This window comes from Nitrospirillum guaranorum, assembly GCF_034653275.1.
Lineage (GTDB): Bacteria > Pseudomonadota > Alphaproteobacteria > Azospirillales > Azospirillaceae > Nitrospirillum.
In genome coordinates, this window is sequence record NZ_JAYEES010000003.1 from 2331539 (window position 1) to 2386859 (window position 55321).

Annotated in this window: 59 protein-coding genes and 1 pseudogene (2 of these 60 cut by a window edge); 36 read left to right on the forward strand and 24 right to left on the reverse strand. The window is 64.7% G+C overall.

Annotated features, from left to right (window positions below; genetic code table 11):
- The 5 genes in view from cysE to UAJ10_RS19630 are tightly spaced (at most 28 nt apart) and all read right to left on the reverse strand, a layout consistent with a single transcriptional unit that may run on beyond the window.
- A protein-coding gene (gene cysE, locus UAJ10_RS19610) for a serine O-acetyltransferase (protein ID WP_322916890.1) crosses the window boundary here: on the reverse strand, positions 1-27 show its 5' end (the start). 711 nt of this gene lie to the left of the window's left edge; the window shows 27 of its 738 coding nt (coding positions 1-27); it begins with the start codon at positions 25-27; the stop codon falls past the left edge of the window.
- A 10-nt stretch (positions 28-37) separates the two neighbouring features.
- The gene (gene nifV / locus UAJ10_RS19615; protein WP_322916892.1) at positions 38-1168 is read right to left on the reverse strand and encodes a homocitrate synthase; all 1131 of its coding nucleotides are present in this window, start codon (positions 1166-1168) and stop codon (positions 38-40) included.
- 11 nt (positions 1169-1179) lie between these two features.
- On the reverse strand, positions 1180-2385 hold the full coding sequence (gene nifS / locus UAJ10_RS19620) for a cysteine desulfurase NifS (RefSeq protein ID WP_322916894.1): 1206 nt from the start codon (positions 2383-2385) through the stop codon (positions 1180-1182).
- Positions 2386-2413: 28 nt separating this feature from the next.
- Positions 2414-2713 carry a NifU family protein gene (locus UAJ10_RS19625; RefSeq protein ID WP_322916895.1) on the reverse strand — a complete coding sequence of 100 codons (300 nt, stop codon included), beginning with the start codon at positions 2711-2713 and terminating at the stop codon, positions 2414-2416.
- Between the two features lie 10 nt (positions 2714-2723).
- Positions 2724-3044 (reverse strand): iron-sulfur cluster assembly accessory protein, encoded by a 321-nt coding sequence (locus UAJ10_RS19630; protein ID WP_044559146.1) that lies wholly within the window; start codon positions 3042-3044, stop codon positions 2724-2726.
- Positions 3045-3329: 285 nt separating this feature from the next.
- Between UAJ10_RS19630 and UAJ10_RS19635 the strand changes: the two genes are divergently transcribed.
- The gene (locus tag UAJ10_RS19635; RefSeq protein WP_322916898.1) at positions 3330-3920 is read left to right on the forward strand and encodes a hypothetical protein; all 591 of its coding nucleotides are present in this window, start codon (positions 3330-3332) and stop codon (positions 3918-3920) included.
- Between the two features lie 12 nt (positions 3921-3932).
- Here UAJ10_RS19635 and UAJ10_RS19640 read toward each other — a convergent pair whose 3' ends face one another.
- Complete coding sequence (locus tag UAJ10_RS19640; protein WP_322916900.1) at positions 3933-4385, reverse strand: Rieske (2Fe-2S) protein; 453 nt, start codon at positions 4383-4385, stop codon at positions 3933-3935.
- Positions 4386-4519: 134 nt separating this feature from the next.
- Here UAJ10_RS19640 and UAJ10_RS19645 point away from each other — a divergent pair, with 134 nt between their 5' ends.
- Together UAJ10_RS19645 and UAJ10_RS19650 are read left to right on the forward strand one after the other, a co-directional pair.
- Complete coding sequence (locus tag UAJ10_RS19645; RefSeq protein WP_322916901.1) at positions 4520-4978, forward strand: hypothetical protein; 459 nt, start codon at positions 4520-4522, stop codon at positions 4976-4978.
- A gap of 81 nt (positions 4979-5059) precedes the next feature.
- Entirely contained in the window at positions 5060-5374 is a 315-nt protein-coding gene (locus UAJ10_RS19650; RefSeq protein ID WP_322916902.1) for a hypothetical protein, read from the forward strand.
- Positions 5375-5417: 43 nt separating this feature from the next.
- On the opposite strand, the gene UAJ10_RS19655 is transcribed toward UAJ10_RS19650, so the two are convergent.
- The 10 genes from UAJ10_RS19655 to nifH all read right to left on the reverse strand — a co-directional run bounded on the left by UAJ10_RS19655 (position 5418) and on the right by nifH (position 14723).
- Positions 5418-6044, reverse strand: a complete 627-nt coding sequence (locus UAJ10_RS19655) for a nitrogen fixation protein NifQ (protein WP_322916903.1) — start codon at positions 6042-6044, stop codon at positions 5418-5420.
- Entirely contained in the window at positions 6041-6343 is a 303-nt protein-coding gene (fdxB, locus tag UAJ10_RS19660) for a ferredoxin III, nif-specific (protein WP_322916904.1), read from the reverse strand. The genes UAJ10_RS19655 and fdxB overlap by 4 nt, the downstream gene beginning before the upstream one ends.
- A gap of 27 nt (positions 6344-6370) precedes the next feature.
- Complete coding sequence (locus tag UAJ10_RS19665; protein WP_322916906.1) at positions 6371-6571, reverse strand: CCE_0567 family metalloprotein; 201 nt, start codon at positions 6569-6571, stop codon at positions 6371-6373.
- A 12-nt stretch (positions 6572-6583) separates the two neighbouring features.
- Positions 6584-7054, reverse strand: coding sequence for a NifX-associated nitrogen fixation protein (locus UAJ10_RS19670; protein WP_322916907.1), 471 nt, complete (start codon positions 7052-7054; stop codon positions 6584-6586).
- An 8-nt stretch (positions 7055-7062) separates the two neighbouring features.
- Entirely contained in the window at positions 7063-7458 is a 396-nt protein-coding gene (nifX, locus tag UAJ10_RS19675) for a nitrogen fixation protein NifX (RefSeq protein WP_322916909.1), read from the reverse strand.
- Positions 7455-8849, reverse strand: a complete 1395-nt coding sequence (nifN, locus tag UAJ10_RS19680; RefSeq protein ID WP_322916911.1) for a nitrogenase iron-molybdenum cofactor biosynthesis protein NifN — start codon at positions 8847-8849, stop codon at positions 7455-7457. Before nifN ends, nifX begins: the two co-directional genes overlap by 4 nt.
- Before the next feature lie 5 nt (positions 8850-8854).
- A complete protein-coding gene (gene nifE / locus UAJ10_RS19685; protein WP_322916913.1) occupies positions 8855-10498 on the reverse strand; it encodes a nitrogenase iron-molybdenum cofactor biosynthesis protein NifE in 1644 nt (547 codons plus the stop codon).
- A 116-nt stretch (positions 10499-10614) separates the two neighbouring features.
- Positions 10615-12174: a nitrogenase molybdenum-iron protein subunit beta gene (gene nifK, locus UAJ10_RS19690; protein WP_322916914.1), complete on the reverse strand. Its 1560-nt coding sequence runs from the start codon at positions 12172-12174 to the stop codon at positions 10615-10617.
- Between the two features lie 72 nt (positions 12175-12246).
- The gene (nifD, locus tag UAJ10_RS19695) at positions 12247-13749 is read right to left on the reverse strand and encodes a nitrogenase molybdenum-iron protein alpha chain (protein ID WP_322916915.1); all 1503 of its coding nucleotides are present in this window, start codon (positions 13747-13749) and stop codon (positions 12247-12249) included.
- 89 nt (positions 13750-13838) lie between these two features.
- A complete protein-coding gene (nifH, locus tag UAJ10_RS19700) occupies positions 13839-14723 on the reverse strand; it encodes a nitrogenase iron protein (protein ID WP_044559158.1) in 885 nt (294 codons plus the stop codon).
- Positions 14724-15141: 418 nt separating this feature from the next.
- Here nifH and UAJ10_RS19705 point away from each other — a divergent pair, with 418 nt between their 5' ends.
- The 3 genes from UAJ10_RS19705 to UAJ10_RS19715 are packed head-to-tail and all read left to right on the forward strand — an operon-like array spanning position 15142 to position 16962.
- Complete coding sequence (locus UAJ10_RS19705; RefSeq protein ID WP_322916918.1) at positions 15142-15591, forward strand: response regulator; 450 nt, start codon at positions 15142-15144, stop codon at positions 15589-15591.
- Entirely contained in the window at positions 15588-16016 is a 429-nt protein-coding gene (locus tag UAJ10_RS19710; RefSeq protein ID WP_322916920.1) for an ArsC/Spx/MgsR family protein, read from the forward strand. The genes UAJ10_RS19705 and UAJ10_RS19710 overlap by 4 nt, the downstream gene beginning before the upstream one ends.
- Positions 16017-16074: 58 nt before the next feature.
- Complete coding sequence (locus tag UAJ10_RS19715) at positions 16075-16962, forward strand: hypothetical protein (protein WP_322916922.1); 888 nt, start codon at positions 16075-16077, stop codon at positions 16960-16962.
- A 592-nt stretch (positions 16963-17554) separates the two neighbouring features.
- On the opposite strand, the gene UAJ10_RS19720 is transcribed toward UAJ10_RS19715, so the two are convergent.
- The 8 genes from UAJ10_RS19720 to UAJ10_RS19755 all read right to left on the reverse strand — a co-directional run bounded on the left by UAJ10_RS19720 (position 17555) and on the right by UAJ10_RS19755 (position 29312).
- Positions 17555-21319, reverse strand: a complete 3765-nt coding sequence (locus UAJ10_RS19720; protein ID WP_322916923.1) for an ATP-dependent DNA helicase — start codon at positions 21317-21319, stop codon at positions 17555-17557.
- A gap of 207 nt (positions 21320-21526) precedes the next feature.
- The gene (locus UAJ10_RS19725; protein ID WP_322916924.1) at positions 21527-22384 is read right to left on the reverse strand and encodes a hypothetical protein; all 858 of its coding nucleotides are present in this window, start codon (positions 22382-22384) and stop codon (positions 21527-21529) included.
- Positions 22381-24054 carry an AAA family ATPase gene (locus UAJ10_RS19730; RefSeq protein ID WP_322916925.1) on the reverse strand — a complete coding sequence of 558 codons (1674 nt, stop codon included), beginning with the start codon at positions 24052-24054 and terminating at the stop codon, positions 22381-22383. Before UAJ10_RS19730 ends, UAJ10_RS19725 begins: the two co-directional genes overlap by 4 nt.
- 1 nt (position 24055) lies before the next feature.
- Positions 24056-25609 (reverse strand): restriction endonuclease subunit S, encoded by a 1554-nt coding sequence (locus UAJ10_RS19735; RefSeq protein ID WP_322916926.1) that lies wholly within the window; start codon positions 25607-25609, stop codon positions 24056-24058.
- Positions 25606-27021, reverse strand: coding sequence for a class I SAM-dependent DNA methyltransferase (locus UAJ10_RS19740; RefSeq protein WP_322916928.1), 1416 nt, complete (start codon positions 27019-27021; stop codon positions 25606-25608). Before UAJ10_RS19740 ends, UAJ10_RS19735 begins: the two co-directional genes overlap by 4 nt.
- Positions 27022-27177: 156 nt before the next feature.
- Entirely contained in the window at positions 27178-27771 is a 594-nt protein-coding gene (locus UAJ10_RS19745; protein ID WP_322916930.1) for a DUF6088 family protein, read from the reverse strand.
- 52 nt (positions 27772-27823) lie between these two features.
- Positions 27824-28702, reverse strand: a complete 879-nt coding sequence (locus tag UAJ10_RS19750) for a nucleotidyl transferase AbiEii/AbiGii toxin family protein (protein ID WP_322916932.1) — start codon at positions 28700-28702, stop codon at positions 27824-27826.
- Positions 28695-29312: a type IV toxin-antitoxin system AbiEi family antitoxin domain-containing protein gene (locus tag UAJ10_RS19755; RefSeq protein ID WP_322916933.1), complete on the reverse strand. Its 618-nt coding sequence runs from the start codon at positions 29310-29312 to the stop codon at positions 28695-28697. Before UAJ10_RS19755 ends, UAJ10_RS19750 begins: the two co-directional genes overlap by 8 nt.
- Positions 29313-29581: 269 nt before the next feature.
- Between UAJ10_RS19755 and UAJ10_RS19760 the strand changes: the two genes are divergently transcribed.
- From UAJ10_RS19760 to trbL, 30 genes and pseudogenes are all read left to right on the forward strand, one after another.
- Positions 29582-30778 carry a DUF932 domain-containing protein gene (locus UAJ10_RS19760; RefSeq protein WP_322916935.1) on the forward strand — a complete coding sequence of 399 codons (1197 nt, stop codon included), beginning with the start codon at positions 29582-29584 and terminating at the stop codon, positions 30776-30778.
- A gap of 171 nt (positions 30779-30949) precedes the next feature.
- Entirely contained in the window at positions 30950-33058 is a 2109-nt protein-coding gene (locus tag UAJ10_RS19765) for a ParB/RepB/Spo0J family partition protein (protein ID WP_322916937.1), read from the forward strand.
- A gap of 63 nt (positions 33059-33121) precedes the next feature.
- Positions 33122-34156: a DUF7146 domain-containing protein gene (locus UAJ10_RS19770; protein WP_322916939.1), complete on the forward strand. Its 1035-nt coding sequence runs from the start codon at positions 33122-33124 to the stop codon at positions 34154-34156.
- Between the two features lie 294 nt (positions 34157-34450).
- Positions 34451-35374 carry a DUF2493 domain-containing protein gene (locus tag UAJ10_RS19775; RefSeq protein WP_322916941.1) on the forward strand — a complete coding sequence of 308 codons (924 nt, stop codon included), beginning with the start codon at positions 34451-34453 and terminating at the stop codon, positions 35372-35374.
- On the forward strand, positions 35371-36042 hold the full coding sequence (locus tag UAJ10_RS19780; protein WP_322916942.1) for a hypothetical protein: 672 nt from the start codon (positions 35371-35373) through the stop codon (positions 36040-36042). The genes UAJ10_RS19775 and UAJ10_RS19780 overlap by 4 nt, the downstream gene beginning before the upstream one ends.
- Positions 36043-36262: 220 nt before the next feature.
- Entirely contained in the window at positions 36263-36430 is a 168-nt protein-coding gene (locus UAJ10_RS19785) for a hypothetical protein (protein ID WP_322916944.1), read from the forward strand.
- A gap of 140 nt (positions 36431-36570) precedes the next feature.
- Entirely contained in the window at positions 36571-37014 is a 444-nt protein-coding gene (locus UAJ10_RS19790; RefSeq protein ID WP_322916946.1) for a hypothetical protein, read from the forward strand.
- Positions 37015-37575: 561 nt separating this feature from the next.
- A complete protein-coding gene (locus UAJ10_RS19795; RefSeq protein WP_322916948.1) occupies positions 37576-37902 on the forward strand; it encodes a DUF736 domain-containing protein in 327 nt (108 codons plus the stop codon).
- A gap of 183 nt (positions 37903-38085) precedes the next feature.
- On the forward strand, positions 38086-38328 hold the full coding sequence (locus tag UAJ10_RS19800; RefSeq protein WP_176612656.1) for a helix-turn-helix domain-containing protein: 243 nt from the start codon (positions 38086-38088) through the stop codon (positions 38326-38328).
- Between the two features lie 117 nt (positions 38329-38445).
- A complete protein-coding gene (locus tag UAJ10_RS19805) occupies positions 38446-38709 on the forward strand; it encodes a DNA -binding domain-containing protein (protein ID WP_322916950.1) in 264 nt (87 codons plus the stop codon).
- Between the two features lie 119 nt (positions 38710-38828).
- Positions 38829-38963, forward strand: a pseudogene (locus UAJ10_RS19810) (transcriptional regulator domain-containing protein); the annotation flags it as partial.
- A gap of 31 nt (positions 38964-38994) precedes the next feature.
- Positions 38995-39594, forward strand: a complete 600-nt coding sequence (locus UAJ10_RS19815) for a DUF2285 domain-containing protein (protein WP_322916951.1) — start codon at positions 38995-38997, stop codon at positions 39592-39594.
- Positions 39595-39721: 127 nt separating this feature from the next.
- Complete coding sequence (locus tag UAJ10_RS19820) at positions 39722-40003, forward strand: helix-turn-helix transcriptional regulator (RefSeq protein WP_172343240.1); 282 nt, start codon at positions 39722-39724, stop codon at positions 40001-40003.
- A 10-nt stretch (positions 40004-40013) separates the two neighbouring features.
- The gene (locus UAJ10_RS19825; protein ID WP_322916952.1) at positions 40014-40898 is read left to right on the forward strand and encodes a replication initiator protein A; all 885 of its coding nucleotides are present in this window, start codon (positions 40014-40016) and stop codon (positions 40896-40898) included.
- 208 nt (positions 40899-41106) lie between these two features.
- Positions 41107-41745 carry a ParA family partition ATPase gene (gene parA, locus UAJ10_RS19830; protein ID WP_322916954.1) on the forward strand — a complete coding sequence of 213 codons (639 nt, stop codon included), beginning with the start codon at positions 41107-41109 and terminating at the stop codon, positions 41743-41745.
- Positions 41742-41996, forward strand: a complete 255-nt coding sequence (locus UAJ10_RS19835) for a ribbon-helix-helix protein (RefSeq protein WP_322916955.1) — start codon at positions 41742-41744, stop codon at positions 41994-41996. Before parA ends, UAJ10_RS19835 begins: the two co-directional genes overlap by 4 nt.
- Positions 41993-42514 carry a DUF2840 domain-containing protein gene (locus UAJ10_RS19840; protein ID WP_322916957.1) on the forward strand — a complete coding sequence of 174 codons (522 nt, stop codon included), beginning with the start codon at positions 41993-41995 and terminating at the stop codon, positions 42512-42514. Before UAJ10_RS19835 ends, UAJ10_RS19840 begins: the two co-directional genes overlap by 4 nt.
- Positions 42511-43056 (forward strand): S26 family signal peptidase, encoded by a 546-nt coding sequence (locus UAJ10_RS19845; RefSeq protein ID WP_322916959.1) that lies wholly within the window; start codon positions 42511-42513, stop codon positions 43054-43056. The genes UAJ10_RS19840 and UAJ10_RS19845 overlap by 4 nt, the downstream gene beginning before the upstream one ends.
- A gap of 35 nt (positions 43057-43091) precedes the next feature.
- A complete protein-coding gene (locus UAJ10_RS19850) occupies positions 43092-43442 on the forward strand; it encodes a DUF736 domain-containing protein (protein WP_322916960.1) in 351 nt (116 codons plus the stop codon).
- A gap of 3 nt (positions 43443-43445) precedes the next feature.
- On the forward strand, positions 43446-44222 hold the full coding sequence (locus tag UAJ10_RS19855; protein ID WP_322916961.1) for a lytic transglycosylase domain-containing protein: 777 nt from the start codon (positions 43446-43448) through the stop codon (positions 44220-44222).
- Positions 44223-44466: 244 nt separating this feature from the next.
- Complete coding sequence (locus tag UAJ10_RS19860; RefSeq protein ID WP_322916962.1) at positions 44467-46203, forward strand: relaxase/mobilization nuclease domain-containing protein; 1737 nt, start codon at positions 44467-44469, stop codon at positions 46201-46203.
- A gap of 24 nt (positions 46204-46227) precedes the next feature.
- On the forward strand, positions 46228-48222 hold the full coding sequence (locus tag UAJ10_RS19865) for a conjugal transfer protein TraG (RefSeq protein WP_322916963.1): 1995 nt from the start codon (positions 46228-46230) through the stop codon (positions 48220-48222).
- A gap of 7 nt (positions 48223-48229) precedes the next feature.
- Positions 48230-48664, forward strand: coding sequence for a ribbon-helix-helix protein, CopG family (locus UAJ10_RS19870; protein ID WP_028745378.1), 435 nt, complete (start codon positions 48230-48232; stop codon positions 48662-48664).
- 216 nt (positions 48665-48880) lie between these two features.
- Positions 48881-49816, forward strand: coding sequence for a P-type conjugative transfer ATPase TrbB (gene trbB / locus UAJ10_RS19875; protein ID WP_416235385.1), 936 nt, complete (start codon positions 48881-48883; stop codon positions 49814-49816).
- Positions 49813-50145, forward strand: a complete 333-nt coding sequence (locus tag UAJ10_RS19880) for a TrbC/VirB2 family type IV secretion system protein (RefSeq protein ID WP_028745376.1) — start codon at positions 49813-49815, stop codon at positions 50143-50145. The genes trbB and UAJ10_RS19880 overlap by 4 nt, the downstream gene beginning before the upstream one ends.
- A complete protein-coding gene (locus UAJ10_RS19885; RefSeq protein ID WP_322916966.1) occupies positions 50145-50426 on the forward strand; it encodes a VirB3 family type IV secretion system protein in 282 nt (93 codons plus the stop codon). The genes UAJ10_RS19880 and UAJ10_RS19885 overlap by 1 nt, the downstream gene beginning before the upstream one ends.
- A gap of 10 nt (positions 50427-50436) precedes the next feature.
- On the forward strand, positions 50437-52875 hold the full coding sequence (trbE, locus tag UAJ10_RS19890; protein ID WP_322916967.1) for a conjugal transfer protein TrbE: 2439 nt from the start codon (positions 50437-50439) through the stop codon (positions 52873-52875).
- Positions 52872-53636 carry a P-type conjugative transfer protein TrbJ gene (trbJ, locus tag UAJ10_RS19895; RefSeq protein WP_322916968.1) on the forward strand — a complete coding sequence of 255 codons (765 nt, stop codon included), beginning with the start codon at positions 52872-52874 and terminating at the stop codon, positions 53634-53636. The genes trbE and trbJ overlap by 4 nt, the downstream gene beginning before the upstream one ends.
- Before the next feature lie 10 nt (positions 53637-53646).
- On the forward strand, positions 53647-54033 hold the full coding sequence (trbK-alt, locus tag UAJ10_RS19900) for a putative entry exclusion protein TrbK-alt (protein ID WP_322916969.1): 387 nt from the start codon (positions 53647-53649) through the stop codon (positions 54031-54033).
- Between the two features lie 4 nt (positions 54034-54037).
- A protein-coding gene (gene trbL / locus UAJ10_RS19905; protein ID WP_322916970.1) for a P-type conjugative transfer protein TrbL crosses the window boundary here: on the forward strand, positions 54038-55321 show its 5' portion. The gene runs 75 nt beyond the window's last position; only the first 1284 of its 1359 coding nucleotides appear in the window; the start codon lies at positions 54038-54040; the stop codon falls past the right edge of the window.

A 55321-nucleotide genomic window follows, 5' to 3' on the forward strand; every position in this document is an offset into this window, starting at 1 on the left:
CCATAGGCTGGCGTCGCGCGGCGGCATCCTCCCCTCCTCAATCGCCCGTGGCCTCGTAGAACTTCAGCAGTTCGCCCTCGTTGACCGGCCGCTTCCAGGCGACGGCGCAATTGCGCACCTCCTCCAGCACGCGGCGCGCGCGGCCCTCGTCCGGCGCCAGGCCCAGGGCCGCCAGCGCGTTGTTGATGGCCGCCATGCCGGAGTGCTTGCCCAGGACGATGGAGCGCACGCGCCCGAACCAGGCGGGGTTCAGCGCCTCATACGTTTCCGGGTCGCGCAGCAGGCCCGATACGTGGATACCGGATTCATGGGTGAAGACCGCCGACCCGACGATGGACTTGGCCGCCGCGATGGGCCGGCCGGCCGCCGTGGCCACCAGTTCGGCCAAGTCCGTCAACTGCGTCATGTCCACGCCCGTGCGCCGGCCGGCGATGGGACCCAGAGCCGCCACCACCTCTTCCAAGGCGGCATTGCCCGCCCGTTCGCCCAGGCCCAGCACACAGACGCTGGCATGCGTGGCGCCACCCCGGATGGCGGCCAGGGTGTTGGCCGTGGCCAGGCCCAGATCGTCGTGGCCGTGGAACTCCAGCTCCAGATCGGTTTCCGCGCACAATTGGCGGAAAATCTCATGGGTGCGGAAGGGGTCCAACACGCCCACGGTGTCGGCGAAGCGGAAGCGGTGGGCGCCGGCGTCATCCGCGGCGTTCACCACCCGCATCAGGAAATCCAGATCGGCGCGGCTGGAGTCCTCGCCCCCCACCGCGACGGCAAGGCCACGGTCGCGGGCGTAGGACACCACCCGCCGGATGCGGGGCAGGATTTCCTGCCGACCGCTCTGGAACTTCACCCAAATCTGGCGGTCGGACACCGGCACCGACAGGTTGACGCGGGTCAGGCCGGTGCGGACCGCCGCGTCCACGTCGGCTTCGGTCATCCGGCACCAGGCGATGGCGGCCGACTTGCTGACGGCCTGCCCCACCGCGGCGATGGCATCGACCTCCGCCGGGCCCATGGCGGGAACGCCGGCCTCGATCTCATCCACGCCGGCGGCCTCCAGCCGGCGGGCGATGGTGACCTTCTCCTCCACCGTGAAGGCGACGCCGGGCGCCTGCTCGCCGTCACGCAGCGTGGTGTCGTTGATGATGATGGGCGGAGCGTTCAGCATCATGGGGAGACTCCTCACGGGCAAAGGGCGGATTGGGTCAGCTCGGCGACGGCCGCAAGGTCGCGCCATGGCGGAGAATTCAGCCGCAGGCGGCCGACGATGTCCGGCAGCACCGCCAGGACACGCTCCACCTCCGCCAGGGTGGTCTCGGTCGACAGGGAAAAGCGGACGGCGCCCCGCACCGCCTGGGACGGCACGCGCATGGCCCGCAGGACATGCGACGGCTCCATACCCCCGGCGGCACAGGCCGAGCCGGAAGAAGCGGCGATGCCGGCACGGTCCAGCATCAGCAGCAGGGCTTCGCCATCCACATAGTCGAAGACGATGTTGGTGGTATTGGCCAGCCGGTCGCCCGCGTCCCCCAGGATGACGCAGCGCTCCACACGCCGCAGCAGCCCCTCCTCCAGGCGGTCGCGCAGCAGGCGCACCCGCGCCAGGCCATCCGGCGAGGTATTGGCCGCCAGCGCGGCCGCCACCCCCAACCCAACGATGGCGGGTACATTCTCCGTCCCGCCGCGCCGGCCCCGTTCCTGCCGGCCACCCCGGATCAGCGGCCGGAACGGCACACCCTTGCGCAGGTACAGGGCCCCGATGCCCTTGGGCCCATGAAGCTTGTGGCCGGACAGGGACAGCATGTCGATGTCCAGGCCCTGAAGGTTGACGGGGTGCTTGCCCACCGCCTGCACGGCATCGGTGTGGAACAGGGCGCCCGCCCGACGGGCGCGCCGGGCGAGATCGGCGATGGGGAAGAGCACACCGGTCTCGTTGTTCGCCCACATGACGCTGACCAGCGCCGTGCGCGGGCCCAAGGCGCGCTCGAAATCGTCGATGTCCAGCCGGCCATCGGCGTCCACGCCGATAATGTGTGCCTTGGCCCGCCCGGTCTTTTCCAGGTGTGCCACCAGGGCCAGGATGGCCGGATGTTCCACCGCCGTGGTCACGATCTCATTCCGACCGGGCTGCACCTCCAGGGCGGACATCAAGGCGGTGCTGTTGGCCTCCGTCCCGCCGGAGGTGTAGATGATCTCATGGTCATGGGCGGCCCCCAGCAGGGCCTGCAACTGACGACGCGCGGCGCGCACCCCGTCCGCCGCCGCCATCCCCGGGCCATGGCTGGATGAGGCGTTGGCGAACCGCTCGTTGAAATAGGGCAGCATGGCCGCGACCACGGCGGGATGGGTGCGGGTCGTCGCGTTGTTGTCGAGATAGATCGGCTGCATGGATCGCTGCCCCGTTCAATGCGTGAGCTTAGTGGCTGGCCCCCGGCCGGCCCATCACCGGCACCAGCCGCACGAAGGTGCCCAGCCGTTCGACCACCCGGGCCTGGATGCCCTCCAGCGTGGCGCTGCTGAGACGGCACATCACGCAGGCGCCGGCCAGGCGCACCCTGACGGTATCGCCGTCGATACCCAGGAATTCGCAATCGCCGCCGTCACGCTGCAGGGCGGAGCGGATTTCGGCGATGGCATCCCGGATGACGCTGGCACGCGGGTCTTCGGCCGGGGCGACAGGGTCGGTGGGCTCGGATATGGGCGTGGGAAGAAGCATGGCGCGGCCCTCAACCAAAGGACTTGCCGCAGCCGCAGCTGGACTTGGCGTTGGGATTGTCGAAGGTGAAGCCCGACCCTTCCAGCGCCACCACGAAGTCGATGGTGGTGCCGGCCAGCAGCTCCTGGCTTTTGCTGTCGATGAAGACCTTCACGCCATCCTGGTCGACGACGGTATCCTCGGGGCCCGCCTCGCCCACCAGGCCCATCATGTATTTGTAGCCGGCGCAGCCGCCGGCATCGACGGTGATGCGCAGCCCGCCGGCGGGGTCGGCGGCGCCAGCGATGGCGCTGCGCACCGCGTTCAAGGCGCTGTTGGTCAGTGTGATCATGGCGGCACCCTTTATGGGAGGTGAGGTGGGTTCGCGAACCCGGCGCAAGGCCATTCCGCAAAACGCGTGCCATCGCATAATTCGTTGGAAAGCCCGGATATTTCCCACATCACCCTGTTGCCTTTGCGACCCCCTGTCGGATTCGCGACACGCGATGGCGGCCCTTTCCCCCTGCCCGCGCAAGGCCCTGCGCCGCCGCGCCCATCCGGCAAAGCCCTTGCAAGGAGGAAGCGGCCGGTTCCCGGAACGGGGCCGGGCGCGTCCCTGACAGATGAGAGGATAAAGATGACGACTATCGACAAGACGGCGCTGGGCCGCCTGGATCAGGAAGGCCGCCTGTTCAACGCGGTGCTGAAGGCACCGACCACCAAGCCGGGCCGCTTCGGCTTCCGCGGCGATATCGCGCTGAAGTTCCAGCCGCAGATCGCCGACGAGAAACGCCCGCCGGACATCTCCATGGAGCAGGTGCTGACCTTCGCCCAGGAGGGGGAGGCAACGATCCCCGTGCTGGCGGGCTATCTCCACTCCTTCGCCTACCTGGAAACGGCGGCCGAGGTGCTGGACGGGTTGCTGAAGCCGTCGGGGAAGTACTTCATCTTCTGTAACAACATCGACCTGCTGGCCGCCTACCAGGTCACCCTGCGCGGTATCCCCTTCATCATCCTGCCCTGCGATGAGTCCACCGTGTGGAAGGAGATGATGGACCTAATGGGCATCGACAAGAACGACACCCGCAAACTGGACACCGCCGGCAAGCTGGACGTGCTGCTGGACATCGCCCTGCGCTACGAGGGGCGGTACAAGGCCATAACCTTCGAAGAGGGCGTGGCCGGCATGTATCCAGTCAAGAACCGGAACGAGAACCGGCCGGTCTGATCATAACCGTTCTCAAAGGCCGGCATCTTCGCAGGGGAAGCCGCCGGCATCCTCAACCCCGACATCCTCAACCAGGGTCACGCCGGTGACGCAGACATCGCCGTCCAGGACGGCCAGCGCCACCGGCCGCAGCCCATCCCCCGCGCACGGCCCCTCCACGCACCGCCCGGTGCCCAGGTCGAACAGGGCGCCGTGCTTGCCGCACATCAGACGGGTGCCTTCGGGATCCAGGAACTGGTTCCGTTCCCAGTCGAGGCGCACACCATCATGAGGGCAGGTGTTGACGTAGCCGAACACCTGCCGGCCCCAGCGGACAACGATGATGGCCCAGGGGCGGGCCTGACCGTCGTCCCCCCGGCGCAACAGGTGAAAACCACGGGCCTTGCGGCTGGGAATGTCGTCCAGGGCACAGATCGCATACGCGACGGCGGGGGTGATGGCGGGAGTGGCGTGGCTGTCCGTCACGGGGAACCTCTTCCGGCAAGGGGGAACCGGCCACCTCCTATGCAAGAACCGCGCGAGGCAAAAACCGCGCGGAGCCATGGCACGGAATTTGATTTGAACAGTCGCCAAGCCATCAAATCCTGAGGAGATACGACATGAACCTCGCCACCCCATACGCCACCCTCAGCCTGGATGAGGTCAAAGCCAGGCTGGCGGGCGGCACCCTGACCGTGCATTCCGTCGCCCGGCCGCCATCCGCCGACCAGGCGGTGGACCGCAGCGGCGTGCTGGCCGTGTTCACCTTCGCCGACCCGGCATTCGACAGCGCCGTGGACGGCCTGGAGCAGCCGCTTTTCCTGGCCAATCCCGTGCCGGCGCAGGATGGCGGCGTGCCGGGCTTCGTCCGGGCGCGGGCGGCGGACGGCACCGTCGTCGCCGACTTCTCGGCCGGCCCCGGCGCACGGGAGATCAAGTTCGCGGAGGTGTCCTGTTCCGAAGGCGCCCCGGTTCGGCTGACCGCCTTCCTCGTCATGGCCGAGGGCGGCTGGCCGGAACAGCCGGACTATTACCACGGCAAGCCCCGCCCCGGCTTCCCCCTGCCCGCCACGCCCTGACGGCTTCCGTCCGGAAACGTCGGCTTTGCGACAAAGGCCCGTCGGACAGAGGGCCACCCGAACACGAAGGAAGACACGGAAATGACGACATTGGTGAAGGTCACTCAGGACGGCCGACGGTTGGAGGTGGTGGGGCTGGCCCTGCGTCTGGCCGGCGCGCTGGAGGCGATAGGGTTGGTCGAGGTGGCGCGCCACCCCCATTACCGGACCATCATGAACGTGGCGCCAGACGCCACCCATATGGCCGGGCGGGTGCCGCTGACCGCGGCCGAGGCGGCCGTCGCGCAGGACGCCCTGGATAAGGCGGAAACCCGGGTCCTGGCCGACCCGCTGGCCATCCAGGAACGCTTCCGTGTCGCCGCCCTGTGGAAGGCGCGTGAGCAGGGGATCGAATGACCTGCCACGAACCGTGTGCACCAGCGCGCGGGGGAGACCATCGCTAGAGGGAGATCTCGCGCCCGGCGCGGATGTGGGCCAGCACGGCCTCCCCCTCCTCCGCGCCGAAGCAGGCGTCGAAGTCGTCGCAATCCGTGCAAACCGGGGCCGAGCAGAGGGTGAAGCCTTCCGACCGGCAGATCATGCGGTACAGGAACTTCTTCCACTTCATGTCTTGGCTGTTACGCCGCTTCAGGCCGGTGAAATGGCGCTCCATCAGGCGCGACAATTCCCCCCGGTCACGTAGGCCCAGGTCCTGCCACAGATGGTTGGGACGGGTGCAGCGCCGGGCGATCATGACAGACAGGTCGCGCTGCAAGGGGCTGCCCGTGCTGGCGTACATCCACAGCAGATCGCGCACCGCCACCTCGTCATCGCCCAGGATGGGCGGGGGACCGGGGTCTGAGGTCAAGGCCGCCGGCGCGCCGGGAAACAGCGCCGCGACCAGCCGGCCCAGGGCATCACCTCCCAACCCCACCCGGGCGGACAGCGGGTCGCGAGCCGCCACGGCCTCGCCCCAAGCCAGCGACAGGATGCTGGCCACCGCGTGTTGGTCGAAAGGGTCACAAACGGCCCCTTCGGTGCCGGCCATCAGCCGGGCATAAATTTGGGTGGCCGCCGCCCGGGTCACGCGGCCTCCATCCTCAGGGGGCCGTGGGTCTGGCATTTGGCCGGGCAGACCCGGGCGCAGGCGCCGCAGCCGATGCAGGCGCCCTCATCATCCATGACCATGACCTTCTTCTCGATCTCATCGTCGTCATCGCCACCGTCGAGGTCGATCAGGCCGCCATCCTCGTTCAGGCCTTTCAGGAGCATCACGCCGCGGCCGCAGACCTTAAAGCAGCGGCCGCAGCCGATGCAGCGCTTGGCATCGATAGCGATCAGATAGTCGGGCTGCCAATCGCGGCCATCGCGGGTGGAGGCGGACATGGAATGGGCACTCCCTCAAAAAAAGGGTCAGGCATTCTCCAGCGTCTTCAGGCTGGCGCGCTTGCTTTCCAGGATGGCGAAGGCGTCGTGGGCCCGCTGCGCCACCTCAAGGATGGTGGGCCAGTTGACCGGCAACTCCTCCGACAGGTCGTGCAGGTCCATCTTGGCCTGCATGGCCTTGGCCGACAGCTTCTTGATCTCGGCCTTCAGCGCTTCGGCATCGCTCATCGCCCGCCCTCCTCAATACCGCGCCACATCGGGGAAGCGGGCGATCATGTCGATACCCGCCTGCACGTACTTCGCCCCCTCCTCCGCCAGCTTGGCGAGGTTGTCGAAGCCGAAGCGGTGGACGTCGCGCAGTTGCTTGTTGACCACCACCAGCCGTCCACCCAGCAGCACCATGCGGCCGAAGCCCTCATGGCTCATCTTCAGCATGGGGGAGACCATGACGCCGGTGGCGCGTTCGATGGACAGGGCGATGGCGTTGAAGAACAGCTCCAGCCGCCAGATCGTCTCCGGGTCAGGGTCGCCCATGATGGGCAGGGCCCGCCGCTTCTCCCGGTCCAGGATGTAGGGTTCCAGCAAATCCAGGTCGGACTTGGCGTCCCAGGTGCCGTGGGCATCCTGCGCCCGCCACACCTTGACCAGTTCCTTGATGAAGGGGGCCTGGGCCGCCGCCTCGGGCGGCGCGATTTCCGCGATGTCGGACATGCTTTACCTCAATCCTCAAAATTCAGGGTGCGGGGTGCGTCCTTGGCCAGGGCCTTGCGCAGCCAGGGCGGGGGCGTGCCGGCCAGCACCTCGCGCAGCCGGCCCAGCAGGTCCTCGATGGCCTCGGGCTGGTTGACCTTCATCGGGTGGATGTTGTTCGCCACCACCCGGGCGGCGCCCGACCCGCCGATGGCGGCGACATATAGGATGGCGCAGTCCTTGATCGCCTCGATCTTCGGTGCCAGCTTGTCCTCGTTGCCGTCCTCCTGCAGATCGCCGGCGAACTCCACCGCCTTCAGGAACTGATGCCCCTCGGGGCTCAGCTCGTAGATCGCGATGTTGCGCGCCCAGCCGAAATGGGCGTCGACGCGCTTCAGGTCCTGGGTCGCGAACGCGATTTTCATGCGATGTCCCCTTGGGTCCAGGCGCCGACGACGGCGCCGTGCTCATGCGATGTCCGCCAGGTGTCTGGCGTCGGCTCGTGATGGGCCTCGCCATCGGCCATCACGAGGTTGCTGAGGGCGAAGATAAGGTCGCGGGCGCCGCGATAGCCCACCATGGTCAGATGCCCGGCCCCTAGCCGGTCGAACATGGGTATGCCCATGCGGAAGAAGGGGATGCCCAGCCGGGCCGCCGCCTGGCGGCCGTGGGAATGGGTGATCAGCAGATCGCAGGCCCGGTCCTTCGCCAGGCGCTCCAGATCCTCCAGGTCGCCGATCAGCACCTCGGCCGTGTCGATGTCGGCCAGCACCGGGGAATGAGTGGTCGTCACGGCCGCCGTGATCTGCGCGCCCATGCCGTGCAGCATGCCGCCGACGTCGGCCAGCAGGTCGGGTTCCGCCCCGATGGCCAGCTTGCGCCCACCGATGTGGAAGTGGCCGTCCAGCATGGCATCGACCAGCTGGCCCCGCTGGCGGCGGTATTTGGCCGGTACCGGCCGGCCGCTGATCTCCGCCAACAGCATCATCAGATCATCGGTCGGGCCCAGGCCGCACAGACGCTGGAACAGGTGGAACGGCACACCGGTCTTGTCGTGCAGCGCCTGGGCGGCGCCGCGCATCTGCTCGCCGATGGCGATGGTCCAGCCGGCCGTGCCCAGGGCCGCCACCTCGTCCACGCCGATGCCGCCGATGGTGGTGGGTGTAAATTCCTCCGGAATATGGCCGTCCAGCGAGCCCGCCAGATCGGGCAGGAAGCTGGGCCGCAGGCCGAAATCCTCGATGATGGTGCGCAACTCATCCAGGTCGCCGGGCGTCAGATGGCAGCCGGGCAGGACGTTGACGCGGGCCGCGTCGCGGGCCGCCTTGGCCGGCGATGCCTGCACCAGCGTTTCCACCATGCGCGTCACCGCCTTGGCCCAGCCGTCCTGGAAGGCATCCTTGAAGTCGGGGGTGGAGACATAGACGATGGGCAGGTCCGCCACCTCCGGATGCCGTTCGCGCACCAGGCGGATGTAGCCCTCGACATCGTCGCCCTTGGTCTCCGTCACACCGGTGGAGCAGAGTCCGATGATCTCCGGCTTGGTCCGCTTGTGGATGTTCAGGATGGCCTGCTCGACATTGTCGTAGCCGCCCAGCACCGTGGCCACCTCGCTCATGGCCGTGGTCTGCAGGGGAATGGCCTCCTTGAAATGGCGGACGAACAGCACCAGCCCGAAGGAGGTGCAGCCCTGTGAGCCGTGCAGCAGGGGCATGGCCCCGCGCAAGCCCATGAAGGCCAAGGCACCGCCGATGGGCTGGCTCATCTTCAGCGGGTTGACCGTGCAGGCCTTCTTCAGATGCGTGACCGTCGCCATGGCTGTCACTCCGCCGCCATCAGGATTTCCTCGACCCGCGTGGCGCAGGCGCCGCAGCCGCCGGTGGCCTGGGTGTGGTCCTTGACCCCATCCACCGTCGCCAGCCCGTGCGCCTGGATGGCGTCCTCGATGGCACCCAGGTCCACGCCCTTGCACAGGCAGACGGGGCGGGCCCGGCGCGCCGCCTCCGCCAGCACCGGGTCGGCCGCCAGCTCCGCCGCCTCCGCATCCATCTGGGCGATGGCCTTGTCCTGCCAGCTGTGGCCGGGCACGTCCCAGGGCGCGGGGCGGCGCACCTGTTCCCACACCGGGTTGAACAGGGTCTTCGCGATCTCTTCCACCAGCCGGACCATGCCGACGTAGCCCATGTAGGCATGGTGGCGTTCCTGGTTGATGTCCAGCCAGGGCATCGCCGCCTTCAGCGCGATGAACTGCGACCGGCCGCCCGACAGCATGATGTCGGCCCGCGCGTCCTTCAGCATCTTGTACATCTCGCGCGGGGTCATATCCTCGATCATGTGGGCGTCCTGGCCCATCAGTTCCTTGATGCGCTCCTTGTCCTCCTTGGTGGATTTCTTGACGCTGGTGCCGACCAGTTCCAGCCCGGCCTCCTGCAAGGCCGCCACCACCGACCAGGACTTCACCCCGCCGGTGATCAGCAGCACCTTCTTGCCCTGGAAGCGGGGCCTGAAGGGCGCGATGGCGGCCCAGGCCCGCGCCTCCTCCCGCGCTATCACGGCCTCCGTGCGGGCCAGCAAATCGTCGGGGGCGCCGCGCTCCACCAGCAGGCGCGCGATCTCGCGCAGGCTGTCACTGGTGTCGCCGATGCCGTAGAAGGACCCCTCGAAGAAGGGGATACCATAGCGTTCCTGCATCTTGCGGGCGACGTTGATCATGGCCTTGGAGCAGACCATCATCGCCGCCTTCGCCCGGTGCGACTGGGCCACCTCGCGGTAGCGGCCATCGCCGGAGATGCAGGACAGGATACGGATGCCCAGCTCATCCAACAGCGGCTTCACCTGCCACAGCTCGCCCGACAGGTTGTATTCGCCGATGATGTTGATGTCGTAGGGCGTGGTGGCCTCCGGCTCCATCGTCCCGATGACATGGTCCAGCAAAGCCTCGCCCGCCAGCTTGTTGCCCAGGTTCTTAGGCCCCACGAAACCGGGGGCGTTGATGGGGATGACGGGCGTGCCGAACTTGGCCGTCGCCGCCTTGCAGACGGCGTTGATGTCGTCACCGGTCATGGCCGGCAAGCAGGTCTGATAGACGAAGACGGCCGGCGGGTCGTACTTCTCGACGATCTCGCGGATGGCCTTGTACAGCCGCTTCTCCCCGCCGAAGACGATGTCGGTCTCGTTGATGTCGGTGGTGAAGCTGGTGCGCCACAGTGTGGGGCCGGAGGACTTGGCACCCCGGTTGTCCCAGGAGTTGCCTTCGCAGGCGATGGGCCCGTGCACCAGGTGGGCGACGTCGGTCAGTGGTTGCAGGGCGATCTTGGCGCCGTCGAAGGCGCACCCCCCCGCCGCCCCGCCGGGCTGCAGCTGCTTGGTGCAGCCCTTTTTGCGTTCCGCCGCCGACTTGTTGGCGTTCTTGCCGCAACCGGGCTCGTCGAAGACAGCCTGTATGGTGGCCGACAGGGAACTCATGGCGTCTCTCCTCGACCTCGGGAACCCAAAAAGGGGCCGCGCCGCCTGAACTTCAAAAACCGGGCGGCGCGGCCAGGAGGCAGCGCTTTTTTGGGGGAAGCGCTCACGGGGAAGGGTCAGCGGATGATGTCGAAGCTGTAGTCCGTCTTGGACGGCACGTTGCTGGCCTTGTCGATTTCGTCGAAGATCTTGTCCAGGATCCACACCAGCACGTTCAGCCCCCCCTGGTAGCCCCACACCGGATAGCGATGGTGGTGGTGCCGGTCGAAGATGGGGAAGCCAATGCGGATCAACGGCGTGCCGGTGTCGCGCTCCAGATACTTGCCGTAGGTGTTGCCGATCAGGAAGTCCACCGGCTCGGTGAACAGCAGGGACCGCATATGCCACAGATCCTTGCCCGGATAGACATGGCAGTTCTTCCCGAAGGGCGAGCTGTCGAACACCGCCTGCACCTTCTCCGCCCAAGCCTTGTTGCCGTTGGTGGCCAGCACGTGGGTCGGTTCCGCCCCCAATTCCAGCAGGAAGGCCGCCAGGCCCAGGCATAGATCCGGGTCGCCATAGATCGCGAACTTCTTGCCATGGATGTGGGCGCTGCTGTCGGCGATGGCATCGACCAGGCGGCCCCGTTCCATTTCCAGCGATTGCGGAATCTCCACGCCGGCCAGGCTGGCGACCGTCATCAGGAAGCGATCGGTGCCGGCCACGCCCACGGGGTGATTGAAGGCCGCGACCTCCTGCCCATGGGCCGCGATCAGGCCCAGGGTCTTTTCCGTGCAGTGTTCCTGCATCGACACGGTGGCCTTGGCGTGCACGGCCTGGGCCGTCTCTTCCAGCGTGGTGCCGCCGTCATACATGCGGAACTCGCCATCCGTGGGCGTGTCCCAGACGTCGCTGTTGTCGCCCAGGATGGTGTAGTCCACGCCCATCAGGCCGAAGATGCGCTTGATTTCCCGCAGGTTGCCGACGGTGTAGCCGTCGAACCCGCCGATGAAGTTGATCTTGCCGTTGGGCTGGCGCTCCAGCTTGGGGGCCGTGCCGGCCTTGCCGTCCCAGAAATGCTCCAGGATGCCCTTCATCACGTTGTCGTAGCCGGTGACGTGGCTGCCGACGAAGGCGGGGGTGTGGGCGAAGGGGACATCGTACTCGGCCGGGACGGAACCCTTTTCCTTCGCCGTCTTGATGAAGGCGTTCAGGTCGTCGCCGATCACCTCCGCCATGCACGTGGTGGAGACGGAGATCATCTTGGGCTTGTACATGCTGTAGGTGTTGGCCAGGCCATCGATCATGTTGTTCAGGCCGCCGAACACCGCCGCATCCTCCGTCATGGAGGAGGAGACGCAGGAGCTGGGCTCCTTGAAATGCCGGGAGAAGTGGCTGCGGTAATAGGCGACGCAGCCTTGGGAACCATGGACGAAGGGGATGGTCCCTTCGAACCCCACGGCGGCGAACACCGCGCCCAGCGGCTGGCAGGCCTTCGCCGGGTTCACGGTCAACGCCTCGCGGGCGAAGTTCTTCTCGCGATATTCGGGCGTCTTGGCCCATTCGCGCACCCGCTCCACCTCCGCCGGGTCCCGCTGGTTCTCGAACAGCGCGCGCTTGTTCGCCAGCATCTGCTGGTATTCGGGCCCGCGGAAAAGCTCCAGGTGGTCGAGCACGTGTTCGGCATTCTGTGTCATGATCTAAGCCCTTTCAAATCAGGTCCTTGCGGGCCCTTCCCGTCGGTTCGGAAAGGGCCGCGCGGGTAAGCCTTATTCGGCGGCCAACAGGGTGGGCTTGGGCGCCGCCTTCCAGGGCGCCTTGGCCATCTTCCAGACAGGCGCGTTGATGGCCATGTCCATGTCGCGGGCGAAAATGGCGAAGCCGTCATAGCCGTGGTAGGGCCCGGAATAGTCCCAGGAATGCATCTGGCGGAACGGCACGCCCATTTTCTGGAAGACGTACTTTTCCTTGATGCCCGACCCCACCAGGTCCGGCTGGATGCGCTCCACGAATTTCTCGAACTCGTAGCCCGTCACGTCGTCGTAGATCAGCGTGCCGTCCTTCACGTAATGCTGGGCCGTGCGCTGATAATCGTCGTTGTGGCCGAACTCATAGCCCGTGCCGACCACCTCCATGCCCAGATCCTCATAGGCGCCGATGACGTGGCGGGGGCGCAGGCCGCCCACGAACAGCATCACCGTCTTGCCTTCCAGGCGCGGCCGGTATTTGGCGATGACGGCGTCCATCAGCGCCTGGTATTTGGCGATGACCCGTTCCGCCCCCTCCTTGATCTTGTCGTCGAAGTAGCTGGCGATGCGGCGCAGGGATTCGGCGATCTTGCTGGGGCCGAAGAAATTGTATTCGCACCAAGGAATTCCGTACTTCTCTTCCATGTGGCGCGAGATGTAGTTCATCGACCGGTAGCAGTGCAGGACGTTCAGCTTGGCCTTGGGCGTGGCCTCCAGCTCCGCCAAGGTGCCGTCACCCGACCACTGGGCGATGACGCGCAGGCCCATCTCTTCCAACAGGATGCGGGAGGACCAGGCGTCGCCGCCGATGTTGTAGTCACCGATGATGGCGACATCGTAGGGGGTGGCCTCGAACCCTGACGGGGCGTTGGGGTTGGCCTTGTCAAAGACCCAGTCCCGGATGGCGTCGTTGGCCACATGATGGCCCAGCGACTGCGACACGCCGCGGAAGCCTTCGCACCGAACCGGCACGATGGTCTTGCCGCCGTATTCCTTGGACTTGGCCTTGGACACCGCCTCGATGTCGTCGCCGATCAGGCCGATGGGGCATTCCGACTGGACGCTGATGCCGTTGTTCAGCGGGAACAGCTCCTGGATTTCGTCCATGATCTTGGCCAGCTTCTTGTCGCCGCCGAAGACGATGTCCTTTTCCTGGAAATCGGACGTGAACTGCATGGTCACGAAGGTGTCGATGCCCGTCGTGCCGATGTAGTAGTTACGCCGCGCGGCCCAGGAATACTGGCCGCAGCCCACGGGCCCATGGCTGATGTGGATCATGTCCTTGATCGGGCCCCAGACCACGCCCTTGGACCCGGCGTAGGCGCAGCCGCGGATGGTCATGACGCCCGGGATGGACTTCAGGTTGGACTTCACGCCGCAGTCGGACTTCCCGGCCTCATGCACATTCAGGTGCTTGGCGCGCCGCTTGGCGGTCTTCTCCGGGTAAACAGCCAAGACCTCGTTGATCAGTTCCTTGTTGCGAGCCTTGATCTCCGCAACGCTTTCGGTTTCTGAAACGCTCATTTCATCGTCCTCGTTCTACCCGGGATGGCCGGTACCGGCGCCCGGCCCGGATGCGGGGGCCGGACGCCGACGGCGGAAGCGGTGTGCGGTCAGGCGATGGCCAGCTCGGCCGCGGACTTGCCGACGATGGACTCGTCCACCTTCTTCATGATGCCGTGCTCCATCAGCATGTCCTCCAGCTCGTCCATGGTGATGGGCGTGGGGATGATGCCCTTGCCGGCGTTGTTGTGGATGCGCTTGGCCAGGTTGCGGTAGTGGTTGGCCTGCTCGCTTTCCGGCGCGTACTCCAGCACCGTCATGCGGCGCAGTTCGGCGTGCTGCACGATGTTGTCGCGGGGCACGAAGTAGATCAGCTGGGTCCCCAGCTTCTTGGCCAGGGCCTCGGCCAGCTCCAGCTCCTTGTCGGTCTGGCGCTCGTTGCAGACCAGCCCGCCCAGGCGGACGCCGCCGGACATGGCGTACTTCAGGATGCCCTTGGAGATGTTGTTGGCCGCGTACATGGCCATCATCTCGCCGGACATGACGATGTAGATTTCCTGCGCCTTGTTCTCGCGGATGGGCATGGCGAAGCCGCCGCACACCACGTCGCCCAGCACGTCGTAGGAGACGTAGTCGATGTCGTCATAGGCGCCGTTCTCCTCCAGGAAGTTGATGGAGGTGATGACGCCACGGCCGGCGCAACCCACGCCCGGCTCCGGACCGCCGGATTCCACGCAGCGGATGTCGCGGTAGCCGATCTTCATGACCTCTTCCAGTTCGAGGTCCTCGACGCTGCCGGCGGCGGCGGCCAGGCTGAGGATGGTGTCCTGCGCCTTGGCGTGCAGGATCAGGCGGGTGGAATCCGCCTTGGGATCGCAGCCGACGATCAGGATGCGGTGGCCCATCTCGGCCAGGGCCGCCAGGGTGTTCTGGGAGGTGGTGGACTTGCCGATGCCACCCTTACCGTAAAAAGCGATTTGTCGCAGAGCCGACATTCAGGGTCTCCTTGAACCGATTGTTATGCCGATTGCCAATGCCCCAGGGCCGGGGCGTTCCTCGTTCGCAGAACTGGCTCGCGGTTTTCGGGAAGGAGCACATCGCTCGACAGCGCGTAGGCGTGCACTCAGCCCTCACTAGCCGACCGGTCTTTCAGCAACCGGTGTGCCAAGTGGATGAAATATGATAATGCATTGATTTATATTGAAATTTATTCCGAGCTCGGCATCCGACAAAGATGTGCCGAACCCGACAGCCGATGTCCGGCTGTCGCAAACGGGACAAGGCCTGGACATCGGCCGCCCTCATCGGAATGGTGGGAAACAGCGTTTCACGGGAGCACGGCCCATCCGGAACGGAAATTGCTGGGACGATGCCAATGCCCGAACCGGGCAGCTCCCATCGAAAGGGCATGCCATGCAGATCGGTGTCGAAACCGCCAAGGCCGTGGACCAGAGGCGGGTTTTCGTCGTGGATCCGGACGAGATCACGCGCGCGGCCCTGCAGTTCATGCTGCACGACGAGATCGAGACCCATGAACTGGCCACGCCGGAGGAGGCTTATGCCAAGGGCGTGGGTTGGCTGCGACCGGATGTGGTGCTGCTGGGCGTGTCGCTGCTGGCCGACCGGGGCGTCGGCTTGGTGGGGGATATTCTGCGGACCTTTCCCGGCGTGCGCGTGCTGATCGTCTGCACCAAAACGGAGGAGGCGCTGGCGCTGGCGGGCCTCCGCGCCGGCGCCCATGGGGCGCTGCTGAAACCCCTCACCTTGGCGGAGGTGCGCCGCAAGGTCGACACGGTGCTGGGCCGCGCCGGCGGCCAGGCGCTGGTCCAGCTGGGCGGCGGCGTCCTGGGACGGCCGGCATGAGTTTGATCGTCTTCTATGAAAAGCCGGGCTGCCAGACCAACGCCCGGCAGCGTGGCGCCTTGCAGGCGGCGGGACACACCGTGGTGGTGCGCGACCTGCTGAACCAGCCCTGGACGGCGGACCGCCTGCGCGGCTTCTTCGGCGATGCGCCCGTGGCCGATTGGTTCAACCCGGCGGCGCGCGCGGTGAAGGCCGGTGCCATCGCCCCCACCGCCCTGGATGCGGACGCCGCGCTGGCCCACATGTTGGCCGACCCGCTGTTGATCCGCCGTCCGCTGGCGGAGGTGGACGGCCGGCGCAGCGCGGGGTTCGATGCCTTGTGCCGGAACCTGAGCCTGGCCCTGGACGGCGACGCCCGGCTTACCGGCTGCGCACATCCGGACGGGCATCCGCCCTGCCCCACGCCAACCACCGCCCGCGACTGACCGTTGCCGGCGCCCGCGTCCCGCCCATCCCTGGAACACATGGCCCGGAATGCCCGCGATGACATCCCCCTTCCCGTCCAGCCCGTCTTCGTCCAGTGACCGCCGCGCCCGATACGCGGTCATCCTCGGCACCAATGAGATCGCGTCCGCCGTGGCGGTACGGCTGCACCAGCAGGGCTACGGCGTCGTCATGTCCCATGACCCGCTGCCGCCCGTCATCCGCCGCAAGATGGCCTTTCACGACGCGCTGTTCGACGACCCCGTCGTCCTGGCCGGGGTCACCGCCCAGCGGGCGGACAGCGGCGTGGCCGTCGTGGGCGGCCTGCGGCGCCGCGACGGCGTGGTCATCACCGACCTGGGCCTGCTGGACCTGATGGTCATACGCGCGCTGGACGTGCTGATCGACGCCCGGCTGCAAAAATACCAGTCGACGCCCGACCTGCGGCGCCTGGCACAGTTCACCATCGGCCTGGGCCCGGGCTTCACCGCCGGCCAGAATTGCGATTTCGCCATCGAGACCAAGCCCCGCAAGGAAGGCGCCCTGGTCCGCCGGGGCGCCACGGAACCGGCCGACCGCGTCGTCCGCCGCCTGGGCGACCGGGGAGCGGAACGCTTCGTCTATTCGACCAGCCCCGGCCGGTGGCACACGGCGATGGAAATCGGCTCGCGGGTCTTCAAGGATTACATCGTGGGCTACCTGGCCGGTGACCCGGTGGCCGCCCCCATCGACGGCATCCTGCGGGGCGTGGTGCGCGACGGCATGGAGGTGCCGGCCGGCGTAAAACTGCTGGAGGTGGACCCCCGCGTGCGCGGCGCGGTGTGGAGCGGCATCGAGGACCGGGCCCAAACCATAGCCCGGGCCGTCGATGAAGCGCTGACCCTGCGCGACAGCCAATCGGTCCTGCGGCCGACGTTCTGGACCACCCCCGGATCGGACGGCCGCTAAAGCCCCAATGCCAAGGCCATCAGCGTTTCATGCCGTCCAGGATGGCAGAAATGGGTTGGCAAGGGAACGCCAAGCACAAACTGCGTGAATCATTGGCATTTTCGCGACATTTCGCGCGAAAAGCACCGACTCCCGCCGCTTCCCCTCACTCCCACTCGATTGTTCGGGTCCATATTAACCATTTGAATTCATTGCAGAAAATATTTTTGTGCTCAGATACTACCGGCTCATGGTCCGTCAGAAACCTACACTGCTGATATCATTGAGGAATTTCCACCGATCTCCGTAAGCCATCGATCGACTACTATTGGCTCCTTGCACGCCATTCCACCCCTCACACTCGAACCCAGATCGCGGCTAAAAGTACCGTCAGCCTCGGCAGAATCCGGCACCTACGCGCACGCGCAGGGCCAGGAGGCGTGTGCACGCCCCGCGACTTCTTGGACCTCGCCAAGCGCCCGGCTATCGATCAGGCCGCCTCTCGCCTCGCGAACAACGGCAAGCTGACCCCTCTTGGCACGGGGCCTGTACGATCTGCCCAGGCTCCATCCGAGGCTCGGGCCACTTTTCCCGGCCCGGATCACAGAGGCGCTCACCATCCAACGATCAAGCGGGCAAGCCGGTCAACCTCGACCATGTCCAGGCCCGAACCCGCCGTTTCCTTGGTCTCGATCAGGACATCTCCCCCGGCCTGTTCATCGATCGGCCGAATGCCTGCCGCCAGGTAGCCCGCGCGTTTGATCTGCCATCGTGCCGCATATTGCGGGTCCGACAGCATGCCGAGATGCTCCCAATAATATGTGACCCCAGAGTCCTCATCGACGATCGTGAAATCAGGCCAGCGGGTCTTGCCGTCGAGCTGCAGGGGTTGCTCGTAGACGTAGCCGACGCCCATGCCGTTCAATTTTTCTGCGATGGCCAATTCCGATTTGGACCGAACGAACTCGCCCCGGCTCGTGCGATGCATAAGATGTTTGTCGAGAAACCGTGGACCTGAGACCGTCTTCACCTCGACCGGCCCAGGCGCCTCGAAGAGATCCGTCATTCGCCGTGCTATCTCGGAGGCCGACGGATCCGAGTATTGCCGCAACGCGCCGATGTCATCTTCGTGGAGGAGGATCAGCTCTTCCTGATGTCGCGTGATCGCTGTGTAGAGCAGCTCTCGCGACAAGGGCCGGCAATTGCGCGGCAGCACAACGAACGTGCGATCGAATTGACTGCCCTGTGTTTTGTGAACCGTGAGCGCATAGGCGAGTTCGAGCTCTGGAGTTCCCTCCTCGCCCGAGAACTCGCTCGCATAGTAGGTGAATTTCACGCCGGGCTGACTGGCGAACTCGACTTCGAGGTCGCGTGGGCGATACTTCATTTTTCCCGTCTTGTAGCCCCCGACGACGATTCCGATGTCACCGTTCGCGACGTAAGCCCGTTCCTGTCGCGGGTAAGTGCGACGCCGGCCGTTGTTGCGAAGGTTGATCACCTTGTCGCCCCACAGCACGCCTTGAGGACCGGCAGGCTTAGGATATTTTGCATATGGGGTGAGCGCACGGTCGCGTACCTTGTCCCGGAACCGACGCTGGATCGCGAGATTGATCGCTTCCACACCGGGGGGGCCCGCCCGGACTGGTGAAAGGATCTGCCAGTCGTGAGCTGCCTCGGCAGCGCCGCCTTCGGCTTCGCCGGCGCGCCGTGCCCAAAAAAGCACGTGTCCTTCCCATTCGCTTCCGCCTAGGCTCAGCTCGAAGCCGCGCTGATCAGCGCGGTCGGCAAGCGCAAGACCCCGTACAATTTCGTCGGTGAGGCGCGGTTCCAGCTCGCTGGGGAAAGCCCAATGGGCGGTCCGCACGTGCGACAGCGTGCCGGACCTTAGCGCCTCCCACACTTCGTCTGCGCCGGCATCCAGGGGCTCGCCGCTGAACTGCCGAGCCAGCAGCACGTCGCCGCGGTCTGTCCCACGCTGGCGGCCGATGATGGTGAGCTCGGCATATCCTGGGGCCACCTTCGGAAACTGAGGTATATCCTCTGAAGGCGCGAGTTTCCGACAGATGTCCACGAACGGTCTGCCGGCGCCAATGGGCGGAAGCTGGCGAGGATCACCAACCAAAATCAAGCGATCAACGCCCTCAATCGCGTCGATCAGTGCCGAAAGCTGGTCCTCGGTAAGCATCGAACATTCATCGACGATGACCGACCGATACCCCTTCTCGCGCGGCGCTTCTGGATTACGGAAGTACCGTCCGCTCGCCCCGTCATACCGCTCATAGCGCTGTAGAAACTGAGCCAGTGTCTGGCCCTCGCCAAGACGTTCGGTCGCTTCCTCTAAGCGGACGCGCGCTTTCCCGGTCGGCGCCAGCAGAAGGACCCCGCCCGAACCGATCTCTGGAAGGTCGCAAAGGACCTTCAGGAGGGTCGTCTTGCCGGAACCCGCTGGACCGATAAGGACGGAGAATCGTCCGCATGCGAGTTGCTCAAGTGCGCCCGATTTCTCCCGTCGCGCCAGTTCCTCGACCTCGGCCTCAGGCCCGGTTCCCATCGGAGGCAGCACCGCATCGACGAGCGCGCGCCATTTATGGACGATCGCGTGGCGCTTGCCACCGACGCGTTTGCGGACCGCGTTCGTGATCGCAGTGCGCGACGCTCCATAACGCCGAAGCTTCAGCGCGATTTCGCCGTCGGAGGTTCGCGCACTTTCCAACGTGGACGCGAGGTAGTCCGCCACCATATCGATCACGTCTTCGTCCACCATGCAGCGTGGGTCGAGCGGCGCTTCGATCGCTCGGCTAACGATCCAGCCCCGCGGGAGAAGCGTGTGCCCCTCGTTCTGGACAGCATGCTCCAACATGTCGGTGATCAGCGCGCGAACTCGACGCTTGTCGATCCCGTCGGTCATCGCCGCTTGAGCGGGAAGCGGCGCGACCTCGCGAATAACATCGGCCGGGAATACGCCACGATCGACGATGCCAAAGGCTATCCTTTGGGCCGCCGTCTCGTCCCGCTCATAGAGAAGGTACGGATTGGCCAAGATGTCGGCGTCGCTCGTCGCCTCGGTGAAGACGCTACGCTGAGTAGCCTGATAGGCTCGGAGTGCTTGGTCGGCGGTCAGGCTACAGCGCGCGACCAGATCGAGCAGTTGGCGGCGTGGCGGCGCGAGGCTCTTCCATTTCTCGCGATAAGTCGAACCGAAGCCGAGCTTCTCGGCCTGCGGACATGCTGAGGGCTTCTTCACGATGTGGTCGATAAACGCGAAGGCGTCGAACACCTCGCCTTCACGACTCCCCACACGCACGATCTCGTGCGCGAGCAGCGATCCATGCTCCAGACCGAAAGCGCTCAGAGCACTTCCGAGTCCCGGATGAACGCCTCGCGCCTTCCACAGACGCGCAATCTCACGATCGATCCACGCGAGAGAGCCAGAAACGTCGGTTTCAACGACCTTCGCCGTCGCTCGCAAAGCCGCGGCGCAAGCAAGCAGCGACGCTATGGCGCCGTCATGGCCGAGATGCTCTGCGCCGTATGAGAACGCGTCGAACTGATCATCAGGCGCGAAGGCCACGCAATCTTCAACGGGCACGCTTGCATCTGCCTGTGCAGCGGCAAGCACGTCATAATAAGGCATGAGGAAGCCATCGTCACCGCCGGGGCGAAGCGAATGGCGGACACATCGCTCCCAGAGCACGCCCTTAAGGTCACCAGGCGAGTCATAGGCGTATTCGGTATGCCCGCCGATGCCGTTGACCCTGGCAACACCGACGATGACACGGTTTGCGCTTTCCGAGAGCGGCGTCTTCTTCGCATAGAAAAAACAGAGTGACGTCTTCGGCTGGAGGGCCCCGAAGAACGTGTCCAGCATGATGAGCTGGTTTGTCTTGTCCTGAACCCAGCCAGTTTCAAACGACAGGTCCGGCTCGCGCTCGGGATCGTAGGCTAGCCGCAACGCTGTTGCCTTGCCGAGCTCACCCTCGCTCCCGTCGCCCTCAATGTTTGATTTCAACATCCATCCGAAGGGAATGCATGCTGCGGAATAGGCTTCGATCCGCAGCTTCGTCTCGCCGAAATGGCCGTGCGTCGTAGGGCTCGAAAGCTTGTAGGGGTGCTGCTTGGTCAGAACGAGGTCGTGGTCGCACATAAAGCCGACGCGCTCATCGACACATGGCGGTAGCTCCGCCGGTCCGAGCTCATCGAACAACCTTCCCGCTAAAGCATCCTGATCTTCACGTTTTGCCGACGCGATGCGTCCGAGGACCAGACATGAAGTGTTCGCCGACGGTGCGGTGCAGACACGCCCATTCCAGCCACCATCATGCCAAGGCACACGTATCGTTATGTGCTGCCACGGCAGCTGTCCGGCACCGGCGATCATCTCTTCCCCTTAATAAGCATCGCCGCACGACCTTGCGGAAGCTTCGATCGATACTGGCCATTTTATCGCTCGTTAGATCCCGAGGACTACAGCTCGGAATTCTCAAATCAAAAGAACTGCCCACCGTAGGTGGGATCGCAAACTGCGTAGCCAGCCATAATACCCTGATTCACCCAGCAGACCTTTCGACAGCAGTTTGGACACACCTCATCCCCCTGCGCTAAGGACGTTTTCGATCCACGGGTGATCTGGAGAACGCTGCCCCTGCAGCAAGAAGTGCATTTCGCCGCTGAAGGGGGCTTTCATCTTGATCATACGATGTATCTCCACAAAGAGCTGTTTAAAGCGTCGTGTGGTTTTCAAATCTGTCTCATCGATCTCCAGAAATGCTTTTTTTGCCTCGCGCACCTTTTCGAGAAGCTGGCCAGCAATGGTATGGCGCCGTTTGCATGTGGGTTCATAGTCGAGATGATATACTTCGATTGACTGCTCTACACGCCGGACGGCGGCGGGCTCGGAGCTGGTAGCACATGGCTTTCCGTTCTCACGTTTGCATCCGAGCAGAAGCCAGTCATCTGGGTCACATGGATCGAGAATCGCCGGGGTTTCGGCATCTACAGTAGCAATCAAATCGTCGTAGTCGATCACTGCCGGATCAACGGCGTATACTCGCGCGCCCTCATCAACGAGGGGAAAGCGATCAGCTTTGCCACCAGCAGTCCCATTCTCGATATCCACCCTTCGACTATTACAGAACGTACATGCAAAACGAAAATTCCGGCTCTCAAAACTCAACCAGCGATAACCGTTATGCTCCTGAAGAGCGTCCGCTACTCTCCCTTTGGGGCGGAAATGATCAACCGCATTATCCGACCGATCGACGGGTGTTTCGCAGAACCAGCACTTGTCGTGAAGTAACGCGCCCAAGCGCTTCTTAGTGTCCCGCCATAAATCATCGTGGTCAGCAATACTGGCGCCGTTCTCAATGACGTCTCGACAGGCTGCTTCCGCCAACGCCGGCCAACCGTCATCCAAACGCAGATCACCGATGTCAACATATCTCACGCTATGTCGCCCCCATCTTCCTCGAGTGTAGATATGAGACGGCGAGCAAGATCTTCGCGCTCTTCCAAGGTCATATCGACGACCCTGCGCGCCAAGACTTCCACATCTTTTGTCTTGAATTTCCTCTCCAGCTCTTGATTTCGAATTCGGAGGTACCGCGAGTATTCGTCATCCGGAAAGAAGAACCGGAAGCCAAGTTGGTCTAGGCGCGCATTGACAGCATCTAGCTCGGTCGCTTCATCTGGAGTTAGTTCGTCACGAGACGCGAGATGCCGCTGTCGCTCCAGATCAAGCTGCGTCGTTTCGTCGAGCTGCGAGGCTATTCCGAACATATTGCTCGTCACAATCGAGGCGTATCCCATCCCCCGCGGATGCTCGTCTGGAAACGACACCACGACTTTGCGACGTCCGGCTTCAATCCTGGTCTGAAGAATTTGGACTTGCTGCAACGACAGCTCAGCAATCGCGATCGGATTGTGCGTCGTCATTATCACGTGGCTTGTTTCTTGGTCACTAGCTGTGTTGCCAATGAACTGGCGAAGAAATTCCAGGTATTTCACGCTCCATTTAGGGTTGAGGTGCGTATCAGGCTCGTCCAGCAATATCAGGCTTTCTTCTTCTGCAGTAAAACGAAGAAGACCCAGCACCGTTAAAAGCTGCTGCTCCCCCTCGCTTAATTCGCGGAAGGTAACGGTCCCGTCGCCATTGTCGACCTTGATCTTTATCCGCACTTCCTCAACCAACTGAGAGACATAGGTGCTCTCGAGGTCGCGGAAAAAATGCGCTGGAGGCTGATCACCGACCAGCCGGCGCAACGCTGCGATGTCCTTTATGTATAAATATTTGAATTCTAGCCGCGTTTTGTTCCAGAGTGATGTATTGACCCGCCGTTGCACATTGATTGGCGCAAGTGCAACCTCTTGAAGTCTATCTAGGAAGCTGCTGACGACGCCGCGGGCGCCCCAAAACCGAGCATCACCGTCTCGGTGGGGAGGCCACGGCGGCTGCCGCAACACGAAGAGAACCGACTCGAAGCCGTGCTCTGGATCGATACCCAGATGATCACGTAGTAGGCTTTCGGCGGCAGGCGATCCTCCAATAAGAAAGGCAAGAAGAACGAATTGGCTATGCACCGGAAGAGCATAAAATAACCGCTTAAGCCCAGGGTCTCGCCCTTTCCGCAACTGCTCATCGTACCATTGGAGATAGGGAGCAAAAATTTCCCCCATCCGGGGACTCTCGCCAGAGTAGTAGCTAAAGACATAACGCGGTAGATTTGAATCGTCCTTGAGGAATGTCCCAATCCTCATGCGCTTTGGAGACATTTCCGACGCCCCCTCTGCGATAGGGATAAACGTCACGACGATGTTAAACGGCTCTTTTTCATCAGGATCATGCGATATAGTGACTGATCGGTGGAGATCGCCCCTTCCGATTCGATACTTCAGAACAAAAGCAAAATCGATCTTTGGAGAGCGCCGTGTGTCTATTAACTCGCGAAATATCACTGCCAAAGCTTCAAGCACGTTCGACTTTCCCGTGCCATTCCAGCCGATAACGACTGTAACCCAGTCGTCCTGATCAAAGTCGATGGTAACGTCCTTCAGGTTCTTGAACCTGTGCGTGGCGCTATCTTTCGGAGATCCAATCGTGAGCTTATCTACGCGCATATCAGCTGGCAGCTTTCAGGAGGAGGCGGTCACCGAGTTTGACGCCGGTATCATCCTTGACAGGCTCTGCAATCAATAGTCCATCCTGGTCCAGCGCTCGAAGCTCAGCATAAAACGGCTCCACCTCCTCAGGCGCCGCACCTTCTTTTATGCCATAGAGCTCCGCCACTTGCTGGGCTGAGACCGGTGCTTTGGCTTCCTGCAAAATCTCCAATACCGTGCGCTTCATGATCTTCGCTCCGCTCTTCCGTGTCTGTGTGCGGATTTTGGGTTTTTGCTTTGTGGCGATTAGTCGGTCGAGCTGCGCGCTCGCCGGCTCGTCGCCGCTGTCATTGGTGTTAAGCTGCCCCGCCAGAGCATTATCCATAATTCGACGACGCAGCCTCTCTAGCGTCTTAAAGGCCTGCGTCACGGCGGCCTCACCGGCTGCAAGCCGACGCATGCCAGACCGCACTATATCCACGATGGCTTGCTGCTCCTCGAGACTAGGGCAACGTAGTTGAAATGCAGCCAATTTCTTTGCGTTGATATTGGACTGCCCTGCACTGTCGCTTCTAACGGTGAAGCAGTATTCGCGACCAGCGGGGCTGTTTAAGCAGTATCCAAGATAATCAGGAAGAACGCGATCGTCGCATCTAATCCGAATGAGATAACCCGCATGGATCGCGGCCATCTCTCCATGGTAAACCGCCGTCTTCCCGACCAGCTGCGGGCTTCCGTTTGTACGATTGAACAGAACATCTCCAGGTTTTAATAGGTAGCGCTCTATTTCCCGATCATCCGAAGTGAAGACGAGGTCGGACCAGTCAAGTTCTCCCCGTTGAATATTACCCATTCGGAGAACAACTACTTTTCCTGCGGGAGAAGACTTTGCGCTTGAGCCGTAAGCGATGCTGACGGAAATATCCCCAACTGAAACCAAAGGCGCCTTCTCAGGGGAGCTATCTGGCCCCTTGGAAGGGAGCAGCGTTAAATCGTAGGCTGCAGCCAACAGCGCTGAGCGCCCCTTCTCCACAGCGACGGCCCCCTCATCAAGACTCGAGCGGATCGCAGCTATCCGCTGCTCATAGGCATTGAGCCTCTCCACGATGCGGTTTTGCTCAGCCAGAGGAGGCAGCGCGATCGCCGTGGCCTCGAAAGCCGCTTTTGTGACATGGCGTAGCCCCGCACCGCCATGAGCTTTTGCGATCTGCTGATCGAGGGTGTGGTTGATTGCAGCTCTGAGGAACTCCCGGTTGATCGCTTCTGAATCTACACGAACATTGAATATGTGCTGGTTGAGCACAGCTTCCGGGCCGCGCCAGATGTGTGCACCGAACGACGTACCCGGTGTACCCGACCACGCAAATAACAGATCGCCGTCGCGCACGAGATGGCGCTCATCGACATCTCCTGAGAAGTGATTGAAGGACGTGTCCTGTCGATTGAGGTTTTGGATACGGACGATCGGGAGACCTCTCGCACCCCAGTCAGAAGGCTTAAAAGCTCGACCATTTATAAGATCCGCGATTGCGCCAATGGAGGTCTGCACCCATCCGCGGGGAAGCTCCCTCATCGCTCCACCTCGTCCGCCGGCAGATCTTCCATCAGCGATTCGATTTCGGCTATCGCAGACTGGAGATGAAAAAGAACGGCCGATGCCACATCCTGCAACGTCGAGCTATCGGGTTCATCAGCGTCACGCGGCGTCATCCATATTAGGTCGAGATTGTCCCCCGCTTCCGCAATGTCCTCCCGTTTGAACGACCGCCACCGGGGAATGTCCGCAGATTCCGGACGGCGTTTGCTGCCAAAAGGGTCCGTTCCGTAGACGGCCTCGAACTCTCTAAAATGCTCAGGCCGCAAGGGACGTGTCTTACCGAAACGAGGCATTTCTGTCCGTAAGTCGTAGACCCAAATACGGCTCGAGTTCTGCGGGTTTTTTGTCCTGCGCGTAAAGAAAAGAACGTTTGTGTTTACGCCCTGACTATAGAATATGCCGTTCGGTAACCTTAGGATGGTGTGGAGGTCGCATTCTTCCATGAGGTCGACGCGAATTGCCCGCCCGACACCGCCCTCGAAAAGCACGTTGTCCGGCACGACTACTGCGGCACGGCCACCTTCCTTAAGCGCGAGCCTAATGTGCTGGAGAAACGCCAACTGCTTATTGGTGGTTCGATGTGGCAAATCGTCTCTTAATTTTCGCGCGCTGCCTGCCTTGTTACCGAACGGCGGGTTGGCCAAAATGACGTCAGCAGGCGTCAGTGCCGCCGAGTCCGCAGTTAGTGCATCGCCAAGTATCAACTCCGCATTTAGTCCATGCAAAAAAGAGTTCATTTGGCAGATACGGTAAGTACCTTTCTCGATCTCGACACCTTCGAAACGAGGTGGGATAGAGCCGGGAGACGTAACTTTGGAGAACTGCTGGGCTGAGATCAAAAATCCGCCGCTTCCGCATGACGGATCTTGTACAACCTCACCAGCAGCGGGTTGCACCAGGCGCACCATTGTGTCGACCAGTGGCCGGGGCGTAAAGTATTGCCCCGCACCCGATCGCGCATCCTGAGAGTTACGGGCTAAGAGCCCCTCATAAATATCACCCATCCCGTCGGCATCAACGGAATGCCAGTCAAGCTTGGCGATTCCATCGATGACCGCCCGCAGGTTCTCCGAATGAGAAAATACGGTCGTAGGAAATGCATAAATCTCTTGAACCACGCGACTCTCCGCATGACCACCTAAGTATGTCAGCATGTCGCGATAGAAAGTTAGAAGATCAGCTCCGCGGTACTCTATGAGGTCGCGCCAGCGATACCCTTCCGGCAGAGCCCTATCGGTATCAGTCTCCTCGGCGATCTTGAGAAACAGAAGATAGGTTAGCTCAGAAATATACTCATGATAACTGACCCCATCCCCTCTTAGTATATGGCAGAGACCCCAGATTCTCTTAACTAAGTCTCCACTATTCTTTTTACGGGCCGCCTTCATTTTGTTTCTCCATTATCGGCTATTTCCCGACCTAGCACTCGATCAGGCGACGAGCCTTCAGGCATCTGCGGCAGAACAGCGGAATACATAATGCTTTTGTGGATCAAAGCTCGAGGGGGTGTCCCCGGGGCGAAAGCGAGATATCGAAGGCGGGGATCAGCCATGAACGGCCTTTCCCACGCTTCGCGCGAGCCAAGTCGGTAGCTGCGGCGCTACCGCGATAAGTTCGTTAAACGTAGACGGCGGCAGGTCACGCTTCAGTGCCACGAGAGCGGCATCGGCCTTCTCGGGCCCGAGCCAAGCGAGCGCTCGAATTACGATACCCGCGGGACTATTAGCCAGAGCAAGCTGCCAGCGAGGCGCATGTCTCAGTTCGATCACATGGTTGCCGAAACAGATCGTACGGCTACGGCCCGAAGTCAGGTAGACCAATCGCACTGGCACCTGCGTTGTAAGGCCAAGTGTATTGGCAGCCGCGGCGCCGCTCGGCACGATGACCTCGCCTTTCTGGCTTGCGAGCGCATCAACAGCTTTTTGTACCGATGGCGAGCGGACGCCGTGTCTACTGGAAACAGGTCGTAGATACAGGCCGCGCCCGGCGCGGATCAGTTGGCCTCGTTCCGCAAGGCGCGACAATGCCTGATCCACCGCGGCACGGTTGCCGAGGTGGAGCAAGCCTTTAGCCGAGATAGCACTTCCCTCGGGCAAGTCATCTGCATGATCAAGAATTTGTTCGGTCAACCGCTGCACACCGCTCTCCTGTCAGGATTCTATGTTCTTTTCTGACAGTTTTCAATGCAGATTATCCTTCAATGACCAAGCTTCGGGCGGAGATTGCAAACGGCATGAGGAAAGCGGAAATATCATTAATTACAACGGCTAGCTCCCCCGGATCGTGAGCGGCTACTCCTCCGACGAAGGCGCGCCATTGTCGCTTCTTATCCGCGTCCTCGGCGAAGGCTGACGTCAGCGCATCCGGCGGGTCTTGAGGTATTGCCGTCCGGCGCCGCGCAAAAGTGGCAGCGATTGCCCGAGCCAGTCTGTCATCGTCGAAGGTGAACGAGCGGCTGAGAATCCAGATGTCGTAGAAGTCCTTCATCCGGCTGTTGGCACGCCCCAACGCCACCATCGCCTGAAATTTCTCGGCGATCACGGTCTCTCGCGCATAGGCGCGTAGCCGCGGCGCCGGAAACGCCAGCATGGAGGGGTAGTCCAGCATCTCTGCCCCTGGTTCCATCGCATCGCCGAAGCCGATATCGATTGTCAGACTGATCTTGGCGCCGCCGATCGAGGCGGTCGTTCGCAGTCGAAGCCCGCCATATTCGAGCTCTTCGCGGATGCGATCGATACGAAGAGAGGTGGCGTCAAATTCCACGCCATCGTCAGCTTCTAGCGCCAGGATGTCCCGGAATGTCGCAAGCATCGCCTCGGGTTCAGGATCGCCAAACCCCAACAGATCGAGGTCACGCGTGCCGCGATGCGGATCCTCAAACCAACTCATCATCAGCATCGCGCCTTTCAGAACGAAGCGGTTCGCATGGGGTGATTGGCTGAGCCGGAAGAGGAGTTGTTCGAGCGCAAAACGCGTCAGGACAAGATCGAAGCTTTGGCCACTCGTCTTGGCGAGTTGCAGGAGGCGGGCACGCACTGAAGCGCCGACATTCTTGAGCTCCTTAGCCATTGGCGGCCAGCGCCTCGAGATAGGGTCGAATGACTGTCGCGATCGCTCCTCGCTCCGCTTCCCTGACAATTTCGCCGGGAGTCGTCTTGCGTTGACGCAGTGCCTCCTGGAGGCCCTCAATCGCCACCGACAGGCCGATCTTGTTGCGATACCGGAAGCAGTCGGCGATCGTCTTCGCGACCCCAAAAACCTTTACGGGCACCCCTTCGACGGTATGGGATTCAACGCCCTCCGTGAGCAGACGGTCCGTGAACCGCACCAGCCGAACCGGCGTGCCATCAGCCTTTGGCGCCCAATCTTTTTGGCCAATGGCGATCCATACCTGCCTCGGGAGCTGATCGGTCAGTTGATGGAACGCGAGGGCCGATACGAGACAGACTACGCCCTTGGGCACGCGTTTCGCCGCTTCTGCGAGGCTGTGGTGGGCGTCAAGAGGCGCATCGGGGAGCTGATAAAGCCCCCGTGCAAGCCGGAGCACCTCGCCATCCCGCTCCATGCGGCTCATGGTAGCCGCGGTCACCCCCTCCGCGCGCAGTTCCGCCAGACGCGCGATACCGCGCGCTTTCAGCACGGTGTGGGCAATTCGGCGCTGGGATGCGGGCTCGGGCAAGATACGTAGGCTCGGAGTATGAGGTCTATTCTCCGAGGATTCGTATCACCATCCATATGCCGAGAAAAGGTGCACAAAACCGAAAGGCTTCTTTCACAAGGAGACGACCGTCAGGCGGGGAAAGCCTTCCCCTGCGTCCGAGCCCGCGGTCTCGGCCGACCCCTTCTGCAGGGCCTGCTGCCCCGCAAGAGAGCGAGAGTGCGGACCGGGTTTCCGTGACGGGTTGAGGCTGGGAGAGAGGCTTCCGGCGCCCGTCCTGGAGACGACCAATGACCCAGGTGGAAATTCTGGACGCCGATCGTGATGGACGGCAGGGCTACAAAGTGGATGTCAATCGCGGAGAGCGGATCGGCCGCGTGTCCTCCGAGTGGTTCTCGCGGCCGGCGGACGAGCGTTACCTATCGCTGTCCGACCTCCACGCTGCGGTGCGCGGCCGGACCGAGCGCAGTCGGACCCGGACGGTGGAGAGCGCGGCGATCCGCGTGGAGGCCAGCCGCGACGACGCCGAGCGCTTGGCGCTGATGCTGCCGGGCTCCGACACGCCGATCGCTCCGACCCACTGGAGCTTCGGCCAGCTTGCCAGCTTGGTCGGCGCGCCGGCGGCCTATCTGCGTCAGCTTCCTGCGCCGCTGGCGGGCATCAACCTGCAGTATGGGCTGACCTCCCATCGCGCCGAGCAGGTGAAGACGCTGGAGATCGAAGATGGTCGCGTCGAACTGCGGGCCGTCACCGGCCCCGACTACGGCCGCATCTTCGACCACGAACTGGTCGCCGCGGTTCAGCGGATCGCCGGCAACGGCACGGGTGACACCCGTTGGAAAGTGCCGGGCGTACTCGACTGGTGGACGGGGGTTTACAATCCGCGCGTTGATATCACCCAGGACACCACGACGCTCTACGCCTCCGATCGCGACGTCTTCCTCTTCCTGGTCGACGACCTCAATCCGATCGAGGCCGGGCGTCTTCCCGACGGCTCGCCGGACCTCTACTTCCGCGGCTTCTACTGCTGGAATTCCGAGGTGGGCGCGAAGACGCTCGGCATGGCGAGCTTCTATCTCCGCGCCGTTTGCCAGAACCGCAATCTCTGGGGCGTCGAGGACTTCGAAGAGATCACGATCCGCCACTCGAAATACGCCGCCTCGCGGTTCGCGCATGAGGCGGCTCCGGCGCTGACCCGCTTCGCCAACTCCTCGCCGTTGCCTTTCGTCAACGGCATCAAGGCGGCGCGGGAGAAGATCGTCGCGCGCAACGACGAGGACCGCAGCGATTTCCTGCGCAAGCGCGGCTTTTCCAAGAGCGAGACGGCAAAGATCATTGAGGCCGTCCTGGCCGAAGAGGGGCGCAAGCCCGAAAGCGTCTTCGATTTCGTCCAGGGCATCACCGCCGTCGCGCGAGACAAGACCCAGCAGGACGCGCGGCTCGACCTGGAGGCGCGGGCGAAGAAGCTGCTCGACCGGGCGGCCTGATACCCGGAAAGCCGGAGATGCGGAACGGCGTGTCTCCGGCTTCGTGCCTTTCCGTTTCTTCTGATCGTCGGTCCCGCGGCGCTGCCCTCCAGAGTGAGAGGGCGGCGCTGCGCTTCGTGACGAGTTGATGCCGAGAGAGAGGCTTTCGGCGCTCGTCGCGGAGTACATCCCATGGCGACTGCCGTTCAAAAGATCACCCTCTCGCCTTCGCGCGACATCCCCTTCAACAAACTCCTCCTAAGCCAGTCCAACATCCGGCGCGTGAAGGCCGGCGTCTCGATCGAGGAGCTGGCCGAGGACATCGCCCGCCGCGGTCTCCTGCAGGGCCTCAGCGTGCGCGCTGTCGTCGACCAATCCGGCGTCGAAACCGGCATGTTCGAGATCCCGGCCGGCGGCCGGCGCTACCGGGCGCTGGAATTGCTCGTGAAGCAGAAGCGCCTCGCCAAGACCGCGCCCGTCCCCTGCGTGGTCCGCGAGGGCGGCATCGCGGAGGAGGACTCCCTGGCCGAGAACGTCCAGCGCGCGCCGCTGCATCCGCTCGACCAGTTCCGCGCCTTCTTGGCGCTGCGCGAGAAGGGCCAGTCCGAGGAGGAGATCGCCGCCGCCTTCTTCGTCTCGGTCAACGTGGTGAAGCAGCGCCTGAAGCTGGCGTCGGTCTCGCCAGCGCTGCTCGACGTCTATGCCGAGGACGGCATGACGCTCGACCAGCTCATGGCCTTCACCGTCTCCGGCGACCACGAGCGCCAAGAGCAGGTCTTCGAGCGCCTGAAGGCTTCCTTCGACAGGCAGCCCTACGTCATCCGCCGGATGCTGACCGAGGGCGCGGTCCGTGCCTCCGACAAGCGGGCGCAGTTCATCGGCGTGGATGCCTACGTCGCGGCCGGTGGCACGGTCCTGCGCGACCTGTTCCAAGGCGACGATGGCGGCTGGCTGCAGGATGTTCCGCTCGTGGACCAGATGACCGCCGACAAGCTGGAGGCGGACGCCGAGGTGGTCGCCGCCGAAGGCTGGAAGTGGATCGAAGTCGCGCCGGACTTCGCCTACGGCCATGCCTTCGGTATGCGCCAGCTTCGTGGCGAGACCGTCGCGCTGACCGCCGAGGAGGAGGCAAGCCGCTACGCGCTTCAGTCCGAGTTGGACCGCCTGTCGGACGAATATCAGGACGCCGACGAGCTTCCGGATGAAGTGGATGAGCGCCTGTCGGAGCTGGAGACGCTGATCGAGGGTTTCGACAACCGTCCCGTGGTGTTCGACACCGCCGAGATCGCTCGCGCCGGCGCTTTCGTCAGCATCGGCACCGACGGTCAGCTTCGCGTCGAGCGGGGCTATGTCCGACCTGAAGACGAATTGCTGGCTGAGCCTGCGTCCGAGCCCGACGCGGACGGCGACGATGAACGCGCTATGGCCGCTGGCTACGAGGGCGACGAGGCCGTCATGACGGCGGAGCCCGACGCCGAGCCGGAGGAGGACGAGGGTCTCTCGCCCATATCCGACCGCCTGATGACCGAGCTGACCTCGCACCGGACGCTTGGCCTGCGCCACGCGCTGGGCGAGCGGCCGGACGTTGCCTTCGTCGCAGCCCTGCACGTTCTGACGCTGAAGACCTTCTACCACTACGGCTCGGATAGCTGCCTCGAGCTCGATCTGAAGAGTGTCAGCTTCGGGACGCAGGCGCCGGGGCTAAACGACAGCGCATCGGCTGAGGCGATCCGCGTGCGCCACGAAAGCTGGTCGAAGGCGCTTCCCAAGGAATTGGCCGATCTCTGGGACGCGCTGCGGGAATGGGACGGCGACAGCCAGGCGGGCCTGTTCGCCCACATCGTCAGCCTTTCGGTGAACGCCGTGTACGAGCCCTGGAACCGGCGGCCCCGTGCTGCCGCCCATGCCGACCGGCTGGCCCAGACGGTCGACCTCGACATGGCGGCGGCCGGGTGGAAGCCGACCGTGGACAACTTCCTCGGCAGGGTGACGAAGGCTCGCATCCTTCAGGCGGTTTCCCAGGCGAAGGGGCAGCGCGCCGCCGATCGGATCGAGCATCTGAAGAAGGGCGACATGGCAGCGGAAGCGCAAACGCTGCTCGCCGATACCGGCTGGTTGCCCGAACCGTTGCGCACCGCCGATCAGGGGGCGTCGAATGTCGAGCTCACCGTGAGCAACGAATTTGTTGAGGCGGTCGAACAATCGACGGCAATCGGCGGCGAAACGGCCATGGTCGAAGACGAGCCGTTCGCGGAAGATGAGATCGCCGACGCCGCTCCCCACGCGGTCGCGGCCGAATAACCGTCAACGACTTGCGAGACTGGCCCGCCGGAGACGGCGGGCCTTTTCGCATGGGAAACGACCATGACCCAAAATCCGCATGATCTTGCACGTCGCCTCGCCGATCGTGCCGAAACGGTGTGCCGGCACTACCTCTCCAGCGGACGCCGCGAGGGCACCTACTGGCTGGTTGGCGATGTGCGCAACACGCCCGGCCGCTCGATGTACGTCCGGCTCAAGGACACGCCCAAAGGCCCAGCCGGCAAATGGACCGACGCGGCGACCGGCGAGCATGGCGATCTCCTCGACGTCATCCGCGAAAGCTGCGGCCTGATCGATTTCAAGGACGTCACGGACGAGGCACGGACCTTCCTCAGCATGCCACCGCCGGAGCCGAAATTTCGCCAGCAACCGCGGCAAAGCCCGGCGCCGCATGGGTCGCCCGCGGCCGCCCTTCGGCTGGTCCGCATGTCGCAGCCGATCTACGGCACGCTTGTACAGGCGTATTTACGGGAACGCGGCATTACGGATTTACGTGGAACCGGGAGCCTGCATTTCCACCCGCACTGCTACTATCGCCCAGACGAGCATTCGCCGACCGAGACCTGGCCGGCGATGATCGCGGCCGTCACCGACCTCGACAGCAAGATCACCGGGGCGCATCGCACTTGGCTCGATCCCCGCCGACGCGACAAGGCGCCGATCGACACGCCGAGGCGGGCAATGGGCGATCTTCTCGGCAACGCTGTTCGCTTCGGCATCGGCGGCGAGGTGATGGCGGCCGGCGAAGGCATCGAGACCGTCCTGTCGCTCCGCCAGGTCCTTCCCGACATGCCGATGCTGGCGGCGCTCTCAGCCGCTCATCTCGCCGCCATCCTGTTCCCCGACACACTACGGCGGCTCTACATCGTCCGCGACAACGATCCGGCCGGTGACGGGGCGCGTGATACCCTGATCGAACGAGCGAACGCGACCGGGATCGAAGCGATTGTCATCTCGCCCGAGCTGGACGACTTCAACGAAGATCTGCGCACGCTCGGCCTCGATGCACTGCGCATGGAAGCCCGGTTGCAGGTCGCGCCGCAGGACGTCGCCCGCTTCATGGCGTTGGCGGCATAGCCGGCAGGAGAACGGGCCTGCGGTTTCGCCGCCGCGCTCGGCGGATGCGTCAATCCATCGGAGGGGCACCGCGCCTCGGCCTTCGAGAGGGCGATCGGCCCACAAGTCGGCCAGCCGGGCAATGGCGGCGGCCGACTATTTTCCGGCGGCCCTGCGGGCCTTTCCATCGCGAGGCAAAATAGCCGGCCTTAGCCATCGAGCCCTGCGCTGCGCTCCGGGTGCCCGGCCGTCCGGCTGGTGGGCTTCGTCGCCATGAAGGCCGCGACGGTCGCGGTCCAACCGACGGAGCATCCCATGCGCGATCACGACGACTACGAACCGCACCACGAATCCTCACCCACCGACCATGTCCTCGACGAACTCCAGCTTCACGGCTATCGCCCCTTCGCAGACGAGCCCGACCAGCGACTTCTTCCCGACGGCAACCAGGTCGCGGGCGCTGTCGCCGACATCTTCGACGCCCTGATCGGCACCCTGGAGGACACGCGCCTCGAACCCGACCTCGACGATCTCCTCTGGTCGACCGTCAACGTCTTCCACCGCGCCACCGACAGGATCGGCCGGGAACTGGACGACAATGAGCAGGCCCAGAAGCGGGCGCAGCGCGAACAGGACGGCAGCGAGGTGAAATCCGTCGAACTGGAGCGCTTGATCGCCGAGGGCATGACGCTGATCGAGCGCCAGAACGCCTTCGAGCTAATGCGCGACCAAGCCGCGGAACACTATGAGCGCCACGTCGGAAAAACTTGGCTTCCGCGCAGCGGATCGAAGGTCAACCATCGCAATCTCACCTCGGCGATGATTGACAGCCGCGACTTCCTGATGGCGAAGAAGCGCGCAGACCAGGAGGTACTCTTGCCGCCGGGCCCGAAGATCGTCGTCACCGGCGGGCTCGACTTCGACGACCACCGGCTGATCTGGGCCAAGCTCGATCAGGTCCATGAGAAGCATCCCGACATGGTGCTGATGCACGGAAAATCTCCGAAGGGCGCCGAGAAGATCGCATCGCTCTGGGCAAAGAATCGCAACGTCCCGCAGATCGGCTTCGCGCCCGACTGGACGAAGCACGGCCGGGCAGCACCCTTCAAGCGCAACGACGACATCTTGGAGGTCGTGCCGAAGGGCGTGATGCACTTCCCGGGCACCGGCATCCACGACAACCTCGCCGACAAGGCCAAGAAGCTCGGCATCCCAGTCTGGAAGTTCGGCGGCGCGTGAGCGCCGGACGACTTCAAACGACTGACTGCGATCTGGTATTGTCGGCAGAAACACCGAGTTTTTGCCGACAGGAGGCGCATCTGAACCTTGATCACATTCAACTCGCCGCGCGTGACGCGCCGCTGATCATCGCATGGCCATCGCCCGGGCTCCCCGGCGGAATGATCCAGTTCAACGAGTCCGACGAATGGCGACGGTTTATCGTCGGGCTCGGCATCGACGCGCGCATACCCGACATCATCCAGCTCAAATTCCGGCGCGCGCAAGCGCTCTATCTTCTTGGCTGGATCGATCTCGACGTGCTGAAGGCCGGCGAGCTCGCAGCGCTCATCGCCCTGGAGCTGACGGTGAGGGATCGATATGGCGACAAGACTCTGAAGAAGAAGCGCTCCTTTGCCGCGCTGCTGGAGCATATGGTCGCTGTCGACGGCCTCGACGACGCGCACATCCCGATGATCGTCCGCACCGGCGGCACCGCGATCGGTTTTGTCACCGGCGCGTCGAAGCCCAGCCTGAGCCAGCGTCGCAACGGCATGGCCCATGGCGATCCGTTCGACGGTCTGCCTGTCGGCGGTCTGCTCGAACTGGTCCGCGACCTCATCAACTACGCCTACCGAGATTTCATCGCCAACACTCCGGTTGGGCACCGTTCGGCTCTCCTTGCCTGATCGGGAACGTGAACGGCTCTCGTCGCCGAGCACCACCCCCGCTTTTCTGCGCTGATCCTTGGTCAGACTGATCGCTTGACGCCATCAACCCTTAAAGGGTCGGCTATGCGAGCATGCCGCCGCTGCGGCTTCGCCTGCGCGGTGATTGCAGCGCTCAGCCCGACACATCGGGCGCCTGTCAGCGGGGGGATGGTCCTCCGCTCGAACAGGAGCCGGATCGATGTCCCTCAACGACGCCCACGCTTTCGCCTTCAGCCTCGCCACCACGCTGATGGCCGCCATCATCATCTTCCAGGCCGGCGACGGCACGCTGTCGGTCACGCCCGCCAGCGAATATGACGGCGACGTCGCCGCCATCGTCCATGAGATCGACCCCTTCGCCCCTTGACCGGGCGACCCAATCCCAGGACCGGAAATCGCCGCCGGTTTCCGCTCCCGGCACGTGCGCTCTTGCGCTATACTTCAGCCGCGCCGTGGTGGTGGTGGAAGGCGCGGCCGTCAGACCTTGTCCATACGGAGGCCACCGCCATGATCATCCTCGCAATACTGGCATCTCTCGCAGCGATAGGCCTGCTTTGCTGGCTGCTGTTCACGCTGGCCGTCTTCGCGCTGCCGGCGTTCGTCGGCGTGACCACCGGCGCTTGGGCGCACAGCACGGGCGCCGGCATCCCGGGCTCCATCCTGGTCGGCGCCGTCGCGGCGGCGATCACGCTCGCCGCCGGCCATCTGCTCATCACCTTCGTCCGGCCTATGTGGTTGAAGCTGATTGTGGCCGCAGCCTTCGTGGCGCCGGCGGCGATCGCCGGCTTCCATGCCACCCATGGCATCGTGAAGCACCTCATGCCGTCCGACGCGTGGCAGATCATCTTCTCCGTCATCGGCGCGGTCGCGGTCGGCATCACCGCCCTCGTGCGGGTCGCTGGAATGGCGGCGGCTCCGGCCCCGACCGGCCGGGACCTTGCACGGGCCTGATCTTCGTCATCGCCGTCAGAAGGATCAGGGCAGCCGTGGCCGTGGTCGCTCCCGTCGTCTGATGCCGGAACGATGGGCGTGTGCGACGCTGATCGACGCTGGTCCGGAAAGGCGGTCCTCGTTGGAGTGCTGCGGGAGCAGAGTCGTGTCTTGGCGGGCACCGGACACCGGCGCGGCGATCTCGGTGGCGGCGGTGGAGAGCCAGGATGAAGCAGCGTCGGCCTGGCGGGAGGAGACGAAGTCGGTGAGCATGCCGTGGCGCCGGTTGCCGTTGCGGGACGGCCGCCATCTTTTCCGTTATCTGACCGTGCCTCGACCGCTCCAAACGGCCTCTCCAATGGCCTGATCTGGCCGAAGTCCGGCTGCGCCTCGATCGCCTATGACGCAACAGCCGCGTCAAACTTTCTTCCCCTGCCGGCTGCGCCGTCATTCCTCGCGAGACAAGAAAGCCCTCCTTAGCTGTCAGGCCCCTTCGGGGTGCGTCGTCGATCGCCTCCGGCCCGCCGATCGCCATCGAGGTCGCAATGGTGCGGGCTCGGGAACGGAAAACGGAGACTTACAATGGCGACCATCGGCACCTTCAAGAAGACCGGCTCGAACGAGTTCACCGGCGAAATCGTCACCCTGAGCGTCCAGGCCAAGGGCGTGCGCATCGTCCCCATCAGCGGCCCCATCGGTGAGAAGGCTCCCAGCCACCGCGTCCTGGTCGGCCGCGCCGAGATCGGCGCCGCCTGGTCCAAGCGCTCCAACGAGGGCCGCGACTATCTAGGCCTCAAGCTCGACGATCCGAGCTTCACTGCCCCCATCCACGCCAACCTTTTCGACGACGAGGAAGGTGACACCTTCTCCCTCATCTGGTCCCGCCCCACCGGGCGCCGGGGCGACTGAGGCCCGGCGCAAGGCCCCGGCCAGAAGGCCGGGGCCTTGCTTCCAAAGCGACCGAATCAGTTCGCGCCGCATGAATGCAAGTGAAGATCGCCGGGGGCGTTAAAGCTGGCCTTAGCGCCTTAGAACGACTATTATAGTCGTAGTTCTGGCGTGCGCGTAGGTCTGAGTGGGAGGTGATCATGCATGATCACCGCCCGACAATCGCGGGCCGCACGCGCGTTGCTGGGTTGGACACAGGAGACGCTCGCTGACCGGGCCCGGGTATCTTTGACCGCGCTGAAGCGCCTCGAGTCCGAAAGCGACCTCGAGGTCTATGAGAGCACGCGCGATGAAGTCCGGCGTGCGTTCGAGGGCGGTGGGATCGTCTTCCTGAACTCCGACCAGGGTGTGGGAGTGATGCTTGTCAACAGGAAGAGAGACGATTGACGCGTCTGCGGGCGATCGCCCCGCTCCGCCGTGTACACGGTCTGGCGATGGCCTCTGTTCTCAAAACAGCGTTAACAATCCCCTTCAAAATGGATACATCTATGAACGGGGGATACCGTGACCAAAGAAGACTTTCTGGACCAGCCGCCTGACGGCGCAGCGCTCACCGCCTATGACCAGGCGCATCTGAATCTTTACCTGCGCCTTCTCGACGCTGACGCTGACGGTGCGGACTGGAAAGAAGTTGTCGAAGCGCTCTTCGGAATCTGTGCCAAAACCGATCCAGAGCGCGCCGCGCGCGTCCACACCGCTCATCTCTCCCGCGCCAAATGGATGACCCAAAGCGGCTACAGCGAACTCCTGGGGCCCCGCCTCCACTGAGGTGATGCAGGACTTGCATCACGTTGATCCGACTTCGTTCTTCCCAGCAATGACTCAACTTGGAATCGTCATCGCTTCACAACTCGCGTTGCGTAACATTTGCGCGGAGGCGGCGGAGGATGTCCGAGGAAGAAAGTTGGCGGTCTGAGACTGCCTATGACTATATCGATCAGCTTACGACAAGCGAACTTGCTTGGGAATTCCTACGGCGAAACCCGGATTACAGGAGGTCCTTTCAGGAATTGTTGTCCTCCGGGCGATTGAGCGACGAAACAGCGACGGCGTTTGCTCAGCAATGGGGGTTATGTTTTCGCAGCAGACCCACGCATCACGGGCCTCGCGCAGCCGATCTTCTGGACCCCGCAAACCGATCCGGCGGCGATCATCCTCCAAAGCGGGCCCGCCCTGTCCGAAGGTTCTCATCTTACCGTTGACGATCTTCCGGCTCACGCTGTCCGAGACCGCGAAGCAACGCTTCTGCGGTTGAACCTCCACGGCGAGCGATTCGATGTCGGCCTTTCCGGTTCGATGGAAGGCGACTCGCTCGCCGCGGTGATCCCGCTCGACGAGATGACACCGGACCGCCTGACGGCGTTGGGCCGATTCTGGTCGGCGGCGACAGGCCGGGCGGTGCCGGCAGACCCGCGCATGACGCCCCAGCGGCTTCAACGGGCGCGACAGATGCTACGCGCGGTCGACGCCCGCGAGACGGGCGCCACCTACCGGGCCATCGCCCGGTTTCTATTCCCCCAACATGAGAACGACGCGACGTCGTGGGTTGGCAGCGCCATCCGCGAAACCACCATTCGTCTCGCCCGCGACGGCATGAAGCTCGTTCACGGCGGATACCGGGCGCTGCTGCGCCGTCCCCGACGGGAACGCTGACACCCACCCGGGTGTCGAATTTAGCTTCCTTACTTCGACATCGTCCGAGGCGTCGTCTTCGCGCCACCGTGCTCGCAACCCGCCGCTCATCCGAAGCGGCCGCCCGCGAGACCACGGAGGTTCGATCATGGCCGAAAAAGCCGCCAATCTACCGCCACGATACCTAAGAACGCAGGAGGCGGCCCGCTTCCTCGGCCTTTCCGAACGCACGCTCGAAAAGCATCGCACCTACGGCACGGGTCCGACCTATCGGAAGCTCGGCGGCCGTGTCGTCTATTCGGTCGACGACCTCCAGACCTGGGCGGATCGCGGTCTCGTCACTTCGACGTCCGATCCACGCGGCGGGACCGTCCTTCCGGCAAAGCGACAAGCGGCCTCTCCTGCCGCCGCCGGTCGCTTCCCGCGCTGAGATTTTCACGATGTCGGCGCGCCATCACAGCAGCGAACGCGAGCAGCTCGATCTCTTCCGGGCTTTGCCCGGCGATCTCGCGCCCCGCGACGCCCAAGACCTGATGGCGTACCCCTTCTTCGCCCTCGGCAAGTCGAAGCGACTGGCGCCGATCAACTTCAAGGCCGGCTCCGTCGTCATCCGTGTGGAGGCCGTCCCCGAGCACGGCATGGCCACCATCTGGGACGCCGACGTGCTGATCTGGGCCGCGTCTCAGATCGTCGAGGCGCGTGACCACGGACTGCGCCCGTCGCGCCTTATGGCGACCACGCCCTACGAGATTTTACAGTTCATAGGCCGTGGCGTCAGCTTGCGCGACTACGACCGATTGAAGGCCGCGCTCGACCGACTCCAGTCGACGACAGTCGCGACGTCGATCCGCCAGCCGACCGAGCGGCGGCTGCATCGCTTCTCCTGGATCAACGAGTGGAAGGAGCGCGCCGACGCTCGCGGCCGGCCGCTCGGGCTCGAATTGATCGTGCCGGATTGGTTCTACGCTGCCGTTCTCGACGACGCGCTCGTGCTGACCATCGACCGCGATTATTTCGGCCTGACGGGCGGTCTTGAGCGCTGGCTTTATCGCCTCGTGCGCAAGCACGGCGGCAAGCAGGAGTTCGGCTGGAGCTTCGACTTCCCGCATCTCCACGCCAAGTCCGGCTCGCTCTCGCCGCTCAAGCACTTCGCCTACGACCTGCGCGACATCGTCCGCCGACAGCCGCTGCCAGGCTATCGCCTGACCATCGAGCAGTGCCTCGGCGGCCCCGAAATCCTCTTCTTCAAACCGATCGATCCGCACGCGCTCGGCATCCCCCGGCAGCGCCGCCGCTCGACCAAGCGCCCTGGGGATAAGCTGTGAATCGTCTCGTGCTATCAGGGACCGGACCCATCGTGCCATCGAGGACCCGATCCTCGTGCTATCGGGGACCGGAATCGTCGAATCCGCTCGTTGAATCAGCAACTTGCGAGCCCTGTAACTTCTCTAACCTAGATTCCTTCGGAATCTTTCTAACGCAAGCCGCATTTTCGCGGCGTGTGAACGAGTCCCCGATCGCCGGGAGACCGTCATGATCGTCGCGCTGCTCAACCAGAAGGGCGGCGTCGGCAAAACGACGATCGCGCTACACCTTGCCGGCGAATGGGCGACGCGCGGTCAGCGCGTCACCGTCATCGACGCGGACCCGCAGGGCTCGGCGCTCGACTGGTCGCAGCAGCGGGCGCGCGAAAACCTGCCTCGGCTCTTCGGCGTCGTCGGCCTGGCGTGCGACACGCTGCATCGCGAGGCGCCCGAGATCGCCCGCGATGTCGACCACGTCATCATCGACGGTCCGCCGCGCGTCGCCGGGCTGATGCGCTCGGCGCTGCTCGCCGCCGACCTGGTGCTGATCCCCGTGCAGCCGTCGCCTTTCGATGGGTGGGCGTCGGCCGAGATGCTGTCGCTGCTAGGCGAAGCCCGCATCTACCGTCCGCAGCTCCTGGCGCGTTTCGTCCTCAATCGCTGCGCCGCGCGGACCGTCATCGCTCGCGAGACCGCCCAAACGCTCGCCGACCATGACCCGCCGCTGCTTGCAGCCAGGATCGGCCAGCGGATCGCCTTTGCCGACACCGCGCAGACCGGGCGGCTCGTCGGCGAACTCGACAGCGACAGCACCGCCGCCCGCGAGATCGCCGCGCTGGTCACCGAGATCGGGAGGATCGCGCCATGACCGCGACGCCTCCGAAGCGCGGCTTCGCCACCCGGCCAGGCGATGCCGAGACCTGGATCAGGGCCGCCGACGCGCCTGCGCCGCGCGCGCCGGACGCCGCAATCTACACGGCACGGCTGACCATCGACGTCACGCCGGACCAGCGCGCCAGGATCAAGATCGCCGCCTTCCAGCGCGGTGTCACCGTGGCGGACATGCTGCGCGAGCTGCTCGCGCGCGAATTCCCTCAGACCAAAGGAGACGCGACATGACTGGCGCCGTCGCCATACGCGCGCGTGGCGCGCCGGGTCACGACACGCCGCCGCCCTACGACCTCACCGAAGTCGAACTCACCTGGATCGAGAAGCGCATCGAGAATTGGATCAGGTTCGGCCGGGAGGTCGGCGAACAGATCATCGACCGCCGTCGGCGCGTGCTCCGCTTTGCGCCGGACAGCGTCCTCGGCTTCGTGCGCTGGGCCGCCAACGACTACGGGACCGTCGCCTCGCATCTCGACGTCCTGCGCACGGTCCGCGCCGGCGAGCCGCAGCAGACCGTGCCCTTTGTGCGTCCCGGGGGCGACATCCTGCTCAAGGTGGAAGGCTGGCCGAAGGTCGAGCGCGTGTTGCAGATGATCGATGCGATTGAGGCGATCGGCATCGATCCGGGCGACGTCTCACCCGATCATTGGCGGCACATCCACAATCGGATGACCGCCGGCGAACAGCCGCGATCCTATACGGCCCAGCACCACAAGGCTTTCCTCCTGCGCCGGAGGGCCGGATCATGAGCCGCTTCGGCTACGTCATGGTCACCTACGTCCTGACCATGGGCATGGCGACCGCCGCCTTCATCGATTTCCCGACAAAGTTCATCTGGAACGCGTCGGCCAGCACGCCGATCGGGCTCTACAGCATCGCGCCGGCCGACCATTTCGAGGTCACCGATCTTGTGGCCGTCCGCGCGCCCGAACCGCTCGCCGCCTTCATGGTCGAACGCGGCTATATCGGCCGTGGCGTGCCCTTGATGAAGCGCGTCGCGGGCGTTGCCGGCCAAGAGGTTTGCCGCCACGATCACGCCATCACCGTGGACGGCGTGCCGATGGGCGATGCTCTCGACCGCGACCATCTCGGCCGCTCGCTGCCGGTCTGGCAGGGCTGCCGCCGCATCGCCGAGCGCGAACTTTTCCTGATGAACTGGTCGGTCCGCGACAGCCTGGACGGCCGCTATTTCGGGCCGTTGCCGACCAGCGATGTGATCGGCCGAGCGACGCCGCTCTGGACCGATGAGCATGGCGACGGCCGCTACGTCTGGCGCGCGCCGACCCGCTGAACTGCCGCTTTCATCCCCAACCCAAGGAGACGACCATGACTCAGATCGGCCAATTCACTCGCACCAGGTCCGGCTATTCCGGGCGGCTTACCGCGCTCGGCATCGACGCCGAACTCGCCTTCGTTCCGGCCGAACCCTCCGAAGCCGAGAACGCGCCGGACTACCGCGTCCTGCTCGGCGGGAGCGACGGCATCGAGATCGGCGCCGGCCGGAAGCATGTCGGCGAACGTGCCGGCGACTACGTCTCCGTGCAGCTCGACAGCCCGCTGTTCCCGCGTCCGCTGCGCGCCAACCTCTTCCGCTCCGGCGACGACAACGGCACCTGGGGTCTGCACTGGTCGCGGCCAGCCAAGCCGCGCCTCAACACGCGCGACAGCGAGGACTGAGCGGTGCGCGGCCCGCATCGATCGCAGCATCATCGGAGCGGCACGGACAAGTCCCGTGCCGCCTCCCGGCTGCTCCTCCTTCTCCTTTCCGGCCTGCCGATCGCCGCTTCGCCAATGTCGCCGGCGCGGGCTCAGACCGTGCCGCCGGTTCCGGCCGAGGCGAGCACCCAGCTCGCCGGCTTCGCGAGCGAGGCCTCGCAGCGGTTTGGCGTTCCGGTCGCCTGGATTCGCGCGCTCATGCGTGTCGAAAGCGCCAACGACGCGCGCGCGGTCTCGCCCAAGGGCGCGATGGGCCTGATGCAGATCATGCCCGACACCTGGGCCTATCTGCGCGCCCGCTATCGCCTTGGCAGCGATCCGTTCGATCCCCGCGACAACATCATCGCGGGCACGGCCTATATGCGCGAACTCTACGATCGCTACGGCGCGCCGGGCTTTCTCGCCGCCTACAATGCCGGACCCGGACGGTACGACGACTACCTCGCGAACGGCCGCGCGTTGCCGGCCGAGACGCGCGCCTATGTCGCCCAGCTCACGCCCCTTGTCGGCGGCGAAGCGTCCCCGGCCGTCGTCACTGTTGCTGCCGCCGACCCGCTGGCCTGGACACGCGCGCCGCTCTTCATCGGCGCCTCTGATCGCGGTCCGGGCGCAGGTCCGGTGCAGGCGGATGGTCAGGCCCGTGACGGCGATATTGCGGCTCCACCGCGCGATGCGGCGGCCGATGCGAACCCGACCGGCGGCCTGTTCGCCTCCCGCCGGGAGCCCGCAGGCCCGCGATGACTGTCTCACCTATCCATCGCAGCGTGGCAAACCCCAGCGCAGTGTGGAGGGCGTTGGAAGGGAGGACCGCAAACACAACCGCACGATGGCAGGATAAAGGGGCGCGATGTGCGCTTCGGTTCGGTTGTGCTTTTTCAAGGGGTTATGACGCGATTTCGCGAGGTGCGCCTGATCGGCGCAGCCTGCGCACCGGCGCATTTTTCAAGAATATCATCGCGTTGGCGCGATGTGCGGAGCGTCGGGCATGACCGACGAGCACGAATTCCGCATCCGGCCAGGCCGCATCCGCTCGACCAGCGCGCAGCGGGCGCGGCCCTTCATCGCCCAGGCGCTCGCGGCCGCTCAGCGCGCCGGCGGCAGCGTCTCCCGGCAAGGGAAGATCGGGTCGGGCGCGCGGTCCCGGTTCGGGCGCGGACAGCGCGCCTCGATCCAGGCGAACCGCCTCATCACCGCGCGCTCGCGCGGTGCGGTCATCAAGGCGCGCGTCGTCCGTCATGGCGCGCGGTCCGCGCCGCTCTCGACGCATCTCGATTATCTCCGCCGCGATGGCGTCACCCGCGACGGGGAGAAGGCCCGGCTGTTCGGTCCGGGCGGGGATGACGTCGACGCCAAGAACTTTGCGGAGCGGTCCGAGGACGACCGCCACCATTTCCGCTTCATCGTCTCGCCGGACGACGCGCTGGAAATGTCCGACCTCAAGGGCTTCATCCGTGAGCTGGTCGGCCAGTTGGAGAAGGACCTCGGCACGCGGCTCGAATGGGTCGCGGTCGATCACTGGAACACCGAGCATCCGCATGTCCATCTGATCGTCCGCGGCGTGCGCGACGACGGCGAAAACCTGGTCATCGCGCGCGACTATATAAAGGAGGGCATGCGCGATCGGGCGCGCGACCTGATCACCCAGGAGCTGGGGCCACGCACCGATCAGGAGATCCGGCAGACGCTGGAGCGCCAGATCGACGCCGACCGCTGGACCAACCTCGATCGCCAACTCGCCCGCGACGCCTATCGCACCGGCGTCATCGATCTCGCGCCGCGCGCCGATCGGCAGCCCGACGAATTCGATGCCCTGAAGATCGGCCGGCTGCGCAAGCTCGAAGGTCTCGGGCTCGCCGACGAGATCGGCCCGGGACAATGGACCATCTCGGATAGGGCCGAGGCGACCCTGCGCGAGCTCGGCGAGCGCGGCGACATCATCAAGCGCATCCACCACGGCCTGACCGAGCGGGGCATCGAGCGCGGCGCGGCGAGCTACGTGCTGGCATCCGAAAGCCTGAACGATCCGGTCATCGGGCGCCTGGTCGCCCGTGGCCTCGATGACGAGCTGAAGGGCACGGCCTTCGCTGTCGTAGACGGCGTTGACGGCCGGACTCACCACATCAAGCTGCCGGACCTCGACGCGGCCGGCGACAGCGCGCCGGGTTCAATCGTCGAGCTTCGGAAATTCGACGATGCGCGCGGCCAGCGTCGCGTGGCGATCGCGGTGCGCTCCGACCTCGACACCGAGCGGCAGGTCACCGCGACCGGCGCCACCTGGCTCGATCGGCAGAATATCGCCCGCGAGCCGGCGGCGCTCGGCGGCGGCTTCGGCGCCCAAGTGCGCGACGCCCTGGACCGGCGCGCCGAGCATCTTGTCGGCCAGGGCCTCGCCGAACGCCAGAAGCGCGGCGTCAGCTTCCAGCCCGGCATAGTCGACACGCTGCGGCGTCGCGAGCTGGAGGCGGTTGCCGAACGCATCGCCGCTGAGACCGGACGGCCGCAGGTCAAACCTGAATCCGGCGAATATGTCACCGGCACCTACCAGCGGCGGATGAACCTCGCGAGCGGCCGCTTCGCGATGATCGACCACGGGCTCGGCTTCAGCCTCGTGCCCTGGACGCCATCACTCGAAAAGCAGCTCGGCTGTCACGTCTCCGGAGTCGCCCGAAGCGACGGCGGCGTCGACTGGAGCTTCGGCCGCCAGCGCGGGCTCGGCCTGTGACCACCATCTCGAAAGGACCCCGCCATGTCCGCCACCAAGATCCTCTGGGGCCAGATCCTCACCGTCTTCGCCATCGTCCTGTTGACGACATGGACCGCTACGCAATGGACGGCCTTCAGGCTCGGCTTCCAGCCCCAGCTCGGGCCGCCATGGTTCATACTCGGTCATTTGCCGATCTACTATCCGTGGTCCTTCTTTCCCTGGTGGTACTTCTACGACGCCTATGCACCGCCGATCTTCGTCGAGGGCGCCTATATCGCGGCGTCCGGCGGCTTCGTGTCGATCGCCGTCGCCATCGGCATGTCGGTGTGGCGGGCGCGGGAAGCGAAGAACGCCGAGACCTTCGGCTCGGCGCGCTGGGCCCGTCATGACGAAGTGCGCGGCGCCGGCCTGCTCGGCGAGGACGGCGTGGTGCTCGGCAAGTTCGACCACGCTTATCTTCGGCACGATGGACCCGAGCATGTGCTGTGCTTCGCGCCGACCCGCTCCGGCAAAGGCGTCGGCCTAGTCGTGCCGTCGCTGCTCACCTGGCCGGGCTCGGCGATCGTCCATGACATCAAGGGCGAGAACTGGACGCTGACCGCCGGCTTCCGCGCCCGTCACGGCCGGGTGCTGCTGTTCGATCCGACCAACGCCAAGTCGGCCGCCTACAATCCGCTCCTCGAGGTGCGCCGCGGCGAGTGGGAGGTCCGCGACGTGCAGAACATCGCCGACATCCTGGTCGACCCGGAGGGCAGCCTCGAAAAGCGGAACCACTGGGAGAAGACCAGCCACGCGCTCCTGGTCGGCGCGATCCTGCATGTCCTCTACGCGGAGGAGGACAAGACGCTCGCCGGTGTCGCCGCCTTCCTCTCCGATCCGAAGCGGCCGATCGAGTCCACCTTGGCGGCGATGATGAAGACTGCCCATCTCGGGGAGAGCGGACCGCATCCGGTAATCGCGTCGGCCGCCCGCGAGCTGCTCAACAAGTCCGACAACGAACGCTCCGGCGTGCTCTCGACCGCCATGTCGTTCCTCGGCCTCTATCGCGATCCCGTCGTCGCCGAGGTGACGCGCCGCTGCGACTGGCGCATCGCCGACATCGTGGGCGCCAAGCAGCCGACCAGCCTTTACCTGGTCGTGCCGCCGTCGGACATTGCCCGGACCAAGCCGCTCATTCGCCTCATCCTCAACCAGATCGGCCGGCGTCTGACCGAGGACCTCAAGGCCAAGGGCAACCGGCATCGGCTGCTGCTGATGCTCGACGAGTTCCCAGCGCTCGGCCGGCTCGACTTCTTCGAAACCGCGCTCGCCTTCATGGCGGGCTATGGGTTGAAGGCGTTCCTGATCGCGCAGTCGCTGAACCAGATCGAGAAGGCCTACGGGCCGAACAACTCGATCCTCGACAACTGCCATGTCCGCGTCAGCTTCGCGACCAACGACGAACGGACCGCCAAGCGCGTCTCCGACGCACTCGGGACCGCGACCGAGATGCGTGCCATGCGCAACTATGCCGGCCATCGTCTCTCGCCGTGGCTCGGTCACCTGATGGTGTCACGCTCGGAAACTGCGAGGCCGCTGCTCACGCCCGGCGAGATCATGCAGCTCCCGCCCGCCGACGAGATCGTCATGGTCGCGGGCACGCCGCCGATCCGCGCGAAGAAGGCGCGCTACTACGAGGATCGCCGCTTCAAGGATCGGATCATGCCACCGCCGGCGCTTACCAGGCCATTGCAGCCCGCCGCGGACGACTGGAGCCGGCTTCCGCTTCCGGCACGGCCGGCGAGCGCGGTGTCGGCCGGTGCGGTAATCGTTGATGACGGTGGTGACGGAGATCCGACCGGATCGGAACGTCGCCACCAGCCGGAGCTGGAACGCGCCGCGCCGGTCGAGAAGAAGGCGCCGATCGAGAACGAGTTCGACGGCGGATTCGACGACGAGGCCGATGACGACGCGGCCCGGATCAGCCGCGCCAACCAGATCATGCAGGGCGTGGCGCGACAGGTCTCGCTCGACCCGAACGACGGCATGGAGCTGTGAAGCGCCCATGGCCAATCCATCGAAGAAGCAGCGCCTGTCGGTCTATCTCGAACCCGAGGTGATGAAGGCGCTTGCGGCCTATGCGGCCCGGCGCGATCAGTCGCGCTCGCTCATCGCCGAGGCGGCGATCGCGTCTTTCCTGTCGCCGGACGCCGCCGAACGGCAGGAGGCGGCGACGACCAAACGCCTCGACCAGCTCGACCGTCGCATGACGCGCATGGAGCGCGATGTCGGCATCTCGATCGAAATGCTCGCCGTCTTCGTGCGGTTTTGGCTGACCACCAATCCGCCGCTGCCGGAGCCCGCACAGGCCGCTGCACGCGCCCAGGCCGGCGAGCGCTACGACGCCTTCGTCGCGGCGCTCGGGCGCAGACTCGCCAAGGGTCCGAAGCTCCGGCAGGAGATTTCCGAGGACATCGATCCCGCGCGCGACGCGCAATAAGCATGGATTACGGCATCTCAAGTATCCTGCGATTCCGCCGAACGCCTGTCTTTGTACTCCACAGTACGACCTGTGAAACAACCTGTTGCCGAGGCGCAGTTTCCGGTTCTCTTAATCATCCCCGATCCAGGGACGGCCTGACGCGGTCCCGCAAAGAACGGGGACGACGTGGCCAGTTCTTCCGAGAAATCCGAGGCGATACTTCGCGGGGCCCGCATGCTGCGGACCGCACTCGGCCCCGCCATAGCCGGTTTCCTTGGAGACGCCAGCGTCGTCGAGGTGATGCTCAACCCCGACGGCCGTCTCTGGATCGACCGGCTCTCGGAAGGTTTGTCGGACACGGGCGAGCGACTCTCGGCGGCCGACGGCGAGCGCATCGTGCGCCTGGTCGCCCACCATGTCGGTGCCGAGGTCCATGCGGGCAATCCGCGCGTCTCGGCCGAGCTGCCGGAAACGGGGGAGCGGTTCGAGGGGCTTCTGCCCCCGGTTGTGGCGGCGCCGGCCTTCGCGATCCGCAAGCCCGCCGTCGCCGTCTTCACGCTGCAAGACTACGTCGCCGCCGGCACCATGACCGCCGACCAGGCCGAGATACTGCGCCAGGCTGTCGCCGATCGCCGCAACATCCTCGTGGCCGGCGGCACCTCGACCGGCAAGACGACGCTCACCAATGCGCTGCTCGCGGAGGTGTCGAAAACCTTCGACCGCGTGGTGCTGATCGAGGACACCCGTGAACTGCAATGTTCCGCGCCGAACCTGGTCGCCATGCGCACCAAGGACGGCGTCGCCACGCTTTCCGATCTGGTCCGCTCCTCGCTGCGCCTGCGGCCCGACCGCATCCCGATCGGCGAGGTGCGCGGCGCCGAGGCGCTCGACCTGCTCAAGGCCTGGGGCACCGGCCACCCCGGAGGGATCGGCACCATCCATGCCGGCACCGCGCTCGGCGCGCTCCGCCGCCTCGAGCAGCTCATCCAGGAAGCCGTCATCACTGTCCCGCGCGCGCTGATCGCGGAGACGATTGATCTTGTCGCGGTCCTCTCGGGCCGCGGCTCGACCCGGCGCCTAGCCGAACTCGGTTGCGTCGAAGGGCTCACGCCCAATGGCGACTACCGCGTCCGCCCCGCAACCCAGCCCCCCGAAGGAGAACCCGCATGATCCGCCGTGCCCTGCATTTTCGTCGCCATGTGGCGACAGCCGCATCCGTCCTCCTGGCCAGTGTCTTGCTGGCCCCGGCCGCCCACGCTTCCGGCTCTTCGATGCCGTGGGAAGCGCCGCTGCAATCGATCCTCGAATCCATCGAGGGGCCGGTCGCCAAGATCATCGCGGTGATCATCATCATCGTCACTGGCCTGACGCTCGCCTTCGGCGACACCTCGGGCGGCTTCCGCCGCCTGATCCAGATCGTCTTCGGCCTGTCGATCGCCTTCGCCGCGTCGAGCTTCTTCCTGTCCTTCTTCTCGTTCGGCGGCGGAGCGCTCGTCTGATGGCGGGCCTGATCGAGAGCGGCGGCGACGTGTCGGGTTACACCGTCCCGGTTCATCGGGCACTGACCGAGCACATCCTGCTCGGCGGCGCACCTCGCGCCATCGCCATCCTCAACGGCACGCTCGCCGCCGCTCTCGGTCTCGGTCTTCGCCTCTGGCTGGTCGGCCTCTGTCTCTGGGCCATCGGCCATTTCGCCGCCGTCTGGGCGGCCAAGCGCGACCCGCAATTCGTCGACGTCGGCCGCCGGCACCTCCGCATCCCCGGTCACCTGAACGTCTGAGGCGCGCGCCATGATGAACCTCGCCGAATATCGCCACACCTCGACCCGCCTTGCGGATTTCCTCCCATGGGTGGCGCTCGTCGCGCCCGGCGTCGTCCTCAACAAAGACGGCAGCTTCCAGCGCACCGCGCGCTTCCGCGGACCCGATCTCGATTCCGCCGTGCAGGCCGAGCTGGTCGCCGTCGCGGGGCGCCTCAACAGCGCCTTCCGGCGCCTCGGCAGCGGCTGGGCGATCTTCGTCGAAGCGCAACGCCATGCCGTCGACGCCTATCCGGCAAGCCGGTTCCCCGATCCGGCCTCAGCGATGGTCGATGCCGAGCGCAAGGCCGACTTCGAAGAGGACGCCGTCCATTACGAGTCGAGCTATTTCCTGACCTTCACCTTCCTTCCGCCGGCCGAGGATGCCGCACGCGCCGAGAGCTGGCTTTACGAGGGCAAGGCCGAGCGCGGCGTCGATGCCTGGGAGGCGCTGCGCGGCTTCGTCGATCGTACCGATCGCATCCTGCAGCTCGTCGAGGCCTTCATGCCGGAATGCGGGTGGCTCGATGATGCCGAGACGCTCACCTATCTGCACTCGACCGTCTCGACGAAGCGCTACCGCGTGCGCGTTCCCGAGACGCCGATGTATCTCGACGCGTTGGTGGCCGATCAGCCGCTCACCGGCGGGCTGGAGCCGCGCCTTGCCGACGCGCATCTGCGCATCCTGACCATCGTCGGATTTCCGACCGCAACGACGCCCGGCATCCTCGACGATCTCAACCGGCTTGCCTTTCCGTATCGCTGGTCGACGCGGGCGATCCTGCTCGACAAGACCGACGCCACGAAGCTTCTGACCAAGATCCGCCGACAGTGGTTCGCCAAGCGCAAGTCGATCGCCGCGATCCTCAAGGAGGTGATGACCAACGAGGCGAGCGCCCTGGTCGACACCGACGCCGCCAACAAGGCCGCCGACGCCGACCTCGCGCTGCAGGAACTCGGCGCCGACTATGCCGGACAGGCCTATGTCACCGCCACGATCGCCGTCTGGGATAATGATCCCCGCGTCGCGGCCGAGAAGCTCCGTCTCGTCGAGAAGGTGATCCAGGGCCGCGACTTCACCGCGATGCCCGAAACGATCAACGCGGCCGACGCCTGGCTCGGGTCGCTGCCCGGCCACGTCTACGCTAATGTCCGTCAGCCGCCGATCTCGACGCTCAATCTTGCCCACATGATACCCCTAAGCGCCGTGTGGGCGGGGCCGGAACGGGATGAGCACTTTGGTGCGCCCCCCTTGCTGTACGGCAAGACCGAAGGGTCCACCCCGTTCCGGTTCTCCATCCATGTCGGCGACGTCGGTCACACGCTGGTGGTCGGACCGACCGGCGCCGGCAAGTCCGTCCTGCTGGCGCTGATGGCGCTACAGTTCCGCCGCTACGCCCAAGCCCAGGTCTTTGCCTTCGACTTCGGCGGCTCGATCCGCGCAGCCGCCATCGCCATGGGCGGCGACTGGCACGATCTTGGCGGCGGCCTGACCGAGGGCTCCGCCGACAGCGTCGCGCTTCAGCCGCTCTCCCGGATCGACGAGGCGGCAGAGCGTGCCTGGGCCGCCGACTGGATCGTCGCGATCCTGATGCGCGAAAGCATTCAGGTCACGCCCGAGGTCAAGGAGCTGATCTGGACGGCGCTGTCGTCGCTGGCGAGCGCGCCGATCGGCGAGCGCACCCTGACCGGCCTCGCGGTGCTGCTGCAGTCGAACGACCTGAAGCAGGCGCTGCGGCCGTACTGCGTCGGCGGGCCCTACGGCCGGTTGCTCGATGCCGAGAGCGAGCATCTCGGTGTCGCCACCGTCCAGGCCTTCGAAACGGAAGGCTTGATCGGGACGGCCGCGGCTCCGGCGGTGCTCTCCTATCTCTTCCACCGCATCGAGGACCGGCTGAACGGTGAGCCGACGCTGATCATCGTCGACGAAGGCTGGCTTGCCCTCGACGACGAGGGTTTCGCCGGCCAGCTCCGCGAGTGGCTGAAGACGCTGCGCAAGAAGAACGCCAGCGTCGTCTTCGCTACCCAGTCCCTGTCCGACATCGACGGATCGGCGATCGCGCCCGCCATCATCGAGAGCTGCCAGACCCGGCTGCTGCTGCCGAACGAACGGGCGATCGAGCCGCAGATCACCGCGATCTACCGCCGCTTCGGCCTCAACGATCGGCAGATCGAGATCCTCGCCAGGGCCATGCCCAAGCGGGACTATTACTGCCAGAGCCGTCGCGGCAACCGGCTGTTCGAGCTGGGCCTCGCCGACGTCGCGCTCGCGCTCTGCGCGGCATCCTCCAAGACCGACCAGGCCGCCATAGACCGGATCGTCACCGAGCACGGACGCGAGCGCTTCCTCGCGGCGTGGCTGCGCCATCGCGGCGTCGCGTGGGCGGCCGACCTCATTCCCAACCTCACCAACCTGGAGAAACCATCATGAAATTGCGCCGTTACCGCGCAGCGCGATTCGCTGCTGCACTGCTCGCGGCTCCTGCCGCGCTCGCGCCAGTTTTCGCGACGCCTGCCCAAGCCATCATCGTCTACGACCCGACCAACTACGCGCAAAACGTGCTGCAGGCTGCTCGCGCGTTGCAGCAGATCAACAACCAGATCACCTCGCTGCAAAACCAGGCACAGTCCCTGATCAACCAAGCGCGCAACCTCACCAGCCTCCCGTTCTCCTCCCTCCAGCAGCTTCAGCAGTCCGTCCAACGGACTCAGCAGCTCCTCCAGCAGGCGCAGGGCATCGCGTACAACGTCCAGAACATCGACCGCGCGTTTCAGACAAACTACGCGGCCGGCAGCGCCTCGATGAGCGCGTCCGACCAACAGCTCGTCGCTCAGGCGAAAGAGCGCTGGAACAACACGGTCTCAGGCCTTCAGGACGCGATGCGCGTCCAGGCCGGCGTCGTCGACAACATCGACACCAACCGCACTCAGATGTCGGCGCTAGTCGGACAGAGCCAGGGCGCGACCGGCGCCCTGCAGGCGACGCAGGCCGGCAACCAGCTTCTCGCACTCCAGGCTCAGCAGCTCGCCGATCTCACCGCCGTTGTCTCCGCCAACGGCCGTGCGCAAGCGCTCGCCGAGGCCGAGCGGTCCGCAGCCGCCGAACAGGGCCGCGAGCAACGTCGCCGCTTCCTGGCGCCCGGTGTCGGTTACCAAGCCGGCAACGCGCAGATGTTCCCGGGCAGCAACTGAGGACGCGGCCATGGACGGCAAAATCCTTGCGCGCGTCGGTGCTGTCGTCTTCGTCGCCTTCGCTATTACTGCGACGGTCATTGAATTGTCTCGCAAAGACGAACCGCCGGTTTATCGCAGCCTCGCCGCGACGACCGAAACGGGCATCGACCCGCTGAAGATCGAGCTACGGCGCTGCCAGCAACTTGGAGAAGCCGGCACCCGCGATCCCGCTTGCCTTCAGGCCTGGGCGGACAACCGCGACCGCTTCTTGAAGCCATCGCAGGCCCTGCAGCCGCAGCCGGCGCCGCTGGCGCCGGGACCGCAAGGTCAGCCGCAGAATCCTCCGCCAGCCCGCGATCCCGCTGTCAACGAGACCGCTCCGACGATCGACTCCCACACGAACGAGGCGCGTTGAGATCATGGGCGGCACAGGCGTCATCGACCATTTCCTGGAGGTCTTCACCCGCTACATCGATAGCGGCTTCGGTCTCCTCAGCGGCGAAGTGGCCTTCATCGCCACCACGCTGATCGTGATCGACGTGACGCTCGCCGCACTGTTCTGGAGCTGGGGCGCCGACGACGACATCATGGCGCGCCTCGTTAAGAAGACGCTGTTCGTCGGCGTCTTCGCCTACCTGATCGGCAATTGGAACAACCTGGCCCGCATCATCTTCGAGAGCTTCGCTGGCCTGGGTCTCAAGGCGTCGGGGACCGGCTTCACAATCGCGGACATGATGAGGCCCGGAAAGGTCGCCCAGACCGGCCTCGATGCCGGGCGGCCGCTGCTCGATTCCATCTCCGATCTAATGGGCTATTGGAGCTTCTTCGAGAACTTCATCCAGATTGCGGTGATGCTGCTCGCCTGGGCGCTGGTGCTGCTCGCCTTCTTCATCCTCGCCATCCAACTCTTCGTCACCCTGATCGAATTCAAGCTGACGACGCTTGCCGGCTTCGTGCTCATTCCCTTCGGTCTCTTCGGCAAGAGCGCTTTCATGGCCGAGCGCGTGCTCGGCAACGTCATCGCCTCCGGCATCAAGGTGCTGGTCCTCGGCGTCATCATCGGCATCGGATCGAGCCTGTTCTCCGAGTTCACCGCCGGCTTTGGCGGCCGCACTCCGACGATCGACGAGGCGATGGCGATCGTGCTCGCTGCACTGACCTTGCTCGGCCTCGGCATCTTCGGCCCCGGCATCGCCAACGGCCTCGTCTCCGGAGGCCCGCAGCTCGGCGCCGGCGCTGCGGTCGGAACCGGGCTTGCCGCAGGTGGCATGGTCGCGGCCGGAGCTGCCACGGTCGGCGCCGTCGCTTCTGGAGGTGCGGCGCTCGCAGGAGGCGCCGCTGCCGCTGCCCGCGGAGGCGCTGCCCTCGCGGGCGGAGCTTCCACCGCATACAGCCTGGGCGCCGCAGGGCAGACAGGCGCCTCGGGCGTGGTTAGCGGCCTGGGCGGCGTCGCTCGGGCCGCCGGTTCCGCAGCCACATCGCCGCTTCGGCGCGCTGCCGAGCGCGCGTCATCGAGCATGCGCTCCAGCTTCGCCGATGGAGCCCGGTCCGCCTTTGAGTCGACCGGGGGCTCCTCGACCATGGGCACCGTTGGCGAAGCTGCCAACGACGCCGCTCTAAGCCCTGCCGATGGCGGCGATCAACCGCCCGCCTGGGCCCGCCGCATGAAGCGCTCGCAACAGATGAGCCACGCCGTCTCGACC

Coding starts and splice junctions, on each gene's coding strand:
- nifV (WP_322916892.1), bottom strand. CDS start 1,168: ATGATGCTGAACGCTCCGCCCATCATCATCAACGACACCACGCTGCGT.
- nifS (WP_322916894.1), bottom strand. CDS start 2,385: ATGCAGCCGATCTATCTCGACAACAACGCGACGACCCGCACCCATCCC.
- UAJ10_RS19625 (WP_322916895.1), bottom strand. CDS start 2,713: ATGCTTCTTCCCACGCCCATATCCGAGCCCACCGACCCTGTCGCCCCG.
- UAJ10_RS19630 (WP_044559146.1), bottom strand. CDS start 3,044: ATGATCACACTGACCAACAGCGCCTTGAACGCGGTGCGCAGCGCCATC.
- UAJ10_RS19635 (WP_322916898.1), top strand. CDS start 3,330: ATGACGACTATCGACAAGACGGCGCTGGGCCGCCTGGATCAGGAAGGC.
- UAJ10_RS19645 (WP_322916901.1), top strand. CDS start 4,520: ATGAACCTCGCCACCCCATACGCCACCCTCAGCCTGGATGAGGTCAAA.
- UAJ10_RS19650 (WP_322916902.1), top strand. CDS start 5,060: ATGACGACATTGGTGAAGGTCACTCAGGACGGCCGACGGTTGGAGGTG.
- fdxB (WP_322916904.1), bottom strand. CDS start 6,343: ATGTCCGCCTCCACCCGCGATGGCCGCGATTGGCAGCCCGACTATCTG.
- UAJ10_RS19665 (WP_322916906.1), bottom strand. CDS start 6,571: ATGAGCGATGCCGAAGCGCTGAAGGCCGAGATCAAGAAGCTGTCGGCC.
- UAJ10_RS19670 (WP_322916907.1), bottom strand. CDS start 7,054: ATGTCCGACATCGCGGAAATCGCGCCGCCCGAGGCGGCGGCCCAGGCC.
- nifX (WP_322916909.1), bottom strand. CDS start 7,458: ATGAAAATCGCGTTCGCGACCCAGGACCTGAAGCGCGTCGACGCCCAT.
- nifN (WP_322916911.1), bottom strand. CDS start 8,849: ATGGCGACGGTCACGCATCTGAAGAAGGCCTGCACGGTCAACCCGCTG.
- nifE (WP_322916913.1), bottom strand. CDS start 10,498: ATGAGTTCCCTGTCGGCCACCATACAGGCTGTCTTCGACGAGCCCGGT.
- nifK (WP_322916914.1), bottom strand. CDS start 12,174: ATGACACAGAATGCCGAACACGTGCTCGACCACCTGGAGCTTTTCCGC.
- nifD (WP_322916915.1), bottom strand. CDS start 13,749: ATGAGCGTTTCAGAAACCGAAAGCGTTGCGGAGATCAAGGCTCGCAAC.
- nifH (WP_044559158.1), bottom strand. CDS start 14,723: ATGTCGGCTCTGCGACAAATCGCTTTTTACGGTAAGGGTGGCATCGGC.
- UAJ10_RS19705 (WP_322916918.1), top strand. CDS start 15,142: ATGCAGATCGGTGTCGAAACCGCCAAGGCCGTGGACCAGAGGCGGGTT.
- UAJ10_RS19710 (WP_322916920.1), top strand. CDS start 15,588: ATGAGTTTGATCGTCTTCTATGAAAAGCCGGGCTGCCAGACCAACGCC.
- UAJ10_RS19715 (WP_322916922.1), top strand. CDS start 16,075: ATGACATCCCCCTTCCCGTCCAGCCCGTCTTCGTCCAGTGACCGCCGC.
- UAJ10_RS19720 (WP_322916923.1), bottom strand. CDS start 21,319: ATGATCGCCGGTGCCGGACAGCTGCCGTGGCAGCACATAACGATACGT.
- UAJ10_RS19730 (WP_322916925.1), bottom strand. CDS start 24,054: ATGCGCGTAGATAAGCTCACGATTGGATCTCCGAAAGATAGCGCCACG.
- UAJ10_RS19735 (WP_322916926.1), bottom strand. CDS start 25,609: ATGAGGGAGCTTCCCCGCGGATGGGTGCAGACCTCCATTGGCGCAATC.
- UAJ10_RS19740 (WP_322916928.1), bottom strand. CDS start 27,021: ATGAAGGCGGCCCGTAAAAAGAATAGTGGAGACTTAGTTAAGAGAATC.
- UAJ10_RS19750 (WP_322916932.1), bottom strand. CDS start 28,702: ATGGCTAAGGAGCTCAAGAATGTCGGCGCTTCAGTGCGTGCCCGCCTC.
- UAJ10_RS19760 (WP_322916935.1), top strand. CDS start 29,582: ATGACCCAGGTGGAAATTCTGGACGCCGATCGTGATGGACGGCAGGGC.
- UAJ10_RS19765 (WP_322916937.1), top strand. CDS start 30,950: ATGGCGACTGCCGTTCAAAAGATCACCCTCTCGCCTTCGCGCGACATC.
- UAJ10_RS19770 (WP_322916939.1), top strand. CDS start 33,122: ATGACCCAAAATCCGCATGATCTTGCACGTCGCCTCGCCGATCGTGCC.
- UAJ10_RS19775 (WP_322916941.1), top strand. CDS start 34,451: ATGCGCGATCACGACGACTACGAACCGCACCACGAATCCTCACCCACC.
- UAJ10_RS19785 (WP_322916944.1), top strand. CDS start 36,263: ATGTCCCTCAACGACGCCCACGCTTTCGCCTTCAGCCTCGCCACCACG.
- UAJ10_RS19790 (WP_322916946.1), top strand. CDS start 36,571: ATGATCATCCTCGCAATACTGGCATCTCTCGCAGCGATAGGCCTGCTT.
- UAJ10_RS19795 (WP_322916948.1), top strand. CDS start 37,576: ATGGCGACCATCGGCACCTTCAAGAAGACCGGCTCGAACGAGTTCACC.
- UAJ10_RS19800 (WP_176612656.1), top strand. CDS start 38,086: ATGATCACCGCCCGACAATCGCGGGCCGCACGCGCGTTGCTGGGTTGG.
- UAJ10_RS19820 (WP_172343240.1), top strand. CDS start 39,722: ATGGCCGAAAAAGCCGCCAATCTACCGCCACGATACCTAAGAACGCAG.
- UAJ10_RS19825 (WP_322916952.1), top strand. CDS start 40,014: ATGTCGGCGCGCCATCACAGCAGCGAACGCGAGCAGCTCGATCTCTTC.
- parA (WP_322916954.1), top strand. CDS start 41,107: ATGATCGTCGCGCTGCTCAACCAGAAGGGCGGCGTCGGCAAAACGACG.
- UAJ10_RS19835 (WP_322916955.1), top strand. CDS start 41,742: ATGACCGCGACGCCTCCGAAGCGCGGCTTCGCCACCCGGCCAGGCGAT.
- UAJ10_RS19840 (WP_322916957.1), top strand. CDS start 41,993: ATGACTGGCGCCGTCGCCATACGCGCGCGTGGCGCGCCGGGTCACGAC.
- UAJ10_RS19845 (WP_322916959.1), top strand. CDS start 42,511: ATGAGCCGCTTCGGCTACGTCATGGTCACCTACGTCCTGACCATGGGC.
- UAJ10_RS19850 (WP_322916960.1), top strand. CDS start 43,092: ATGACTCAGATCGGCCAATTCACTCGCACCAGGTCCGGCTATTCCGGG.
- UAJ10_RS19860 (WP_322916962.1), top strand. CDS start 44,467: ATGACCGACGAGCACGAATTCCGCATCCGGCCAGGCCGCATCCGCTCG.
- UAJ10_RS19865 (WP_322916963.1), top strand. CDS start 46,228: ATGTCCGCCACCAAGATCCTCTGGGGCCAGATCCTCACCGTCTTCGCC.
- UAJ10_RS19870 (WP_028745378.1), top strand. CDS start 48,230: ATGGCCAATCCATCGAAGAAGCAGCGCCTGTCGGTCTATCTCGAACCC.
- trbB (WP_416235385.1), top strand. CDS start 48,881: ATGCTGCGGACCGCACTCGGCCCCGCCATAGCCGGTTTCCTTGGAGAC.
- UAJ10_RS19880 (WP_028745376.1), top strand. CDS start 49,813: ATGATCCGCCGTGCCCTGCATTTTCGTCGCCATGTGGCGACAGCCGCA.
- UAJ10_RS19885 (WP_322916966.1), top strand. CDS start 50,145: ATGGCGGGCCTGATCGAGAGCGGCGGCGACGTGTCGGGTTACACCGTC.
- trbE (WP_322916967.1), top strand. CDS start 50,437: ATGATGAACCTCGCCGAATATCGCCACACCTCGACCCGCCTTGCGGAT.
- trbJ (WP_322916968.1), top strand. CDS start 52,872: ATGAAATTGCGCCGTTACCGCGCAGCGCGATTCGCTGCTGCACTGCTC.
- trbK-alt (WP_322916969.1), top strand. CDS start 53,647: ATGGACGGCAAAATCCTTGCGCGCGTCGGTGCTGTCGTCTTCGTCGCC.